Source organism: Peptoniphilus indolicus, assembly GCF_900454665.1.
Lineage (GTDB): Bacteria > Bacillota > Clostridia > Tissierellales > Peptoniphilaceae > Peptoniphilus > Peptoniphilus indolicus.
Genome location: NZ_UGTH01000001.1, coordinates 115,344 through 170,368 on the forward strand (window position 1 = coordinate 115,344; position 55,025 = coordinate 170,368).

Annotated in this window: 72 protein-coding genes, 10 tRNA genes and 3 rRNA genes (2 of these 85 cut by a window edge); 14 read left to right on the plus strand and 71 right to left on the minus strand. The window is 32.4% G+C overall.

Annotated elements, in window-relative coordinates:
- The 22 genes from DYE58_RS00640 to DYE58_RS00725 form a co-directional block, all read right to left on the minus strand.
- On the minus strand, window positions 1-868 hold the 5' portion of the coding sequence (locus DYE58_RS00640; RefSeq protein ID WP_004822506.1) for a PBSX family phage terminase large subunit. 386 nt of this gene lie to the left of the window's left edge; the window shows 868 of its 1,254 coding nt (coding positions 1-868); its start codon is at window positions 866-868; its stop codon lies beyond the left edge, outside the window.
- The gene (locus DYE58_RS00645) at window positions 852-1,319 is read right to left on the minus strand and encodes a terminase small subunit (protein WP_004822509.1); all 468 of its coding nucleotides are present in this window, start codon (window positions 1,317-1,319) and stop codon (window positions 852-854) included. Before DYE58_RS00645 ends, DYE58_RS00640 begins: the two co-directional genes overlap by 17 nt.
- A 19-nt stretch (window positions 1,320-1,338) precedes the next feature.
- A complete protein-coding gene (locus tag DYE58_RS00650) occupies window positions 1,339-1,524 on the minus strand; it encodes a hypothetical protein (RefSeq protein WP_040552894.1) in 186 nt (61 codons plus the stop codon).
- 170 nt (window positions 1,525-1,694) lie between these two features.
- Window positions 1,695-2,183 carry a DUF4411 family protein gene (locus DYE58_RS00655; protein WP_115311916.1) on the minus strand — a complete coding sequence of 163 codons (489 nt, stop codon included), beginning with the start codon at window positions 2,181-2,183 and terminating at the stop codon, window positions 1,695-1,697.
- Window positions 2,173-3,321 carry an ImmA/IrrE family metallo-endopeptidase gene (locus DYE58_RS00660; RefSeq protein WP_115311917.1) on the minus strand — a complete coding sequence of 383 codons (1,149 nt, stop codon included), beginning with the start codon at window positions 3,319-3,321 and terminating at the stop codon, window positions 2,173-2,175. The genes DYE58_RS00655 and DYE58_RS00660 overlap by 11 nt, the downstream gene beginning before the upstream one ends.
- A gap of 109 nt (window positions 3,322-3,430) precedes the next feature.
- On the minus strand, window positions 3,431-3,835 hold the full coding sequence (locus tag DYE58_RS00665; RefSeq protein ID WP_004822514.1) for a hypothetical protein: 405 nt from the start codon (window positions 3,833-3,835) through the stop codon (window positions 3,431-3,433).
- Between the two features lie 61 nt (window positions 3,836-3,896).
- The gene (locus tag DYE58_RS10990) at window positions 3,897-4,046 is read right to left on the minus strand and encodes a hypothetical protein (RefSeq protein WP_004822516.1); all 150 of its coding nucleotides are present in this window, start codon (window positions 4,044-4,046) and stop codon (window positions 3,897-3,899) included.
- 182 nt (window positions 4,047-4,228) lie between these two features.
- Window positions 4,229-4,363, minus strand: a complete 135-nt coding sequence (locus DYE58_RS11485; protein ID WP_257009239.1) for a hypothetical protein — start codon at window positions 4,361-4,363, stop codon at window positions 4,229-4,231.
- Window positions 4,364-4,365: 2 nt separating this feature from the next.
- Entirely contained in the window at window positions 4,366-4,557 is a 192-nt protein-coding gene (locus DYE58_RS00670) for a hypothetical protein (RefSeq protein WP_004822520.1), read from the minus strand.
- Window positions 4,557-4,790 carry a hypothetical protein gene (locus DYE58_RS00675; RefSeq protein ID WP_004822521.1) on the minus strand — a complete coding sequence of 78 codons (234 nt, stop codon included), beginning with the start codon at window positions 4,788-4,790 and terminating at the stop codon, window positions 4,557-4,559. Before DYE58_RS00675 ends, DYE58_RS00670 begins: the two co-directional genes overlap by 1 nt.
- Window positions 4,784-4,966 (minus strand): hypothetical protein, encoded by a 183-nt coding sequence (locus DYE58_RS00680; protein ID WP_040552896.1) that lies wholly within the window; start codon window positions 4,964-4,966, stop codon window positions 4,784-4,786. Before DYE58_RS00680 ends, DYE58_RS00675 begins: the two co-directional genes overlap by 7 nt.
- 2 nt (window positions 4,967-4,968) lie before the next feature.
- Window positions 4,969-5,331, minus strand: a complete 363-nt coding sequence (locus DYE58_RS00685) for a RusA family crossover junction endodeoxyribonuclease (RefSeq protein WP_004822523.1) — start codon at window positions 5,329-5,331, stop codon at window positions 4,969-4,971.
- Window positions 5,328-5,549 (minus strand): hypothetical protein, encoded by a 222-nt coding sequence (locus DYE58_RS00690; protein ID WP_004822524.1) that lies wholly within the window; start codon window positions 5,547-5,549, stop codon window positions 5,328-5,330. The genes DYE58_RS00685 and DYE58_RS00690 overlap by 4 nt, the downstream gene beginning before the upstream one ends.
- The gene (locus DYE58_RS00695; protein WP_004822526.1) at window positions 5,546-6,406 is read right to left on the minus strand and encodes a Lin1244/Lin1753 domain-containing protein; all 861 of its coding nucleotides are present in this window, start codon (window positions 6,404-6,406) and stop codon (window positions 5,546-5,548) included. The genes DYE58_RS00690 and DYE58_RS00695 overlap by 4 nt, the downstream gene beginning before the upstream one ends.
- Before the next feature lie 45 nt (window positions 6,407-6,451).
- Window positions 6,452-7,042, minus strand: coding sequence for a hypothetical protein (locus DYE58_RS00700; protein WP_004822527.1), 591 nt, complete (start codon window positions 7,040-7,042; stop codon window positions 6,452-6,454).
- A 2-nt stretch (window positions 7,043-7,044) separates the two neighbouring features.
- Window positions 7,045-7,698: an AAA family ATPase gene (locus tag DYE58_RS00705; protein WP_004822530.1), complete on the minus strand. Its 654-nt coding sequence runs from the start codon at window positions 7,696-7,698 to the stop codon at window positions 7,045-7,047.
- Between the two features lie 12 nt (window positions 7,699-7,710).
- Window positions 7,711-8,181: a siphovirus Gp157 family protein gene (locus DYE58_RS00710; protein ID WP_004822531.1), complete on the minus strand. Its 471-nt coding sequence runs from the start codon at window positions 8,179-8,181 to the stop codon at window positions 7,711-7,713.
- Entirely contained in the window at window positions 8,182-8,340 is a 159-nt protein-coding gene (locus tag DYE58_RS10995) for a hypothetical protein (RefSeq protein WP_004822534.1), read from the minus strand.
- A gap of 99 nt (window positions 8,341-8,439) precedes the next feature.
- Window positions 8,440-8,565, minus strand: a complete 126-nt coding sequence (locus tag DYE58_RS11490; RefSeq protein WP_004822535.1) for a hypothetical protein — start codon at window positions 8,563-8,565, stop codon at window positions 8,440-8,442.
- The gene (locus DYE58_RS00715) at window positions 8,552-8,740 is read right to left on the minus strand and encodes a hypothetical protein (protein WP_004822537.1); all 189 of its coding nucleotides are present in this window, start codon (window positions 8,738-8,740) and stop codon (window positions 8,552-8,554) included. The genes DYE58_RS11490 and DYE58_RS00715 overlap by 14 nt, the downstream gene beginning before the upstream one ends.
- Before the next feature lie 3 nt (window positions 8,741-8,743).
- On the minus strand, window positions 8,744-9,232 hold the full coding sequence (locus DYE58_RS00720; protein WP_004822539.1) for a helix-turn-helix domain-containing protein: 489 nt from the start codon (window positions 9,230-9,232) through the stop codon (window positions 8,744-8,746).
- Between the two features lie 152 nt (window positions 9,233-9,384).
- Window positions 9,385-9,792 carry a hypothetical protein gene (locus DYE58_RS00725; protein WP_004822540.1) on the minus strand — a complete coding sequence of 136 codons (408 nt, stop codon included), beginning with the start codon at window positions 9,790-9,792 and terminating at the stop codon, window positions 9,385-9,387.
- A 45-nt stretch (window positions 9,793-9,837) separates the two neighbouring features.
- Here DYE58_RS00725 and DYE58_RS00730 point away from each other — a divergent pair, with 45 nt between their 5' ends.
- Window positions 9,838-10,065: a hypothetical protein gene (locus DYE58_RS00730; RefSeq protein ID WP_004822543.1), complete on the plus strand. Its 228-nt coding sequence runs from the start codon at window positions 9,838-9,840 to the stop codon at window positions 10,063-10,065.
- Here the strand turns inward: DYE58_RS00730 and DYE58_RS00735 are convergent.
- Complete coding sequence (locus DYE58_RS00735; RefSeq protein WP_004822545.1) at window positions 10,035-10,220, minus strand: hypothetical protein; 186 nt, start codon at window positions 10,218-10,220, stop codon at window positions 10,035-10,037. The two genes, DYE58_RS00730 and DYE58_RS00735, sit on opposite strands and share 31 nt — an antisense overlap.
- Window positions 10,221-10,281: 61 nt before the next feature.
- Between DYE58_RS00735 and DYE58_RS00740 the strand changes: the two genes are divergently transcribed.
- A complete protein-coding gene (locus DYE58_RS00740) occupies window positions 10,282-10,497 on the plus strand; it encodes a hypothetical protein (RefSeq protein ID WP_040552900.1) in 216 nt (71 codons plus the stop codon).
- Here the strand turns inward: DYE58_RS00740 and DYE58_RS11000 are convergent.
- Window positions 10,487-10,639, minus strand: coding sequence for a hypothetical protein (locus DYE58_RS11000; protein WP_004822549.1), 153 nt, complete (start codon window positions 10,637-10,639; stop codon window positions 10,487-10,489). The two genes, DYE58_RS00740 and DYE58_RS11000, sit on opposite strands and share 11 nt — an antisense overlap.
- 60 nt (window positions 10,640-10,699) lie before the next feature.
- Here DYE58_RS11000 and DYE58_RS00745 point away from each other — a divergent pair, with 60 nt between their 5' ends.
- Window positions 10,700-10,903, plus strand: a complete 204-nt coding sequence (locus tag DYE58_RS00745; protein ID WP_040552902.1) for a hypothetical protein — start codon at window positions 10,700-10,702, stop codon at window positions 10,901-10,903.
- On the opposite strand, the gene DYE58_RS00750 is transcribed toward DYE58_RS00745, so the two are convergent.
- Both DYE58_RS00750 and DYE58_RS00755 read right to left on the minus strand, forming a co-directional pair.
- A complete protein-coding gene (locus tag DYE58_RS00750; RefSeq protein WP_004822552.1) occupies window positions 10,873-11,061 on the minus strand; it encodes a hypothetical protein in 189 nt (62 codons plus the stop codon). The genes DYE58_RS00745 and DYE58_RS00750 overlap by 31 nt on opposite strands.
- Before the next feature lie 12 nt (window positions 11,062-11,073).
- Window positions 11,074-11,217, minus strand: coding sequence for a toxin-antitoxin system HicB family antitoxin (locus DYE58_RS00755; RefSeq protein ID WP_004822553.1), 144 nt, complete (start codon window positions 11,215-11,217; stop codon window positions 11,074-11,076).
- A gap of 103 nt (window positions 11,218-11,320) precedes the next feature.
- Between DYE58_RS00755 and DYE58_RS00760 the strand changes: the two genes are divergently transcribed.
- Window positions 11,321-11,485: an Arc family DNA-binding protein gene (locus DYE58_RS00760; protein ID WP_004822555.1), complete on the plus strand. Its 165-nt coding sequence runs from the start codon at window positions 11,321-11,323 to the stop codon at window positions 11,483-11,485.
- Here DYE58_RS00760 and DYE58_RS00765 read toward each other — a convergent pair.
- On the minus strand, window positions 11,452-11,616 hold the full coding sequence (locus tag DYE58_RS00765; RefSeq protein WP_004822557.1) for a toxin-antitoxin system HicB family antitoxin: 165 nt from the start codon (window positions 11,614-11,616) through the stop codon (window positions 11,452-11,454). The two genes, DYE58_RS00760 and DYE58_RS00765, sit on opposite strands and share 34 nt — an antisense overlap.
- Window positions 11,617-11,707: 91 nt before the next feature.
- A complete protein-coding gene (locus DYE58_RS00770; RefSeq protein ID WP_004822564.1) occupies window positions 11,708-11,875 on the minus strand; it encodes a toxin-antitoxin system HicB family antitoxin in 168 nt (55 codons plus the stop codon).
- Window positions 11,876-11,988: 113 nt separating this feature from the next.
- Here DYE58_RS00770 and DYE58_RS00775 point away from each other — a divergent pair, with 113 nt between their 5' ends.
- On the plus strand, window positions 11,989-12,159 hold the full coding sequence (locus DYE58_RS00775) for a ribbon-helix-helix domain-containing protein (protein WP_004822566.1): 171 nt from the start codon (window positions 11,989-11,991) through the stop codon (window positions 12,157-12,159).
- A 213-nt stretch (window positions 12,160-12,372) separates the two neighbouring features.
- Here DYE58_RS00775 and DYE58_RS00780 read toward each other — a convergent pair whose 3' ends face one another.
- On the minus strand, window positions 12,373-12,558 hold the full coding sequence (locus DYE58_RS00780) for a helix-turn-helix transcriptional regulator (protein WP_004822567.1): 186 nt from the start codon (window positions 12,556-12,558) through the stop codon (window positions 12,373-12,375).
- A gap of 116 nt (window positions 12,559-12,674) precedes the next feature.
- Here DYE58_RS00780 and DYE58_RS11005 point away from each other — a divergent pair, with 116 nt between their 5' ends.
- From DYE58_RS11005 to DYE58_RS00805, 5 genes are all read left to right on the plus strand, one after another.
- A complete protein-coding gene (locus tag DYE58_RS11005; RefSeq protein WP_004822569.1) occupies window positions 12,675-13,295 on the plus strand; it encodes a helix-turn-helix domain-containing protein in 621 nt (206 codons plus the stop codon).
- A 59-nt stretch (window positions 13,296-13,354) separates the two neighbouring features.
- Window positions 13,355-13,804, plus strand: coding sequence for a DUF6978 family protein (locus DYE58_RS00790; RefSeq protein ID WP_004822571.1), 450 nt, complete (start codon window positions 13,355-13,357; stop codon window positions 13,802-13,804).
- Between the two features lie 8 nt (window positions 13,805-13,812).
- On the plus strand, window positions 13,813-14,580 hold the full coding sequence (locus DYE58_RS00795) for a DUF1829 domain-containing protein (protein WP_115311918.1): 768 nt from the start codon (window positions 13,813-13,815) through the stop codon (window positions 14,578-14,580).
- A gap of 94 nt (window positions 14,581-14,674) precedes the next feature.
- Window positions 14,675-15,124, plus strand: a complete 450-nt coding sequence (locus DYE58_RS00800; protein WP_115311919.1) for an ImmA/IrrE family metallo-endopeptidase — start codon at window positions 14,675-14,677, stop codon at window positions 15,122-15,124.
- Window position 15,125: 1 nt separating this feature from the next.
- Window positions 15,126-16,145, plus strand: coding sequence for a tyrosine-type recombinase/integrase (locus tag DYE58_RS00805; RefSeq protein ID WP_004823153.1), 1,020 nt, complete (start codon window positions 15,126-15,128; stop codon window positions 16,143-16,145).
- 126 nt (window positions 16,146-16,271) lie between these two features.
- On the opposite strand, the gene DYE58_RS00810 is transcribed toward DYE58_RS00805, so the two are convergent.
- The 15 genes from DYE58_RS00810 to DYE58_RS00880 form a co-directional block, all read right to left on the minus strand.
- Window positions 16,272-16,348: transfer RNA gene (locus DYE58_RS00810), tRNA-Arg, on the minus strand.
- Between the two features lie 12 nt (window positions 16,349-16,360).
- Window positions 16,361-16,435, minus strand: a tRNA-Gly gene (locus DYE58_RS00815).
- Window positions 16,436-16,455: 20 nt separating this feature from the next.
- Window positions 16,456-16,531: transfer RNA gene (locus DYE58_RS00820), tRNA-Thr, on the minus strand.
- Between the two features lie 12 nt (window positions 16,532-16,543).
- Window positions 16,544-16,620, minus strand: a tRNA-Asp gene (locus tag DYE58_RS00825).
- 22 nt (window positions 16,621-16,642) lie between these two features.
- Window positions 16,643-16,718, minus strand: a tRNA-Val gene (locus DYE58_RS00830).
- 7 nt (window positions 16,719-16,725) lie between these two features.
- Window positions 16,726-16,800: transfer RNA gene (locus tag DYE58_RS00835), tRNA-Glu, on the minus strand.
- Between the two features lie 69 nt (window positions 16,801-16,869).
- Window positions 16,870-16,946, minus strand: a tRNA-Met gene (locus DYE58_RS00840).
- A gap of 10 nt (window positions 16,947-16,956) precedes the next feature.
- A tRNA-Leu gene (locus tag DYE58_RS00845) sits at window positions 16,957-17,045 on the minus strand.
- 5 nt (window positions 17,046-17,050) lie between these two features.
- Window positions 17,051-17,125, minus strand: a tRNA-Asn gene (locus DYE58_RS00850).
- A 14-nt stretch (window positions 17,126-17,139) separates the two neighbouring features.
- Window positions 17,140-17,255 (minus strand): 5S ribosomal RNA (rrf, locus tag DYE58_RS00855).
- A gap of 22 nt (window positions 17,256-17,277) precedes the next feature.
- Window positions 17,278-20,139: ribosomal RNA gene (locus tag DYE58_RS00860) — 23S ribosomal RNA — on the minus strand.
- A 146-nt stretch (window positions 20,140-20,285) separates the two neighbouring features.
- Window positions 20,286-20,362 (minus strand) — tRNA-Ile (locus DYE58_RS00865).
- Between the two features lie 92 nt (window positions 20,363-20,454).
- Window positions 20,455-21,983 (minus strand): 16S ribosomal RNA (locus tag DYE58_RS00870).
- The 16S, 23S and 5S rRNA genes sit together here with 10 tRNA genes alongside, the layout of an rRNA operon.
- A 297-nt stretch (window positions 21,984-22,280) precedes the next feature.
- Window positions 22,281-23,366, minus strand: coding sequence for a tetratricopeptide repeat protein (locus DYE58_RS00875; protein WP_115311920.1), 1,086 nt, complete (start codon window positions 23,364-23,366; stop codon window positions 22,281-22,283).
- Window positions 23,363-24,100, minus strand: a complete 738-nt coding sequence (locus DYE58_RS00880) for a hypothetical protein (RefSeq protein ID WP_050794643.1) — start codon at window positions 24,098-24,100, stop codon at window positions 23,363-23,365. Before DYE58_RS00880 ends, DYE58_RS00875 begins: the two co-directional genes overlap by 4 nt.
- 82 nt (window positions 24,101-24,182) lie before the next feature.
- On the opposite strand from DYE58_RS00880, the gene DYE58_RS00885 reads away from it, so the two are divergent.
- Window positions 24,183-26,246 carry a stalk domain-containing protein gene (locus tag DYE58_RS00885; protein ID WP_172463307.1) on the plus strand — a complete coding sequence of 688 codons (2,064 nt, stop codon included), beginning with the start codon at window positions 24,183-24,185 and terminating at the stop codon, window positions 26,244-26,246.
- A 155-nt stretch (window positions 26,247-26,401) separates the two neighbouring features.
- Here DYE58_RS00885 and DYE58_RS11235 read toward each other — a convergent pair whose 3' ends face one another.
- The 15 genes from DYE58_RS11235 to DYE58_RS11260 all read right to left on the minus strand — a co-directional run bounded on the left by DYE58_RS11235 (window position 26,402) and on the right by DYE58_RS11260 (window position 37,491).
- Window positions 26,402-26,752, minus strand: coding sequence for an IS3 family transposase (locus DYE58_RS11235; protein WP_083827205.1), 351 nt, complete (start codon window positions 26,750-26,752; stop codon window positions 26,402-26,404).
- Between the two features lie 12 nt (window positions 26,753-26,764).
- Complete coding sequence (locus DYE58_RS00895; RefSeq protein ID WP_004822916.1) at window positions 26,765-27,163, minus strand: IS3 family transposase; 399 nt, start codon at window positions 27,161-27,163, stop codon at window positions 26,765-26,767.
- Window positions 27,138-27,284, minus strand: a complete 147-nt coding sequence (locus DYE58_RS11010; RefSeq protein ID WP_004822919.1) for a hypothetical protein — start codon at window positions 27,282-27,284, stop codon at window positions 27,138-27,140. Before DYE58_RS11010 ends, DYE58_RS00895 begins: the two co-directional genes overlap by 26 nt.
- A gap of 54 nt (window positions 27,285-27,338) precedes the next feature.
- On the minus strand, window positions 27,339-27,581 hold the full coding sequence (locus DYE58_RS00900) for a helix-turn-helix domain-containing protein (protein WP_004822920.1): 243 nt from the start codon (window positions 27,579-27,581) through the stop codon (window positions 27,339-27,341).
- Between the two features lie 356 nt (window positions 27,582-27,937).
- Entirely contained in the window at window positions 27,938-28,069 is a 132-nt protein-coding gene (locus DYE58_RS11495; protein WP_257009261.1) for a hypothetical protein, read from the minus strand.
- Between the two features lie 71 nt (window positions 28,070-28,140).
- Entirely contained in the window at window positions 28,141-28,365 is a 225-nt protein-coding gene (locus DYE58_RS11240) for a transposase (RefSeq protein WP_004822924.1), read from the minus strand.
- A gap of 133 nt (window positions 28,366-28,498) precedes the next feature.
- Window positions 28,499-28,996, minus strand: a complete 498-nt coding sequence (locus DYE58_RS11245) for an IS110 family transposase (RefSeq protein ID WP_004822927.1) — start codon at window positions 28,994-28,996, stop codon at window positions 28,499-28,501.
- Window positions 28,997-29,011: 15 nt separating this feature from the next.
- On the minus strand, window positions 29,012-29,158 hold the full coding sequence (locus tag DYE58_RS11250; RefSeq protein ID WP_004822929.1) for a transposase: 147 nt from the start codon (window positions 29,156-29,158) through the stop codon (window positions 29,012-29,014).
- A gap of 706 nt (window positions 29,159-29,864) precedes the next feature.
- Window positions 29,865-31,211 (minus strand): MATE family efflux transporter, encoded by a 1,347-nt coding sequence (locus DYE58_RS00910; protein WP_004822932.1) that lies wholly within the window; start codon window positions 31,209-31,211, stop codon window positions 29,865-29,867.
- Window positions 31,212-31,290: 79 nt separating this feature from the next.
- Window positions 31,291-32,691, minus strand: coding sequence for an ABC transporter ATP-binding protein (locus tag DYE58_RS00915; RefSeq protein ID WP_004822933.1), 1,401 nt, complete (start codon window positions 32,689-32,691; stop codon window positions 31,291-31,293).
- Window positions 32,684-33,394, minus strand: coding sequence for an energy-coupling factor transporter transmembrane component T family protein (locus DYE58_RS00920; RefSeq protein WP_245946023.1), 711 nt, complete (start codon window positions 33,392-33,394; stop codon window positions 32,684-32,686). The genes DYE58_RS00915 and DYE58_RS00920 overlap by 8 nt, the downstream gene beginning before the upstream one ends.
- Before the next feature lie 3 nt (window positions 33,395-33,397).
- Window positions 33,398-33,991 carry an MptD family putative ECF transporter S component gene (locus DYE58_RS00925; RefSeq protein ID WP_004822938.1) on the minus strand — a complete coding sequence of 198 codons (594 nt, stop codon included), beginning with the start codon at window positions 33,989-33,991 and terminating at the stop codon, window positions 33,398-33,400.
- A gap of 9 nt (window positions 33,992-34,000) precedes the next feature.
- A complete protein-coding gene (locus DYE58_RS00930) occupies window positions 34,001-35,698 on the minus strand; it encodes an ABC transporter ATP-binding protein (protein ID WP_115311922.1) in 1,698 nt (565 codons plus the stop codon).
- 21 nt (window positions 35,699-35,719) lie between these two features.
- Window positions 35,720-36,586: an ABC transporter ATP-binding protein gene (locus DYE58_RS11255; protein WP_245946025.1), complete on the minus strand. Its 867-nt coding sequence runs from the start codon at window positions 36,584-36,586 to the stop codon at window positions 35,720-35,722.
- A gap of 80 nt (window positions 36,587-36,666) precedes the next feature.
- Complete coding sequence (locus DYE58_RS11260; RefSeq protein ID WP_004822947.1) at window positions 36,667-37,491, minus strand: ABC transporter transmembrane domain-containing protein; 825 nt, start codon at window positions 37,489-37,491, stop codon at window positions 36,667-36,669.
- Window positions 37,492-37,711: 220 nt separating this feature from the next.
- On the opposite strand from DYE58_RS11260, the gene DYE58_RS00940 reads away from it, so the two are divergent.
- Window positions 37,712-38,707 carry an AraC family transcriptional regulator gene (locus DYE58_RS00940; protein ID WP_115311923.1) on the plus strand — a complete coding sequence of 332 codons (996 nt, stop codon included), beginning with the start codon at window positions 37,712-37,714 and terminating at the stop codon, window positions 38,705-38,707.
- A gap of 837 nt (window positions 38,708-39,544) precedes the next feature.
- Here the strand turns inward: DYE58_RS00940 and DYE58_RS00945 are convergent.
- The 11 genes from DYE58_RS00945 to DYE58_RS00995 all read right to left on the minus strand — a co-directional run bounded on the left by DYE58_RS00945 (window position 39,545) and on the right by DYE58_RS00995 (window position 52,020).
- On the minus strand, window positions 39,545-40,693 hold the full coding sequence (locus DYE58_RS00945; protein WP_245946027.1) for an IS110 family RNA-guided transposase: 1,149 nt from the start codon (window positions 40,691-40,693) through the stop codon (window positions 39,545-39,547).
- A 443-nt stretch (window positions 40,694-41,136) separates the two neighbouring features.
- A complete protein-coding gene (locus tag DYE58_RS00950; protein ID WP_004822953.1) occupies window positions 41,137-41,721 on the minus strand; it encodes an MptD family putative ECF transporter S component in 585 nt (194 codons plus the stop codon).
- 10 nt (window positions 41,722-41,731) lie between these two features.
- On the minus strand, window positions 41,732-42,436 hold the full coding sequence (locus tag DYE58_RS00955) for an energy-coupling factor transporter transmembrane component T (RefSeq protein WP_004822955.1): 705 nt from the start codon (window positions 42,434-42,436) through the stop codon (window positions 41,732-41,734).
- The gene (locus DYE58_RS00960; RefSeq protein WP_004822957.1) at window positions 42,426-43,943 is read right to left on the minus strand and encodes an ABC transporter ATP-binding protein; all 1,518 of its coding nucleotides are present in this window, start codon (window positions 43,941-43,943) and stop codon (window positions 42,426-42,428) included. The genes DYE58_RS00955 and DYE58_RS00960 overlap by 11 nt, the downstream gene beginning before the upstream one ends.
- Before the next feature lie 2 nt (window positions 43,944-43,945).
- Window positions 43,946-45,655 (minus strand): ABC transporter ATP-binding protein, encoded by a 1,710-nt coding sequence (locus DYE58_RS00965; protein WP_004822958.1) that lies wholly within the window; start codon window positions 45,653-45,655, stop codon window positions 43,946-43,948.
- Window positions 45,648-47,435: an ABC transporter ATP-binding protein gene (locus DYE58_RS00970; RefSeq protein ID WP_004822960.1), complete on the minus strand. Its 1,788-nt coding sequence runs from the start codon at window positions 47,433-47,435 to the stop codon at window positions 45,648-45,650. Before DYE58_RS00970 ends, DYE58_RS00965 begins: the two co-directional genes overlap by 8 nt.
- Before the next feature lie 113 nt (window positions 47,436-47,548).
- Window positions 47,549-48,064, minus strand: a complete 516-nt coding sequence (locus DYE58_RS00975; protein ID WP_004822963.1) for a hypothetical protein — start codon at window positions 48,062-48,064, stop codon at window positions 47,549-47,551.
- 40 nt (window positions 48,065-48,104) lie between these two features.
- Window positions 48,105-48,677, minus strand: a complete 573-nt coding sequence (locus tag DYE58_RS00980) for a TetR/AcrR family transcriptional regulator (protein ID WP_004822966.1) — start codon at window positions 48,675-48,677, stop codon at window positions 48,105-48,107.
- A 264-nt stretch (window positions 48,678-48,941) separates the two neighbouring features.
- On the minus strand, window positions 48,942-49,229 hold the full coding sequence (locus DYE58_RS00985; protein WP_245946029.1) for a nuclear transport factor 2-like protein: 288 nt from the start codon (window positions 49,227-49,229) through the stop codon (window positions 48,942-48,944).
- Window positions 49,230-49,461: 232 nt separating this feature from the next.
- A complete protein-coding gene (locus DYE58_RS00990; protein WP_004822973.1) occupies window positions 49,462-50,820 on the minus strand; it encodes an MATE family efflux transporter in 1,359 nt (452 codons plus the stop codon).
- 606 nt (window positions 50,821-51,426) lie between these two features.
- On the minus strand, window positions 51,427-52,020 hold the full coding sequence (locus DYE58_RS00995) for a TetR/AcrR family transcriptional regulator (protein WP_425451994.1): 594 nt from the start codon (window positions 52,018-52,020) through the stop codon (window positions 51,427-51,429).
- 231 nt (window positions 52,021-52,251) lie between these two features.
- Here DYE58_RS00995 and DYE58_RS01000 point away from each other — a divergent pair, with 231 nt between their 5' ends.
- Window positions 52,252-52,770, plus strand: coding sequence for a helix-turn-helix domain-containing protein (locus DYE58_RS01000; protein ID WP_115311924.1), 519 nt, complete (start codon window positions 52,252-52,254; stop codon window positions 52,768-52,770).
- A gap of 5 nt (window positions 52,771-52,775) precedes the next feature.
- The gene (locus tag DYE58_RS01005; RefSeq protein WP_115311925.1) at window positions 52,776-53,270 is read left to right on the plus strand and encodes an IS630 family transposase; all 495 of its coding nucleotides are present in this window, start codon (window positions 52,776-52,778) and stop codon (window positions 53,268-53,270) included.
- A 68-nt stretch (window positions 53,271-53,338) separates the two neighbouring features.
- Here the strand turns inward: DYE58_RS01005 and argS are convergent, their stop codons facing one another.
- Window positions 53,339-55,025, minus strand: the 3' portion of a protein-coding gene (gene argS / locus DYE58_RS01010) for an arginine--tRNA ligase (RefSeq protein WP_004822974.1). It continues 20 nt past the right edge of the window; 1,687 of the gene's 1,707 nt are visible here — the last part of the coding sequence; its start codon lies beyond the right edge, outside the window; the stop codon is at window positions 53,339-53,341.

The following is a 55,025-nucleotide window of genomic DNA, read 5'->3' on the forward strand; positions in this document are numbered from 1 at the left end:
ATATATAAATTTTTCTTCTCATCTTGTCATAATGAAGTCTCATAAAATGCAAAGGGTCATTAGCATATCCCCAGTCAATACCTTGTCTTATATTGTCAAATGAAAGTAACTCTTTAGTGCTAATCTCTCTAAAAATTAAATTATCAAATGGCACAACACCACTCCCTATTGGCTTGCCTAAATATTCCCATTCATATTTATTTGGTTTAGTTTTTTTGATATGCTCTGCCTCATCAATAAAATCTTTTGAAATAAAAGTATTATCCAAATATGTTGAACGATGTACTATAGTATTCTTTAGTATAAATTGAGTCTCGTACCTCTTATTAACCCAAGACTGTTTTCTTTTAGGCGGATTATAAGAATAAAAAAACTTATATTTTAACCCATCCGCAAGTTCAGCTCTTAAAACAGAATTTTCAATCATAGATACTTCATCTTCTGTTTTAAATTCAGCAAGTTCTTCTATCCATAACCTTGCTATAGGAAACTTTGCCACCTTAATAGATTTTATCTTTGCAGGATCATCAGCGCCCCTAAAAATTATTGAATTACCACGCGGTGTATATGTTATCTTTAAAGGGCTTAAATTAAATTTAAAATAAGGTTCAAGATTTAATATACTTATTGCCTCTTTTAACTGTTCATAGCAAGATTCTTGAAGAGTGTTTCCAACTTTTCTTACGCAAAGAATAGTTATTGGATTTGCTACTATATCTAAAATGAGTTCTATGCCTATATTAGAAGATTTCCCCGAACCTCTGCCGCCTTTGAATACATATTTTAAATAGTTATTAGCTTTTATCTCTTTGTGGATACTTCTAAAATTAGGCAGTATTATTTCAGATAGTTTAATCTTCGATGTCATCTACAATCACAACACTTTCCGCTTTGATTTCCAATTTATCAGTCCACATACCAAACCTTTTACCTAAAAGTTCTTGAGCCTTAATACTATCCTTATTTTGAGTTGGTAGCTCGACAACCTCCGGCTTTTCTTCAATACCTAAAAAATTCCCATTCTCATCAAAACTAGGCTTTTTAGTCATGACCACTTGATAATCAATCTCCTGCCTTCTTGCCGCCCTTGTAAGCATTCTAAGAATTTCACGCTGATCAGCAATAAGTTCTTCATCAAGCTCCTTCATTCTATCTTCAACATATTCTTTAACTTCTTGAGTGTTAAAAAGACGGCTTGCATTAGCACGAGCCGTCTCTCTGTTCTTTACGTTCTTATAGTATTTTAAATAACTTTCAGTCCTATTAAGAGTTTTAATATACTCATCAGCCACAAGCTTTTGTTTATCCGTTAATGCCATGCTTCACCGTCCTTTCTAATTAGTATCTCCAACCTTTGTATTTATGGAGATAGTACATAGTTGCATGTAAGTTGTTTTCAGTCTTAAATATTAATTTTTGTAAATCAGACTTACTTAAACCACGAAACTTTTCTTCAAGAATCTTCTCAATCTCAAAATTGGACTCTTTATCGTCTCTTATAAGAAGTTCATCTATTCTATCCACTTTAATTACCTCCTTTATATACATACTATAACATTTGAACAAAAAAAGAACCCTATTAATTTAAGGTTCTCTTTACTAACTATCTAAGAGGTTAAAAGTTGAATACACTTTTCTACTCTATTAATATAACACGCACATTTCGCACAAAACGCACAAAATCCAGAGTAAAATTAAAGCTTCATTCCTATTCTTCTTATAAAGTCAATAGGAGTGATATATTCAATTCCAAAAGCTTCACAAACATCAGGAATTTTAATTCTTTTCTTAGTGTTTGAACCGATTTCATTAGTAACAATAATATATTTTTTTGCTAGTGCTGCTGCACAAATCCATGAATCAGCTACATTATAATACTCATATTTAGCCGTATCTTCATATTTGCTTTCATTCTCAATTTTATCTGCAATTTGAGTATAATTGCTGATAATATCAGCATCTGAACTAGTAATATTTGTGAAATTATTTTTATTCTCTTTAATCCAATCTATTAATCCATCATCTCCAACTAGTAATTCATCATAAATTTTGTCTAAGAGTATAATTTTATTTCCACCGTTTGTTATGAGTTTATCCCAAAATGAAGGGAATACATCCATTGGATATGTATGCTTATATGCTGTTATGAAAATGTTTGTATCCAATAAAAATTTAAATTCCATATGTTATCTCCTTAAGATTTCCATATGCTTTTGCTTTTATATTTCCTAAAAGTCTAAATCCTTCAGTATAACTTATATTATTAGATTCAATATTGTATATAACATCTCTTTTAAAATTCTCACTTAATTTTGAATTTAGATTATTATAGTAATTCCCGCCTGAATTATTTTTTTTGCCTACGTTAAGCGTAGTTATACTTTTAATATGTTCATATTTATTCTGATTTATTAAACTCATATTTAATAATTTTAAAGCTATTGCTTCTTGGCTTATTTTCAGTTTTTTACTTAATATTGATATTTGATTAATATAATCTATTTCTTTATTCCAAAAACTTAGTAAATAACATTTCGGAGCCAAAATTTCCGCTGTAATGTTATTTATATATCTTTCATTTTTGGTTATATTATCTTCTTCTGTAATTATATCATCTTCTCCGAGCAGTATATGCACAAACTCATGAACAATAGAAAAAACCTTACCGGATTGACTATCACAACTATTTATAAAAATAATAGGTGCTATTTTATCAATTAGGACAAAAGCTCTAAATTCTTCTAAGTCTAATTTTCTATGAGTATTATTACCAACTACTCCATTTTGGAAAACACTGATTCCTAATTGTTCCAGCATATTCCTAAAATAATTATAGTACTCATTAATAGTCTTAAAGCTTTCTACTTTAGCGTAATCTAAGTCAATTAAATCTACAATTATTTTTGCTACTTCCATATAATTCATATGTTGTTGATATAGCTCATTAAACTTCCTATTTATTTCTAAATCCTCATAACCTAATTTTTCTCTATATTCAATTAACCAATTTTGTCTTTGAGACATATCTATAATTGTTTCTTTTAGATTTTTGGAAGCTTTAGGAAAAACATTATTTATTGATCTGAAATCAGCTTTAAATTTAAAACTTTTTGGAGGTTCACTCAAAAAAAAGTAACCTAACGGAATTTTAAAAAAGTTAGAGAGGTCTTCAATTTTTTTAAATGTTGGTAAATCTTCTTCTATAATCCAATTGTCAATTTTTGGGAATTTATTTATTATTTCAAACTCTGATTTTCCACTTTCCTTTATTGCCCATTTTAAAACATCAGGATTTATTTTGACTCCTTTTTCTTGTGTCATCGATTTACCTCCTTCTCTAATTTAAATAATAAACTAAATAATCTACTTAAAATTCAGTTTATTTTTTCTAAATTATACCATATTTTTCCCAACAATTCCTTTTGTTTTATTATTTGTTTAAATATCTATCATGAACCATTCTAGAGTAGCTCTCAGATGTACTACCTAAATAGCTGCTTATCCTTAACCAACTCCAACCCTCAATATATCTTAACCTAAACACCACTCTTATTCTACTATCCTCAATACTATTTATAAAATCCTCTATCTCAAGCCTTAAATCAAAAGCTCTCTGCCACTGTGCATTTAAACACTCTCTAATTAACTTTTCTCTTTCAGTAAGCTCTCTCATGCCAACTATAGGTAAGCTAATTTCTTGATAAGGGAATTCTGTGTTAGATGCTTTAACCTTGTCTACTACAATCTCTGTCTTATTTAGCTTTTTATTTTCTAACTCTAAAATTCTAAGTTCTCTTTTCAAATCTCTATAACGTGAAAGCATATCCTTATCCATCAATTCCCTCCCAATATGTATTTGCAGCTTGAAACCCCTTTGATATACAAAGAGGCAAATTTTAATATTCTATTGTTAAAAACTTGTAATGTTTTTCTGCATAAATAAAATTCTCATCATATTCAACCTTGAACCCTGCTTTCTCAAGTTGTCTTATCAATCTTACTCGTTCTTTAAAATCTTTATATGGTAGTGCTAACACTTTAATCATTTTCCCATTCTTCTATCTCCATTCCATTTATCTCTCACTTTTTCAAATATAAATCGATTTTTATACAATTATTCAATTTATATCGCCATTTCTTCTTACATAAATTCATTTTTGCCATTTATTTAATTTATATGCGTAAAATAGTTAGCATTAGTTAGCATTTTCTATTTTTGCTAAATATCTTATCTTATTTCTATCTCTTCTGAAATATTCTGTTCTAACCATTCATCTATTTTTGCTCGTATCTCACTTATTAAATATTCTTGTCTGTGATAAGCTGCGTCTTCTAACTCATCTAATAAATCTTGAATATCCATCATTAGTCCCCTTGGCCATCGACATCATAAAAATAACCGCTATCCAAACTCTCTATCCAACCCCATTTAAACAATTTATTTTTACTCCTCTGAATTGCAATTGCTCTTTCTGCTTCAAATTCAGAATTATAAATTCCAACAGAAACTTTACTTTCAATCCCTTCAAGCTTTACAAATGCTTCATACTCTCTCATTACTCGCTCCACATATTTAATATCGCCGCTTTTAACTTTGGACCAACACCTTTAGTCTTATTCAATACCTTCTCCAGCTTTTCCCTTGGGCTCTCTCCAATGTGTTCAACCTCTTTAAGTGCATTGTTCCAACCTTCCATGTACACTTTAGTTAAAAATTCGTCCATCTCTTTATGGTCAAACTTTTTAATTTTTTTATATAAATTCCTGTTGCATACGTATTCTTTTACCATTTTTTTGTCCTCTTAAAATCACTTATGCACTGTTTGTCTAGCATATAAGCAGCATCACTATATGCCCTCTTTCGTCTTTTAATTTCTTCGTTCTCTCTGTAAAAATCCTGATACTTACTGCAACCGCTATGGCAGTTAAGATGCCTTATCTTGCAGTCTAAACAACATTTATTCATGGCTATACCTCTTGCATGTATATCTCTACCATTTCCGTTCCACTCATTAAAAACTCATGAGATATATTTCTTACTTCATTCCACCCATCATTTTTTATAATTCCTGCCATCTGTAAACCGTCAAAAATGAATTTTTGTGCTGACATTATATTGTCTTTATCTCTTCTTTTGTCTTTACAATGCCATTTAAAAGTTATATCTATTTGGTTTTTAATTTTTCCATTCATCTGAGCTTTGATATTCCATGCTATCATCTCTGTTGTTTCTTTTTTTAGCCTTGCTCCAGCAAATTTATTCACTCTATTTTTGTTTATTACTTCATTCATTCCCGGCAGTCTATTCTTGATTACTATTTTGTGTATCATAAAAGCTCAACATCCTCCAACCCACAAGACAACACCGAATTAGCATTTAAATCCTTTAGCACTACAGACGGCACTATCTTGCCCTTTATATTTTTAAAAACAAGAGCCTCAATACACTCATACTCTGTGTTTTTAGCTTGTAAATTACTTAGAGTTCTGCCCTTAAAAATAACTCTGTCTTTGCTTATAAGTGCAGCCTTTGCCTGCTCCAAATTCATAGTCCCAACTCCTTTAAAGCCTGCTCCCTCTTACGCTTTGCAATATCTTCAAGATCCTGTTCACTCATAGAGTCAGCTGCTTGAGTGAAGTTGTGGAATTTAGTACGCTTAGCTTTTGCTTTTGGGCTGTCCTTTCCGTTACGTCTCCAATTCTCCAAAACGCTATTAACGTACTTCAAACTATGGGCATTATACTCAGCTGCAACCTTGAATGCATCACGAATCCAATTAATTTCAAAGTCCTCCAGCATAGCTATTATGCTATCTCTCACCGTGTTATTTATCGCACCAAAACCACTGTCCTGATATAACTTTATTATTTCAGACAGTTCAGGAGAGATATTATTATTTACTTTACTTTCCTTTACTTTACTTTGTGCATTAATGTCTACATTAACTCCCTCAGTTTGTGCATTAATGTCTACATTAACTCCCTCAGTTTGTGCATTAATGTCTACATTATGCTCACATTTATTACTTTCTATAATGTATAAAGTTGGTTTATTTGATTTTCTTCTTTTTGTAGCTTCAAGATAGTTTTGTTGAATTTTTTTGCTAGTTAGAACCTCAGCCGAATGAAACAGGGCTTTATCAAAAAACTCCCATAACACCAAGCGGTCTACAATTAGCTCCATTAATTCTTTACTTACTCCAGGTAGTCTTTTTAGGAGTTGGGCTTTCACAAGTTCATTCCATACAATGAAATATCCATTCTTGTATATCGCACATAACAGTTTTACTACTGTGATTTCACCCTTAATTCCAAACTCACCTGAAATAGCTTCTATCTTTTCATCTTCAAAAATATCTACATATAAAGGAAAATAATCCAAACCATCTTTAGGAGGTCTTGCCAAATTATCACATCCTTTATCTCTATTAGGGAGCCTAAGCCCCCTTAATTAAAATGGAATATCTGCGTTATTTATTTGATAAAATCCTTCTGCATCTTCTAATTTTTCACTTTTAGGTAGTTCAATTTCAACTACATTTTCATATCTCTGTACACAAGAGTTATAAATTTCTGCCGGTCTATTTTCTAGTTTTTCCTTAGATGTTTGTTTTGTTTGTGGGTCATAGAAACTTTTTAATATATAATCGTAAGCATATCTTCTCTCTTTAGTTCCGTTATTATCCACTTGGTAATCTCTAACATCAACTTCTATAACCACTCCTATTATTTTGCCTATAAGAGAAGCTATTTGTTTATCTTGTCCTGGTAGTAGTGCATTTTGATTTAGTAAATAGCATAAATGCGATAAATGCCTTTGGTTAAATTCAACCGGTAGTCCATCTCTATTTGTGTAGTACATTCTTAAATTTCCTCGTCTGCTTTCTGAGTCAGAAAAATTAAGAGCTATTCCTTCTGATTTTGAATTATATCCATTTAGTTGCTCAGCTTTTTCAATTACAACTTCATAACATCCACTCTTTTTTATATATTCGATACTTTCAACATCTTCGCGAATATAATCTTTATTCATTTGAAACATAATTAACCTCCGTAATATTCATTTATCTTTTCAACAACATAACCTAAATCATTAGGTATCTTTACACTTTCAAACATTCCTTTTGGGCTTTTAGTAGTATTAAATCCATTGTTTTGAGTTTCAAAGTAGTAATTACCATCTTCGATTTTTGTATTTAAAACTACAGTAAATAAACCTTCAATAGTTATTTTTTCATCAAGTAATTTTCCAATTGTCTTAACTTTTATTCTTCCATCATCTTTGACTTCTGAATGGCTAAGAAAGACAATCGTTAAATCTTCTCTTAACCCTGCAGCAAATTTAATAACGTCATAGTAGTGCTGCCCTATCTCTGTAAACTTATCAAATCCTCTTTCTGTGGCTCTTGTCATATATTCATCACTCATTAGATACTGTGAATCATCAATGACTACAACTTTTATTCCTGGATTATTATTTAAATACTCTAAAACACTTATTATTTGATTCCATTTACCTGAAACAACTCTATTTCCGTTTTTCTCTTTAGTTTTTAATGGATACTTAGCTTTAAATCCCTTAAATGGAAGAGGTTTATTAACCACTTGGATAATAAAAGTCTCGTTAGGATCTAAACTCTCTATAGCTGTACTTTTACCTGTTCCACTTTCTCCAATGATTAAAACCATATTGCTCATAATTCACATCCCTCATCTAATCCTTAAACTTTCGCTACTCTCTAAAGTAGCAGCATCAGCATAAAGACCATCCTTAACCGCATTTTTAAAATCTGTTTTATTTAATTTCCTTTCGATTACAAAAAATTCTTCAGGGACTTTACTTTCATCAATAATCTTTAATGACGGTGCATTTTTTTGAATATTAAAACTAAATAAAGTAGTTTTGAATTTCTTTTTATCTACTAAAATCATTTGGTCTTGTAAATACATTTTTAAACCTTTACTTCTGTTCTCAATCGCTTTTCTTTTCTCAGCAAGCCTTGTTTCTTCATCCTTTAAAGCCACCGCTTCAGCATCCATACTCTTTAATACTTTTGCTATGTTGTCTGCCTTCTCTTCAATTTCATCTTCAATGTTTGTAAGATGTACTTTTAATTCATCTTCAGATAAATCTAAATCCATTAGATTGTTGTAAATTTGCGTTAATTCATATAACTTCATTTATATTTCCCTCTCAATCAATTCCTTACTAAGCTCTGCGTACTCTCTCTTATATTCTTTCAATTTCGCTTCAAGTTCTTCTCTGCTGTATAGAAGCCTTTCTATTTCTTGAATGTTTTTTAACAATATTCCTAATCTTTCAAATATTTCTTCGTTCATTTTTTCTCCTTACTATGCTATAATTAGCATAGATATATTTACTAAGTCCTTTAAATGCTTGCCGGCTTTATTAGGACTTTTTTTAGTTATAACTTCCATTTATAAACTCTCCATTACTCCGCACAGATAGATAAACATTAAAAATCCAACTATCACTTTTAGATTTTGCCAAAACGGCGCCCTAAAATTTATAATGTTTCTGCCATTTCTATCAACTAATTGCATTTTCTATCTCCCCCAAATACTCCTTTACCTTCTCCGGATAAATAATATAGCTGTACTTCTTATTAGCTTCATTTGTTTTAAATGCACTACCAAAAGGTAATATCCCTCTCTGTAACCCCACTCTAATAGTCTGTGGAGTTTTATTTAACATTCTTGCTACATCTGTTACAGTCATCTTCTACCTCCTACCTCTATTCTTTTTAAACCATAATCTCAATTCCCCAGCAGCAACAACTATCTGCTCCAAAGTATCCATCACATCAATAAATCTTTCATGCTCCGAATCATCAACATCACCATCAGATGTAATATCTAAAAGCTCGTTTTTCACTTCATCTAAACTCTTAATTGCTGATAAAGTCTTTATAGTAACCCTATCAAGAGTTTCCACTTTCATAGGCGCCACACAACTACATCCAATAGGACACTCATCAGTGCAATACCTATTAAGCAGCTCCGGAGCATTGTAAAGGTCCGCCATTAAAACTACCTTGTCCGGCTGAGGACACTTCACAATCCCAAGCTCATAATCAGCCAAAGTCGAAGCATGAACACCTAACATTTCAGCAGCACTCTCTCTACTCTTGAGCTTTTCATTATATCCACTAGCCTCAATACGAGCCTTGTAGTAAATATTATTCTTTGCAGACCTTGCGTCTCTTCCCATTCATTTACCCCTTATTTCTACTATATATTGTATGCTTTTTTATTTTTAATCGATTCTGTATACTATATATTGTTTTGTATTTAGAATAATGATACTAATTGTATTAGTGTAGACCTTCTAAATAACAGTCCAAATAACAATTTAGGTTAATCTTAGTAAGGTCTACACTCTACTTTTATATCATCTCTAAGGATGATGTCCTTTGATGTTATAGAACAAAGTAAATTATCTTCCTTAAAAACATCAATCTGCTTTATTTCCAATCCATTCATTATCAAAGGTTCAGGATACATAAATGAATTTATATTCTCCCCACACTCACTAAAAATCTTTTCGAACTTTTCCATAGTTTTATAACTAATTTCAACCCATTCTTTGAGAATATAGTATAAATGTGAGTACGATATCCCTACACTCTCAGAAAAATCTAAATTACTTTTGAAGTGGTTATTTATAAACTCTTGCAACATTTCTCCATCAATTTTTCTACCTTTCAAACCCTCACCCCCTACATTAAAACTATCTTTATAGTCTTTAATCCTATTTTTTCTAACTACCACAACCTATATACTTTAGATATAATCATCTCAAAAGGAGGTGATTATATGCTTAGATATGACTATCCATACAACGGTAAAAGGTACCTTGCCAACTTAAACACAGGTGAAATACATGATTTATTAAACGAGAAGCCACAATGTCAAATAAACGAAATCATAAATTTCAAAATGGCAGATACTTATACAGAAGCATTAGTTACTTTAGGATTTCACACATCTTATTTGAAACCTAACGGTTGTCATTATTGCTTACCATCCGAAGACAAAGGTTGATTAAAGGTTTTTTTAACAGCCTCTTCTAGCCAATCAGGAAGAGGACTGTTTAAATCTTTTAAAGCCTTTTCCTCATTTCTACTATTAAAAAATCCTCTACCATACCTTTCAAACTGTTCAGCATTCATTAACCTAAATGCTTCAAGAAATGTCATACCATCGCCCCCTAACTTAGATTTAACAATTTGATATAATCACCTAAAGGAGGTGATTATATTGAACGCACACATCAAACTACTAAATGACAACTCTGTTTACATCAATGACTTAGAAAAAATAATTCATAAAAAAGATGGAAAAGTACTTGAAGATAGCTTTCCTGAATTTGTTTTTTATGCAAATTATTTTTATAACTTCATTGGTGTTGATAATTCATTAAGTGTATGGGGTAAAGACATACACCACGTAGAATTCTCAAAAACTAAATATTAATATTTAGTTCAATAAGAGCATTCCCCAAAGAGTGCTCTTGTTGAATATTAGTAAAAAACTCAATCCATTCTTTAATAGTTTCTTGCTTATCAAGTTTGTTTTGACTTTCACTAACATTTAAATGAATTTCTATTTTATCCATAAGCTCCCCCTTACTACAATTTCACAATTTGATATAATCATCTCGAGAGGAGGTGATTATATGAGTAAAAATTTTCTACTAAACATAAACACAGGTGAAATTCATAACCTTTCAAAACAGACACCCCAATGTCAAATAAATGAAATTAAAAATTATGAACTCTTTGACACCTACGAAGAATGTATGATAGAAGCAATTTTTAAATATGAAATTAGTAAACCTAATGGTTGCCACTATTGCTTACCTGCACTAGATGTCGAGTAAAGCCCTAGAACTTTTAAGAGTGGCTTTTCTGCATCTTTAGGAAAGTCGCTCTGTAAATCTCTTAAAGCTTTCTCCTTGTCTCTAGCATTAAAGAAATCTCTACCATACCTTTCAAACTGTTCAGCATTCATTAACCTAAATGCTTCAAGAAATGTCATACCATCGCCCCCTTACTTTGATTTAACCTTATCTCTCAACTTTTCTAAAATTAAAGCATTTTTACTAATAGCTTTATATTTACTCTCTTCCTTTAACTTTTCATCTAACCATTTAGGCAGTCTTAAAGTTGTAGTCACCACTTCTTTTGACTTCATTTTGAATTCACCTCAAATAAGTTATATCACGAATTCATTTTGAAGTCAATATATTTCCCGAATTATTTTTGATAGTATAATGACATCATAAGGAGTTGATAAAATGGACGAAAATATTACATTCACTTTTAGAACAACAAGAGAAGTCATAAATAAAATCAAATACATTGCAGAAAGTAATGGGCGTTCTGCTAACAAAGAAATTGAGCAACTAGTTATTCAAGCCATTAAAACTTATGAAAAAGAAAATGGAGAAATTTCAGAATAATCTTTAATCAATTCAGAAATTATAAATTGATTCACTGTCTTATTTTCTTTCTTTGCTTTGATTTTTAAATCTTCTTTAAAGTCTTTATCACATCTAAGGGTAAAGACTTTTCTTTTTTCTTTCTTTTTCACACCCTCACCCCCTACATTAAATAGCTATTTGTTTATCCAGTTCCTATTTTCTTCAACATTTAAAGAGACTATACTAAATACAAGCTCCTCCTTACTTCGATTTAACATAATGTACATCTTCCCATTTTTTTAACTGTTCAGTGCAAGCCCTAACAATTAAAGCATTCTTGCTTATCATTTCTTCATTCGCCTTTTCAGATATCTTTTCATCTATCCACGTTGGCAGTCTTAAAGTAAACTTAACAATTTTATCAGCCACCTTATTGCCACCTCCTTTTATTCAATTATATGCTGCCACCTTTTGAATGGCAATAGTTTTTTTATTTATTTGCCACTTTTTTAGTGGTAAAATGATATTTAGGAGGTATCACAATGAATGAAACTAAGAAATTTACAGTTAGAATGCCACAAGAACTATACGACAGATTAAAAGAATATTCAGAAAACAGCTATATTCCTATGTCTCGTTTAATTCTGATAGCTGTTGATGAATACTTGGCATCAAATCAAGATAATCAAGAATCGAAAGAACAACAAAATTAGAATTATTTATTCCATATTCATCACTAACCTTACTCAACGCTTCGTATAAGTCTTTAGGCAATCGAAGCGTTACTTGCTTTTTCACACCCTCACCCCCTATATTTAATAGCTATTTGTTTATTCAGTTCCTATTTTCTTCAATATTTAAAGAGGCTATACTAAAACTAAGCTCCTCCTTACTTCGATTTAACTAAATGTACAATATGTACATTTTTAGAGTAAAAAAATATCATCTATCTTTTCATTAAATACTTCTGCTATTTTTTTAGCTACATTTAAGGATGGATTTCTTTCGTTGTTTTCTATAAACCCTATATATTTTGGCGTAACTCCAACCTTTATCGCTAAATTATTTTGAGAGATATTGTTTTTTTCTCTTAATTCTTTAACGCGGTTCACAAAATCACCTCATTTCTCTTTATGTACAAATTGTACTGTACATTTTGTAGATTGTCAATAGCTTTTTTTTAAAATTTTTTATATAATGTACTTATAGTACAGAAAGTAGGTTTCTTATGGATGGTAAACTTTTAAAAAAATTAAGAGAAGAATTGAATATGACACAAAAAGAATTAGCGGATAGAGTTCAAGTTACACCTAAAGCTATCTCTTTTTATGAATTAAATCAACGAGAACCATCTAATGAATTACTTGTTGAATTTTCTAAAATTTTTAATGTTTCTACTGATTACTTATTAGGAAACCAAAATATAAATAATTTAAATATTCTATCTAAAAGAATTAAATATTTGAGAGAAGAAAAAGGATTATCTCAAAAAGAATTAGCTAATTATCTTAATATTAGCAATTCCACTCTATCTCAATATGAAAGTGGTGTTAGAGTTCCTAGTGATGAAATTAAAATAAAGCTAGCCAAATACTTCAACGTCACAACAGATTACCTGCTCGGAAATTCAAACGTCAAACAACTAAGCAGAAAAGATGAAATAGACATACAAAAAGACCTAGAAGAAATGAAAAAAGACATGACCAAAGGAACCCTAAGGCTATCCCTAGACGGAGAAATAGTTGATGACGAAATCAAACAATTTATCCTAGATAATATGGAAAATACACTAATCCTAGCCAAGATAAAAGCCAAAGAAAAATTCAATCCAAACAAAAACAAAAAGTAAACTTATCTCGTCTTAAACGAGATTAAACGAGATTTAAACGAGAATAGAAAAGGAAATTTATGGAATATAATAAGTTAAATGAAGAATTGTTTTCTTATATACTCATGCTTAATAAATACTTTCAAGAAAACCACATTTCTTTACATGATAGTAAAAGTCAACATGCTATAGAATCTACTGATAATAAATGCTCTTTTATCTTAGATATACATAAGGGAGGCGCTTATAGTAGACGTATAGTCTTTAATCTAAGACTCAAAAGGTCTGATGAAACAATTTTTAGATTAGAAATTGATGGCAAACCTCATGTAAACCATGACGGTACGTGCACTGACAGAAACCATGTGCACATAATTAAATTTGATGAAGGTAAAATTTTTGAATATGGTATAAGTCTAAATGACTTTCATGATATAATAATCAAAAATACAGATGATATTTGTGAAATTTTTGAAAACTTTTGCACATATAATAAGATTAAGATTCCACAATATCAAAAAATTATGTAGGTGATTTTATGACAAAGCTATCTTTAAAAACTGAATATTCGAATTTTTTGAGTAGCTTTGTATCCGAGCTTAAAATTAATGAAAAAGTTACTCGTATAACTACCCCATTCTTAGACTCTGGCAATGATTTAATTGAAATATATATTGAGTTTAAAGATACGGATTCCTTTTATCTTACTGATGATGGAATTACATTGGCTGATTTAGCTATGAAAGGTGTTAAGTTTGAAAAGGGCTCTAAGCGCACTGAAAAACTAAATAAAATATTATTAGACCATGGTGTATCTTCTGATATGCGTTCTATTTACACATTGTCATCAAAGAAAGATTTGCCTTTGAAATTATATTTTTTAGCTCAAGCTATGCAAAAAGTTTCTGATTTATATGTTTTAAATAAACCTTCTATTATTAATATCTTTAATGAAGATGTTAAAACTTTTTTTGATAAGAATAATATTAGATATATGGAAGATGTTGTTCTTATGGGAAAAACTAATTCAGGAACAAAGTATGATTTTATAATACCTAAATCTAAAAAAGCTCCCGATAGACTTATTCAAACTTGCAATAGTATAGAATTAGGTCAAACAAGATCCTTTTTATTTGGTTGGCTTGACACAGTAGATAAAAGAAATGATAATTCTAAGTTATACGTTATTTATAATGATGAAATCAAAAAAACAAATTCAGATATAGAAGATGCTTTAAATAATTATGGAGCAAAATCTATACCTTGGAGTAAAAGAGTTCAATATAAAAATTTATTTGTAGCTTAATAAGTTTAATATAGGAGATATTACACTCTCCTATATATTTTTTACGGTTTTAAAGAACGTAAGTTCATAAATATACTTAATAAGAGAGAATACTATGGAAAATATAAAAATAAATAGAATTATTAAAACAATATATAAAAAATATGGGACTAATCCATTTGAAATATGTAAAGAAAAAGATATTCTATTACAGTTTATAGATATGCCATTTACCTTAAAGGGATATACCACCACTAAATACAGAACAAAAATCATATTTTTAAATAGTAAAAATACAGAGTTTGAAAATGAGTTTACCTGTTTACATGAATTAGGCCATATATTTTTAAAGCATCAAGATAATATACTTTTTAATCAAACCTGTACTCTACACAACAATATCAAAGAAGAAACTGAAGCTAATTTCTTTGCCACTTCAATGATATTAAAAAAATATGATATATCCTCATTTGCTGAATTAAGTATAAAACAGATATCTTTTTTAACTGGCATTGAAGAATATAACTTAAACCATTACTTCAAAAACAATAATTTAGGAGGTTAAAATGAAACGAGCAAATGGTATGGGAAGTATTATAAACTTAGGCAAAAACAGAAGAAGACCTTATGCTACATTAGTAACTACAGGCTGGGATGAAAATGGGAAGCAGATAAGAAAATATATTGGATACTCAAAAACTAAAAAAGATGCTGAAATGCTTCTTTTAGAATACTATAAAAACCCGGCTGTATTAAATAAAGCAACTTTAGAAAACATATATGATCTATGGTCTAAACAACACTTTTTAACTATAGGAGAAAAAACAATCTCCGGGTATAAAGGCGCTTGGAAAAAACTTTCTGTATTAAAAAACATGCATATAAGAGATATTAAGACTAAGCATTTACAAGATGTAATCAACGACTACTCTACTATGTCTAGAAGCACACTAAAAGATATCAAAAGCTTATCAACTCAGTTATTTAAATTTGCAATGCAAAATGATTTAGCAGAAAAAGATTATACACAATTTGTAACATTGCCCGCTCAAAAAGATAAGAAAGAAAAAGAAATATTTAATAGTGATGAAATAGAAACTTTATGGAAATATAAAGACAATGAATGGATAGATTCAATACTTTTTATGATTTACACTGGCGACAGAGTTGGAGAGATGTTATCCATTCCCAAAGATAAAGTTAATTTAGAGTATGGATATATTCAACATGGGAATAAAACAGAAACAGGAAAACAAAAAATAACTCCAATACACAAAGATTTACTCCCTTTGATTCAAAAAAGAATGCTAACAGATTCTAAGTTTTTATTCGTTAATGAAAGAGGAAGAAGTATAACCACTGACTATTACAGGAAACATATATATTATCCTCTTCTTAAAAAAATAGGAATAAGAAAACTTACACCACACTCTTGCAGACACACTTTTGCATCGCTGCTAAATAAATCTGAAAAGAATAAAAACACAATAAGTAGACTTATGGGCCATACAGATTATTCAATAACAGCTAAATGGTATACTCATGATGAAATTACAGAACTTATAGATTCAGTAAATAAACTATAGATTTGTATGCTATAAATATTCTACTTGTAATCTACGTACTAAATTTTAGTGATTTTTATGCGACTTTATAAAAAACAAAATAAAAAGTAAAAAACCTTGTAAACGTTGATTTTACAAGGTTTTTGTTGGTGCGCCTTAGAGGATTCGAACCCCTGACCTTCTGGTCCGTAGCCAGACGCTCTATCCAGCTGAGCTAAAGACGCACAATATAAAAATGGAGCGGATGACGAGATTCGAACTCGCGACCCTCGCCTTGGCAAGGCGATGCTCTACCACTGAGCCACATCCGCATAGTTAATATTTATTAAATTGGAGCTGGTGAGAGGACTTGAACCCCCAACCTACTGATTACAAGTCAGTTGCTCTACCAATTGAGCTACACCAGCTTAACACAATTTTGGCGACCTGGATCGGGCTCGAACCGACGACCTCCAGCGTGACAGGCTGGCATTCTAACCAACTGAACTACCAGGCCAATTTATTTAGCCTTTTTAATATGGTGGGCACAATAGGGCTCGAACCTATGACCCCCTGCTTGTAAGGCAGATGCTCTCCCAACTGAGCTATGCGCCCATATCTTTGGTGACCCTGCCGGGAATCGAACCCGGGATACCACCGTGAAAGGGTGGTGTCTTAACCGCTTGACCACAGGGCCTTATTAATTTAATACTTTCTAAAATTTAAAACAAAGTCCACACAGTCCTTAGTTGATTCCTCTATGTAATGGTAGCGGGAGCAGGATTTGAACCTACGACCTTCGGGTTATGAGCCCGACGAGCTACCGGACTGCTCCATCCCGCGTCATTTTTTTTGGTGCCGAGGACCGGAATCGAACCGGTACGGTGTTTTACCACCGCAGGATTTTAAGTCCTGTGCGTCTGCCAGTTCCGCCACCCCGGCATTTCTGGCTCTCAGGGTGGGACTCGAACCCACAACCTACCGGTTAACAGCCGGTTGCTCCACCTTTGAGCTACCTAAGATTATTTATTTCTAAATCCGGCAAAACCTACTCTCCCAGGCCGTCTCCAGCCAAGTACCATCGGCGTATTAAAGCTTAACTTCTGTGTTCGGTATGGGTACAGGTGTGTCCTTCATACTATTGATACCGGATAAACTAACAATCATATCTTCTTTGATCAAGTCTTCGACCTATTAGTACTCATTAGCTTAAAGTATTACTACTCTTACACCTTGAGCCTATCAACCTCGTTTTCTTCAAGGGGTCTTATCTAATGGGGAAATCTCATCTTGAGGGGGGCTTCGTGCTTAGATGCCTTCAGCTCTTATCCCGTCCAAACTTAGCTACTCAGCTGTGCCTTTGGCAAGACAACTGATGCACCAGAGGTTTGTCCATCCCGGTCCTCTCGTACTAAGGATAGCTCCTCTCAAATTTCCTACGCCCACGACGGATAGGGACCGAACTGTCTCACGACGTTCTGAACCCAGCTCGCGTGCCTCTTTAATGGGCGAACAGCCCAACCCTTGGGACCTACTTCAGCCCCAGGATGAGACGAGCCGACATCGAGGTGCCAAACCTCCCCGTCGATGTGGACTCTTGGGGGAGATAAGCCTGTTATCCCCGGGGTAGCTTTTATCCGTTGAGCGATGGCCCTTCCACTCGGTACCACCGGATCACTAAGTCCTAGTTTCCTATCTGCTCGACTTGTTGGTCTCGCAGTTAAGCTCCCTTTTGCCTTTGCACTCTTCGCACGATTTCCATCCGTGCTGAGGGAACCTTTGAACGCCTCCGTTACTCTTTCGGAGGCGACCGCCCCAGTCAAACTGCCCGACTGACAGTGTCCCTTCCCCTGATTCAAGGGGTTAGGTTAGAATCCTAAGTTTAAAAGGGTGGTATCCAAAGGACGACTCCACTAATGCTGGCGCACTTGCTTCTTAGTCTCCCACCTATCCTGTACATTTAAACTCAAAATCCAATGTCAACCTACAGTAAAGCTCCACGGGGTCTTTCCGTCCTGTCGTGGGTAAGCGGCATCTTTACCGCTACTACAATTTCACCGGATCCTTTGTTGAGACAGTGCCCAAATCGTTACACCTTTCGTGCGGGTCGGAACTTACCCGACAAGGAATTTCGCTACCTTAGGACCGTTATAGTTACGGCCGCCGTTTACTGGGGCTTCGGTTCTAAGCTTCGCCTTTCGACTAACTCTTCCCCTTAACCTTCCAGCACCGGGCAGGTGTCAGCTCCTATACTTCGTCTTTCGACTTTGCAGAAACTTGTGTTTTTGGTAAACAGTCGCTTGGGCCTTTTCACTGCGGCCCCCTATTCAGGGGCTCCCCTTCTCGCTAACTTACGGGGTCATTTTGCCGAGTTCCTTAACAAAGGTTCTTCCGCTCGTCTTAGGATTCTCTCCTCACCTACCTGTGTCGGTTTACGGTACGGGCGATATCTTACTTGATAGTGGCTTTTCTTGGCAGTGTGGAGTTACATCCTTCTCTACTTGTTTTTCGATCCGCTTCACACTTCAACCTTCTCAAGAGCGGGATTTGCCTCACTCTTAGCCTTTGTGCTTGCACGCCTCACCAACTGGGCGCTTCTGCTATCCTCCTGCGTCCCCACTTACTTTTTAACGCTTGATATCGGTACAGGAATTTCCACCTGTTTTCCATCGACTACGCTTTTCAGCCTCGCCTTAGGTCCCGACTTACCCTGAGTGGACGAGCCTTGCTCAGGAAACCTTGGGTTTTCGACGGGTGAGATTCTCACTCACCTCTCGCTACTCATGCCAGCATTCTCTCTTCTCTAAAATCCACATCGGCTTACGCCTTATGCTTCGTCTCTTAGACATTGCTCCTCTACCACTATATTTACATATAGTCCACAGCTTCGGTATATAGTTTAGCCCCGGTTATCTTCGGCGCAGAATCACTTGACCAGTGAGCTATTACGCACTCTTTAAATGTATGGCTGCTTCTAAGCCAACATCCTGGTTGTCTGAGTAATTCCACATCCTTTCCCACTTAACTATTATTTTGGGACCTTAGCTGGTGGTCTGGGCTGTTTCCCTTTCGACTATGAAGCTCATCCCACATAGTCTGACTCCTTAGTGCTTGATTTGGTATTCGGAGTTTGATAGGTCTCGGTAAGCTCAATGCCCCCTTAACTATTCAGTGCTCTACCCCCTCATCATTGTTCACTAAAGGCTAGCCCTAAAGCTATTTCGAGGAGAACCAGCTATCTCCGTGTTCGTTTGGCTTTTCACCCCTATCCACAGGTCATCCGATAGCTTTTAAACGCTACCCGGTTCGAGCCTCCATCAGATTTTACTCCGACTTCACTCTGCCCATGGATAGATCACACGGTTTCGGGTCTATGGCAACAAACTTTCGCCCTATTAAGACTCGGTTTCCCTACGGCTCCGAAGCTTAACTTCTTAACCTTGCTTATTACCATAACTCGCTGGCCCGTTCTACAAAAAGTACACGATCCTGGTCTATAACCAGTTTCGCTGCTTGTAAACATTAGGTTTCAGTTTCTATTTCACTCCCCTCTCGGGGTTCTTTTCACCTTTCCCTCACGGTACTTGTTCACTATCGGTCACCAAGTAGTATTTAGCCTTAGGGGGTGGTCCCCCTGTCTTCCCACCAGGTTTCACGTGTCCGGTGGTACTCTCTTGTGCCAACTATTTTCGTTTTCGCTTACGAGACTGTTACTCTCTTTGGTACTCCTTCCCAGAAGTTTCTGCTAACTATTTTCGTCTTATGCACGGTCGGGCTCTATCCATTTCGCTCGCCGCTACTTTGGATATCGAGTTTTCTTTCTTTTCCTCGGGTTACTTAGATGTTTCAGTTCACCCGGTTCGCCTCTATAAGCTATGTATTCACTTATAGATACCTCTTTTGAGGTGGGTTGCCCCATTCGGATATCTGTGGTTTGGCGGATATTTGCTCCTACCCACAGCTTTTCGCAGCTTGTCGCGTCCTTCTTCGCCTCTTGGTGCCTAGGCATTCACCTAATGCTCTTTTTTACTTGACCTTTGCTAATCAATTCTTATTGACTGCTTTTATTTGTTTTCCAGTGAAAAAGTGTCTTCTTTATTACTTCGTATTAAATTTGACTCTTCTTCTTTCTTGATATGATTGTTTAGTTTTCATGGTTCATATTGCTTTATTTAAAAAGCATGGTGGACCTGGGGGGACTCGAACCTCCGACCTCACGCTTATCAGGCGTGCGCTCTAACCAGCTGAGCTACAGGTCCATAATATATATAATTAAAACAGTGTAGAAAAGTCTATAAGACTTTTTATTTAATCCACTTTCCTTTTACAGTCTGTGAATTTATTTCCTTAGAAAGGAGGTGATCCAGCCGCACCTTCCGATACGGCTACCTTGTTACGACTTCACCCCAGTCATTAACCCTACCTTCGGCGTCTGCTTCCTTGCGGTTAGCTCGACGACTTCGGGTATTGCCAACTCCCATGGTGTGACGGGCGGTGTGTACAAGACCCGGGAACGCATTCACCGCAGCATTCTGATCTGCGATTACTAGCAACTCCGACTTCATGTTCTCGAGTTGCAGAGAACAATCCGAACTGAGATCGGCTTTTTGAGATTCGCTTGCTATCACTAGCTTGCCCGCTCTTTGTTCCGACCATTGTAGCACGTGTGTAGCCCAGGACATAAAGGGCATGATGATTTGACGTCATCCCCACCTTCCTCCGATTTATCATCGGCAGTCCCTTTAGAGTTCCCATCTTTACATGCTGGCAACTAAAGGTAAGGGTTGCGCTCGTTGCGGGACTTAACCCAACATCTCACGACACGAGCTGACGACAACCATGCACCACCTGTAATACTGTCCCCGAAGGGAAACCTCTATCTCTAGAGGGGTCAATATTATGTCAAGCCCTGGTAAGGTTCTTCGCGTTGCTTCGAATTAAACCACATGCTCCGCTGCTTGTGCGGGTCCCCGTCAATTCCTTTGAGTTTCATGCTTGCGCACGTACTCCCCAGGCGGAGTGCTTATTGTGTTAACTGCGGCACCGAAATCCTCCGACACCTAGCACTCATCGTTTACGGCGTGGACTACCAGGGTATCTAATCCTGTTTGCTACCCACGCTTTCGTTCCTCAGCGTCAGTTTGTGACCAGTAAGTCGCCTTCGCCACCGGTATTCCTCCTAATATCTACGCATTTCACCGCTACACTAGGAATTCCACTTACCTCTTCACTACTCAAGTTTAGAAGTTTCAAATGCTTACGAGGGTTGAGCCCTCGCCTTTCACATCTGACTTTCTAAACCGCCTGCGAACCCTTTACGCCCAGTGATTCCGGACAACGCTCGCCCCCTACGTATTACCGCGGCTGCTGGCACGTAGTTAGCCGGGGCTTCCTCCTATGGTACCGTCATTATCTTCCCATAGGACAGAGCTTTACGAATCGAAATCCTTCTTCGCTCACGCGGCGTCGCTGCATCAGGGTTTCCCCCATTGTGCAATATTCCCCACTGCTGCCTCCCGTAGGAGTTTGGACCGTTTCTCAGTTCCAATGTGGCCGTTCACCCTCTCAGGCCGGCTACTGATCGCTATCTTGGTGAGCCGTTACCTCACCAACTAATTAATCAGACGCGAGTCCATCTTTGACCGCTAATTCACTTTGATCGTTATGACATGTGTCACTACGATTTCATCGGGTATTAATCACCGTTTCCGGTGGCTATCCCCGTGTCAAAGGCAGGTTACTCACGTGTTACTCACCCGTCCGCCGCTAATCCAACTCAACTTCTTCCCGAAGGCGTCGGTTATGTCTTCATCGCTCGACTTGCATGTGTTAGGCGCGCCGCCAGCGTTCGTCCTGAGCCAGGATCAAACTCTCGATTATAATATCTTATTTGATCTTAGCTACTCAGTTTTTTCACTGACTTTCCGCTAAGCTTTTTTGCTTTGCTTATAGTTTTATTCTTTTCTACACTATTTAATTATCATTGTTCTGCGCTATCTTTTTTAACGAGACAGCTTATTTATTATACAACGGTTATTTTTCAATGTCAATACTTTTTTAAAGTTTTTTCAATCGTTTTTTCCGTTCATCAGTTGTCCAACTGACTTAAATAATATTACCATCTTCATATTATCATGTCAACAACTTTTTAACCTATTTTTTATTTTTTGTTAAAGCCTATTTAATTAGAGATAACAATTGGTCTGATGACTCTATCTTATAAGCTTTTTTGAAATATATTTTATATTTTTCATCTTTTAAATTGTAATATAAAAGTCCCAAATTATAATTTAGTGTATAGCTTTCTTCAAATTCTTTTAATCCTTGTTCATACCAATATATTGACTTATCTATATTTTCTAAAGCTACATTTACTAAGGCAGCATGATTATAGTATTCTTCTCGGCTGTTTGTTGTCAATGCTTCTTCTATAAGTACATTTGCTTGGTCATAATAACCTAAGTGGTAATTAATAATACTCTTATAATATATAACCTTGTCGAATTCGTAATAAGACTTACTTATTTTATTAAATGCATTTTCAGCTTCTTTAAATTTTCCATATCTTAAGTATGCTTCTCCCTCTTCCATTCGTGCATTGTCTTCTATTTCTTCTAAATTTACACGAACTTCGTTTTTCAATTCTTCATTTCCTTCATAATTTAGAAACTTTTTGAAGTATAGCATAGCTTTTAGATAATTTTTTAATCCAGAATTAAGATATCCCAACTTGTAAAATGCCAAAGGATATTCTTCTCTCTTGTTGATTTCTTCATATCCTTTTAATAACTTAGATATTATATTTTGTTTTTCTTCATCTTCAAGACTCTCTAAGTTTTGGTTGTATATCTGTTCTAGTACACCTAATCTTGTAAAATATAAATCTGAATCATATTTCAACAACACATCTTGTGCGTTTAAATAGATATAACTCTCTATTAACTCCCCATTGTCTAAGTAATATTTTGACAAATATAGAATATAATCTTTTAAATTAGAGTGTACATTTTCAATTATCGTCTTGTATTCTTCTTTGTATTTGAAATCTTGCTCTACACCAAGTAAGAAAACTATTCCCTCTGTAACTCTTAAAAGGTCAAATTCTTCCTCTAGTTTTCCAGTTTGAATACCTTCTAACAAGCTTGTCATTTTAACTGGTAACGGTATTTTCTTTTTTATTTCAATCTCTTTTACTTTTACCGTCTTTTTTAATTCTATAAATACTACATCTTTAATTTTTTCTTTTATCTTTTTTTCTATCAATCTAATCCACCCATATATGCTCTTTTTCTCATTGTTGATTTTGAAAGTACATTAAATAACGCTCCTCTAAATACTACATAGAAAGAAGTTATTAATTCTACAATTACAAACGCTCCGTTATTCACTGACATATATCCTATTCCCATTGGAATGTTAATTACATTAGAAATCAAACTAAAAACAACATTTATATTTGTCAATACAAGCACTATTCCCAGATAAGCTATAAGAGGAAGTATCCAATGAACTCCATTCTCTTTCATAAAATTAGCTGAATATGAATAGGCGTCAATATAGTTTTCTCCTCTTATATAAATTGCTTCCGCTATAGGATTGAACACTATAAAAATTATCGCTGTCAATAGAAGTAAAATTGTTGCGTCAAGTCTCATTATATTCGAGATAATAAACATTATAAATAGAACTGAATAAATTGCTGCGAAATTTCTTGTAAAAGAACTTTTAAAATTTCTAAAACTTATTCTTCCAAATGCATTTAAATCAGATAGTATTTCATAATAACTTGAGAGTATTAAAACTCCAACTATCGGCACAATAAATCCATAAGCAAGTCCACTTATTCCAGTTGCAAAACTTGCTATAAGTCTATTTGCTAAATAGTAAAGAACTGAATATACGCCAGGCACTATTAGCATTATAGGATTATTTTTTAATCTGCTAACTGTTTCTCTAAACGCTTTTGAATATACCATTTTTAAATCATCTAATAACAAAATATCACCTCTTTTAATATTTAATATATCCTTTGTAGAACTTATTTTCAATAGAAGTTATAATATAACAATGGAGGTAGTTATGAAAAAATTTAAATTGTCATATTTTGTGTTTATCTTCTTATTGATTTTAAACTCAAATGTGTATGCAAAGGAAGTTTTACGAGAAGAGTTCAGCCCTGGCGCTACTCGAGTTAGTCATGATGTAACCTATCAAAATAAAAATGTTAAAGTGGAAGTAATTGAGCTTGATTTAAATAATCCTTATCTTAATTTAAAAGTTGTTGCAGGAGATGGTAAATACACTCAACGTGCCACTGTATCGTCAATGGCAAAAAGAACTAATGCCAACGCTCTTGTAAATGCAGATTATTTTAATATGTTACTTCAAGGTGCTCCTGATAACGCTTCAATTATCGACGGACGATTAGTGAGCTCTCCAAGTGTTTATACAGACCGTCATACTTTAGGTATTACGTCTGATAACAGAGCCATAATAGATACAACTTACTTTGAAGGTAAAGTTATAGCACCAAATAATGTATCTTATCCTATTGATGGACTTAATAGGTCTTACTATTGGTATGATGGTACAGGAGAATATTCACACGAAAATAAAATTCAAGTTTACAATGACTTTTGGGCTTCTGCTTCAAGAGGCGAAAAGAAAAATAGTGAAGTATTGGTAAATTCTGATGGAACTGTTGAAGCAATTTCTCAAGGTAAAAATTTTGATTTTGCCGTTCCAGATGGAAAACAAATTTTACAAGTTGATGGCCAAGCTTTAAATTTTATAAACGCTAATGTAAAAGTTGGAGATAAAATTAAAGTTGACTATAAAATAACTCCTAACTATGACTTCAAATTTATGGTTGGTGGGCATGCTTTATTGGTAAACAATGGACAAGCTGTAAAATACACTAAAGATATAAATGTGCTTGGCGGAAGAAGAGCCAGAACTGCCGCTGGTATATCTGCTGATGGCAAGAAGATATATCTAGCTGCTGCTGAGGGAAGAACTTCTCGTTCTGCTGGACTTACTCTTGGTGAGTTGTCAGATTTTATGATTTCAATAGGTTGTGACAAAGCTGTAAACCTTGATGGTGGCGGTTCAACAGCAATGGTACTTAAAGAACTTGGTAGTCAAACAGGAAGTAGAGTTATCAATCCTGAAAAAAATTCTTCTGAAAGAAAAGTTGTATCAGGTATAGGAATTTTTAACACTTCTCCTGCCACCGGAGTGCCTAAGGGAATAAAATTCAAAGGACCCGATTCAATCTTAGTTGGAGAAAGTGCACTATACGATGTTGTCGGCGCTTGGGATGAAAATTTACATCCGATTGATATATCTTCTTGGACTTATCAATACGACAGTAGTAATAACGAAAGCGCTCAATTCTTTGGTTCTTACCTATTGGGTCTCAACCCGGGTAGTGTAACTGCTACTTTAACTACATCAAATGGACTGACAGCTACAAAAGAAATTACTGTTAAAGGATTTGACGAAATTGTAAAGCTAACTGCTAAAGTTGATAAGAAGAGAATATCCGACGGCGAAACTCTAAATGTCACTACAGAAGCTAAACTAAAAGATGGTAGAACAATAGCGCTTAGTCCTAAAGTTGTGGAATATTCAATTAACGGCTTTGTTGGAAACTTTGATGAAAATGGAAACTTAACTGTATCTTCTACCGCCGACCTATACAAGTCAGAAATCACAGTTAAAGTTGGAAATAAGACTTCAACCACTACTATCTACGACTCATCATCAAAAATTATCGAAATGACTATTGGCAAAAAAGATTATTCTATAAATTCAGAAAAGAAAAAAATGGACACTGTGCCATTCGTTCAAGATTCAAGGACTTTGGTTCCTGTAAGATTTGTAGCCGAAGCAATAGGAGCTCAAGTTGAATGGGATGCTGAAAACCAAATAGTTAAGATAACAAATAATGATTCTGTAATGACTTTAAAAGTTGGCGAAAATAATTACTCACTTAATGATAAAACTTCTGAAATGGATACAAAGTCCATAATCAAAGACTCAAGGACATTTATCCCTATAAGATTTGTAGCTGAAGCTCTTGGATTATATGTTGAATATAATGATACGGATAAAATTGTTACATTGGTTGATCTTAAATAAAACAAATAAAAAGTGGGATTGAAAAAAAGTTCAAAAATAAAAACAGCTTACTCAGCATAAGGTGACCCCAAAAAGTTAGACTTTATACCAGAGACATTAAGAAATATTTGTCTCTGGTTTTTTATTTCTAATATTTCCCCTAGGGGAAATAGCAACTAAGCTGCATTTAATTTTCTATAATCTACAGGACTTAAGTATCCGAGTTTTGCTTTAATCCTATCTTCATTGTAATACTTTATATATTTTTCTATACAGTTTTTAAGCTCGTTAAAAGACCTAAATGTTTTACCGTAGTAAATTTCTTGCTTTAATATTCCAAAGAAATTCTCCATAGGTGAATTGTCTAAACAATTACCTTTTCTTGACATACTTTGTAATATCCCGTTATTAGCCAATTTGCTTGTGTATTGTTTTAATTGATATGCCCATCCTTGATCTGAGTGAAAGATTCTTTTATACTTGCAATCAGAAGTATTTAATATGGCTTCATCAAGTGCAGTTATTATTGCATCTAATGCTCAAGCTTTTGTAATTGAATAACTAATTATTTCGCCGTTATACATATCTAGAAATGGATTAAGATAGAGTTTTTTAACTTGCATATTACCAGATTTATCAGATTCATAGTATTTGAATTTACTTGTATCTGTAGTTATTTTTTGATGAACTATACAAGTATTGAATCTTCTTTTTATTCTGTTTGGAGCTACCTTTCCAATTGTTCCCTTGTATGAGTAATATTTTCTTGATTTACGAGTAAAGCTTGTTACTTGAAGTTTTAATTTTTGAATGAGTCTTTGAACTTTCTTCTTATTTACTAGAAGCCCGAGTCGTTTAAGCATGGCATGTATTCTTCTATAGCCATAGTTTGGATTATCTTTACATATGGATTTAATATGTTCTTCTAAAATACTCATCTTTATTTTCTCTATCAAATCTTTTTTGCCAATACATGTATGTTGATTTTGCAAATTTTAGTTTCTTTAGCAAGTCTTTTAGTTTATATTTTTCTCTTAATGAATGAATTATTCTAGCCATACTCTCATTTTTTGATCGTCCTTGTCCTCCAATTCCATCTTTTTTTTAATAAATCTATTTCCATTTGTGTCCAATAGAGTTCTCCTTTAAGCTTTTTATCTCATCTATCTCTTCTTCTGTATATTCTTCTTTAGCTTGTTTTTTAGGTGGTTTTTTATCTTTAGTCATACCTGATGGTCTACCTCGCTTTTTTGGTCTTAGTCCATTAAAACCTTCTTCTCTAAATTCTTCAACCCACCTTGTAATAATTGATGGATTATTAATTTTAAATTGATTAGCTAGTTCTTGATAGGACATTTCTCCTGTGAAGTAAAACTTTACTATATTTTTCTTATATTCAAAAGAGTAATTGTTATTTTTTCTAGATACTTTTAATCCGTCATAGCCTTGTGATTTAAATATATTAACCCATCTTCTTACAATGGATTCATTGCTAATTCCATATTTATCAGCTGAAGTCCTATATCCTCCTTCTTTATTTTGATATGCTTTGACTACTTTTTCTTTTAATTCTGTACTGTATTTTGTCTTGAAAACCTGCTAACGAAAGTCAAGGTGTTTTCAATCCTTGAGTTTCGTTTTTTATGCACGACAAATAAGCTGATAGGAATAAATGAAAATCAACTAAATAACTAGTTTGTCTTATTTAAATTTTATTCAGCTTCTCTTCGTTCTATCCCTAATTTTACTTGCATGACTTTTGCATAATAGATTCGCAACAATTTATTCAAACCTTCGAATTTACATACTTTTTTTGCCTTTCCTTCTTTTTCTTTCTTTATCATATGTAAGTAAATTTCATTGTCTTTATTTTTCGCACTCATCATGCATTTCATTGCCTGGTAGCCGACTTTTCTCAGGATTGCATTCCTCTTTTTGATATCTTTCTTTGGGTGGCTTTGAAGTTTCCTGATTCATAGGGTGAGGCATCTATTCCAACAAAGGATATTAGGCATTTCTTATTCCTGAACTTACTTAAATCTCCAAATTCTGCCATTATTTGAACGGTTAATTTATCTAATATTCCTGAAATTTTTTTTGCTTCTTGATATTCTTCTAATGGCTCGGCAAGTTCGATCATTTGTTATAATATATTATGTAAGCTTTGCTTAATTCTTTTAACCAACTTAATACTCTCTTGTACCTCCGCCTCTATATATGGGCTGGTAGAGGGTTGTGTAGAGATACCTTCCTGAGAAAGGCTATAGATGGACTTAGCCTTTTGTGTATTCGAACGGTATCTCTTTTCTTTTGCCCAGATTTGATATTTTTTTTACAAGTTCTTCTTCTGATAGTTCTAGAACTTTATCTTTATCCCACCATTTTTCAAGAAAATCTAATAACTTGTCTTTTGAAAAATCTTGTGATCCATGCAGAATTAATTTTTTTATGACGCGAAATGTTTGGTCAATGATACGGTCGATAAAATTGATTTGACAAATCCTTAGTTCTATGTGGTGTTGATGGTAACGGTTTAAATGCTTTAATTCTTGGTAGTTTCTGTCGTCTAAATTGTAGTTTTCTAAAGTTCTCCAGTAGATTAAACCATCTTCGACTATCTGTTTGGCGTCAATCTGATCATTTTTAGCTTTCCTAAAACTTAGTAAGCGACAGAATTGCTTCATCTTTAGGGGGTTCACTAAGCTTACAAAGTATCCATTTGCTTTTAAGGTATATAGAATGGGCAGATTGTATTTACCTGTGGGTTCCATAACAATTCTTAATTCTTATAATTCGCCCATTTTTATCATAAATTTTTCAATTTCAGATTTTGAGTTCCTTATTTCATATGACTTCCAAATCACTTTATTTCCTTGCTCTAATGCACATACGGTGAATTTTTCTTTAGAAATATCAATGCCAATAGAAATCATCTCTTATCCTCCTCATTATTATTTGTAGTTTCTACCTGCACTCATTTCCATTCATTTTAGCTCGTTACGCAGACTTTTTGCCCAACCTATTTAATCGAATACTGATAATGAATCGGTAGATGACAGTTTTTATGACGGATGTAATCAATCCAAAAAGCGACTCGTCATTCTATCTTTTCATTATACATAAATAGTGCAGGTGAGAGTTTCCTCTTTCCTAAACTATTTATGGTACTAAAAAGCGGTGTTCTTATACTTCATTTACAGAAGCGAAAGATCCCGCTTTTACGATTTCCTATTAAATTTTGATCCATGCAAGATACCTTATGGTATCTATGGTAAAATACCTTTATTCTCAAGAGTTTTTTACAACACATCAAGTTTTTTCCTTCAAAAGTAGTAAATTGGTAGTAGATTCAATCTTCTCTCTTCCAAATATCCCTGTATTTCAAGAGGTTTGAGGGTTAATTGTTAAAGTTTTATTCAAAATATATTTTAATTTATAAATAAAATTTAGTAATTAATCACCCTGGAATACTACAAATATTAATATTTTGTACAATTAAACAACATATTATCTAGAGTTATGATGATTTTGATAATATAGTTCAATTTGATATTGCAATTTAGGAGAACTAAATAATTTTAGATTGCTTACATTATTACAAACCCTATCATAAAATTTATCATTTTATTTTCTTCCTAATTATAACTCCCTAAGACTTCTAAACTCTTTTTTGAGCATAATTATCACCATGATTGTAATAAATGTATCAATTATAAATGAACCAAAATATATTGATCCAATTCCAAAAATCCTTGGCAAAACAATCATAAGTGGTATGTAAAGAAAAACCTGTCTTCCAATCCCTATCATCATTGCAGGCTTTGTTTTTTTTATAGATGGAAAAAAAGTCATAGCTGTCAATACTAAGCAAAGCATTGGCAATATCAAAATAATCACTCTAAAATAATTCAAGTTTGTTACAGTAAAGTTCCCTGTAGGTAACATTAAATGCAATACAAACTCCGGAACAGCTATTGACACTAGCCACATAGGTAATATCAATACAAAAGCCACTGCAGAAAATACTTTATAAAATCCAATTACTCTTTCTATATTTTTTGCTCCATAGTTAATTCCAATAGCAGGCTGTAAAGCTCTCATAAGCCCATAAATTGGAGTCATAAGAAGGTTTAAAATCCTAAATACCATCCCATAAAATGCAACATCTGATGTTGTGCCAAAAGTGTTTAACGCTTTTAAGATGATAATTCCTTGAATCACTGTCATAATTGTCATGATAAATGAAGGTAACCCTATATTTACAATTTCTTTGATAATTTCCTTATTAAAGTATAATTTATACTCATTTGTCTCAAAACTTGCTTCTTTTCTTCTACAGTAAATAAAGAACAAAACAACATATACAAACATCGCAAGATTTGTTCCATGTGCAGCGCCTTTTACTCCCAAGTTAAATAATCCCATTAGAACATAATTAGCAATAATGTTAACTACCATTCCTATACCCATCATGATTGCTGCTTTCGTCATTTTACCTTCCGCTCTAACAACCATATTATAAGAAAGACCAGCAATCCAAAAGACTGAGCCAAAAAGAGCAACACTATAATATTCTTTTGCAAATGCAATGTTCTCTCCCTTTGCTCCAATTAAATCTAATAAAGGATTCATAAAAACAAATCCTAATATCATAATCACTATACTCAATACAATTATGATTACATTTGAATTTCCTAATATTCTTTTTTGTTTTTCCGTACTGTTTTCTCCAATGAGAATACTTAAATAAGATCCTGCTCCAACTCCTACAAGAGATCCTAAACCTAGAGTTATTTGTGTTAATGGATGCACGATAGATACTCCTGCCAAAGCTTCCTCTCCAACTAAATTACCCACAAAAACAGCATCAAATACTGTATTTAATCCATAAAGTAACATTGCGACCACAGCCGGAAGCGAAAGCTTTAAACAAGTTTTCAACATATTATCGTTCAAAATCATATTCTTTTCTTTTGTTATTTCCAACTAATATACACCTCCATATTTAATTTTCAGATTTGAAATAATTTTTAAAAACTCCTAATGAGACATGGGAATATTTTAATTATTGCTTTACAAATTCATATACTGTCCCACCACATTCATAAATAAACTCATAATCATGAGTTATTACTATAATCGTTTTACCTTCATTTTTCAATCTTTTTAAATACTTTATAACAGATAGCATTTGTTTTTTGCAAAGCCCACTTGTTGGCTCATCTAAAATTATAATAGGTTTTTCGCTAACTATAGCAAGTGCAATCATCAGACGTTGCTTCTCACCACCAGATAACGCCTGAGGATGAGAATCTTTCTTATTGTATAAACAAAATTCTCTTAATATTCGCTCTTTTTTAATATCATCATCACTTACAATCGAAATTTCGTTCCATACAGATTCAGTGAATATTTGATAGTTTACATCCTGCATTACCATAGATATATGGTTATATGATTCTTTTATTTCTTTGCCCTTATAAAATGATTTTCCTCTTCCTTTTATAAGTTTTGATAACTTATTTATAAAAGTTGATTTTCCTACTCCATTGTCTCCTATCAAAAAAATTATTCCTTGTGAAAAGCTGATCTGTTCTAAATCCATTATTTTAGTTTTTTTAAAATCCTGCATAAAGTTTTTACACTCTAAACATGCATCTTCTGTTTCAATTTTCCCCTTATCAAGTAAATGAATCTTCTTATAACTTTTTTCTTCAAAACTAGACTTACTTATTTCATTAAAGCTTCTTAAAAAATACTTTCCCTGAAGTTCTTTTAATTTTATATCGCTTAAAACTTCTTTAGGGAAAATTTTTACTTTGCCATCTTTTAGAATTGCCAGACTGTCAATTATACCCATAAGATAGTAAAGCCTATGTTCAGCAATAATAACAATTTTCCCCATTTTTTTAAGCTGAATAATTGCATTTTTTAAAAGTTCAATGGCTTTATGATCTAAAGAAGATGACGGCTCGTCAAAAAGATAAACTTTATTATCCATAGTCATAACACTTGTTACAGCCATCAACTGTTTTTCTCCACCTGATAACGAAAAAATATTTCTATTTAACAGTTTTTCAGTATTTAATAAATTTGTATATTTTTCTATGGATTTCTCAATATCCTCTTTTTCTACATTTCTATTTTCTAGTGGAAATGCCAACTCGTCAGTAGACTCAACACAAAAAAATTGAGTTTTGGGGTTCTGAAACACAGTAGAGATATAAGCACTTCTATCCGCTATATTTTTATCATTTATAAGCTGTTTATCCAGCACTATTTTCCCGTCTATTTCCCCATCATATATTTCCGGAATGACTTCATTAATTATTTTAATTAGAGTGCTTTTACCGGAGCCGCTTGCCCCTGTTAAACAAAGAACTTGCCCTTCATAAACATCAAAATTAATATCCTCAAGAACATTATTCCCTTTGTATGAAAATTTTAGATTTTTAACACTAAGCATACTTACCTCTCAAATAAAAACCTATCAATATACACATGAGTAAAAAACAAAAGTAATCTAAAATTTCAAACTTGCTTTCTATCAAATTACTTCTTTTCTCACCGATTTTTAACCCTTTAGTCATTGCTGAAATAGAAACATCATCAGCCGTCTTTGTAAGTATCATTAAAAGCGGCACTATCCTATATTCAAAAAACTTAACCGGATAAAAAAACAATTTTCTGATTGTCAATCCATGAAGATACATGGCATCTTTTACCTGATGATAGTCTTCTTTTACAGTATAGAAAAATCTTGCCATAACTATAATCGGAATAACCAGCTCATCCGGAAATCTTATTTTCTTAAGAGATAATGTAATCTCGCTCATTGAAGAGGAATAAAGTGCATACCTTGCCATCATAAGCCCGGGAAGTAATCTTAGAAATACCACTGTAATAAAAAGACCTATAGCCCCCATGTATCCGCTATCTACAAATAAATATTCTTTTTGAGCAATATAAGCTATTATTACAAAAATAAGACCTTTTATTGCAGTTTTCCACTCTTTACACCAAAATAAAAAAACATATGGCAGCAGAGAATAAAACGCTGCCACAACAGGATGATTTTGTTGAATATTTCCTAAAATCAAAGTATAAGATAGAATCAATGACATGAAGATTTTTGTTCTAAAATCAAGTTTCAAAAAATCTTCTCTCACTTTTTATACCTCCGCCATACCCGCTTTAACAAAATGTTTTTTTAACATTTTTATACCTATACTGCATCCTATATAAGTACCAATCATACCTAATAAAATAATTGGAATTAGTGACCAGTTCGGCAAAACACTCATCATTTTTTGAGCATATTCTTCTCCATATCCCATATCAATCATTGTCTTTATATACGAAGCTCTGGCAAAAAATATTGGTAACCAATTTCCAAGCCCCCACAAAGATTGGATTATAAAAGCAAATCTCGCTTGTTTTACACTAGTATAGTTTCCTTTTTTCAAAACCGCTTCTGCTAATATTCCTGCTCCAACACCTGTCAGTACTACCCAAGGTCCGTGTCCTATTGCAAAAAACACCAAAGACATCACTGTAGTTTGAATAAATACCATTCCGGTTTTTTTAATTTTGGTAGAGTAAAGCATATATACCGGTCCTGAAATAATTCCTTGTAGAAGAGGAACTATAGGCATAAGTGTAGGCATAAATCCTATCATTCCCCCGACAAAAGTCGCTATAAATATTAAAATAGCAAACAAACCTGCGTTTATTAAGTCTCTTACATTTAATTTTTTATCTTTCATTTTCTCTCCTTAACATAAATTAGATTTTTCTAACATATTTTTATAATATTTTGAATTTTTACGAAGGTCTTCATCTTTTCCTATAGCTTCTATCTTGCCTTCATTTAATAGAACAATTTTATCTGCATTTCTAATAGTTCTAAGTCTATGAGCAATTATTATAACAGTCTTATTTTTTATAAGCTCAGACAAAGCTTCCTGAATAAGACTTTCATTTTCAACATCAAGTGATGCAGTTGCTTCATCCATTAAAATGATAGGAGCATCTTTAAGTATTGCACGAGCAATAGAGATTCTCTGACGTTCACCTCCTGAAAGTTTTTGTCCATTTTCTCCTATAATAGTTTCTATACCATCGGGCAACTTATCTATAAATTCATAACACCTTGCCACTTTTGCCGCTTTTATAATTTCTTCATCACTTGCGTCTTTTTTACCAATTTTAATATTATTTTTTATACTGGCGTTAAATAAGACCACATCTTGAAATACAATAGAAAAATTCTTTAACAGTGTTCCCGGCTCAATCTTGCTTATATCTTCTCCACCTAATAATATCCTTCCCTTATCTACATCCCAAAATCTTGCTGCCAATTTGGCAAGTGTACTCTTTCCACTTCCTGATTCTCCAATTAATGCAGTTACTTCTCCCTGCTTAGCCTCAAAAGTGACTCCATTGATTACAGAGTAATCTTCATATCCAAAATGAACATCTTTAAATTCTATGTCATAATTTTTAGGATGCATTTCGGTCTTGCCTTCTTGAATTGGCATAGTTTTAATTTCTTTTATCCTGGAAACTACGCTATCAAGCATGACTATCATTGCCATAAAGCTTATAATTTCTTCTATGGGAAGGTAAATACTAACCGTCAACATTAAAAATACTATATAAATAAGTATGTTAATTTCACCTGCAATAAACATATTTGCACCGATAAGTGCCACACTTACAATCCCAAGTTTAAGTAATATCTTAGCAAAACCTGTCGATACTCCTGAAACAAGCTCAACCCTTACCTTATCTTTCTTAAGTTTATCAAGCATCGAATAGAATTTATTAAGTGATTTTTTTTCTAAGTTATAGGATTTTATTTCACTAATTTGTTCAATATTTTCCTGCAAATCATCAAATACTTCTCTACTGCTTTTAACCCATTTATTTAACGATTTTTTTTGCATTTTCTTTGCTAAATATGCTACTAAAAGTGATATAGGCATTACCCAAATTGTTGCTAATCCCATTTTCCAATTGTATATAAGAATCATTACGGAAATTATTACAGTAGAAATTGCTGTAGCATATATATGGGGAACGGAATGTGAAAATATTTGTTCATATAAAGTAATATCGTCCATCATCGTTGTCGCAATATCCGTTAAATCTCTTTTGCCAAAGTAAGAAAGAGGAAGCTTTTTTAGTCTGTTCGCTACATCAATCCTTATGTTGGCACTTTCCATATAAACATTGGTGTAGAGTCTTTTATAATCCCATCTTGCTACAATAAACATTACAATAAGCATGACCGCTATAATAACCAGATAATTAGTTAATGTAAGATTAACCTGTGATTTAACACCTTCAAGTCCACCTAAATATTGGAATAAAAAAGCAAAAGCAATCATTGGCGGAAATAGCTTGGTAAAGCTTAAAATTGTGCGAGAAAAAATCGCTTTAGAAAGGTTACTTGCTCCCTTCTCTGACATAGCATATTTTTCATAAAATATCTATTCATTTTGACCTCCTATCTGCCAACTAACAGCTCTTTGATATTCATCCCAAAGCTTTTTATATTGTCCATTTTTATTTAATAATTCTTCATGTTTGCCTTCCTCAACTATTTTCCCTTTATCAACAACTAATATTCTATCTGCATCTACAATGGTCGAAAGCCTATGTGCAATCATAAGGGTTGTTTTATTCTTAGAAAGTTTTTTAAAAGATTTTTGTATTATATGTTCATTTTCAGGATCCGCAAAAGCAGTTGCTTCATCTAATATTAAAAGATCAGCACTTTTTAAAAAGGCTCTTGCTATCGAAAGTCTTTGCGCTTCTCCGCCAGAAAAATATGTGCCCTTTGTTCCATAAACAGTATTCAACCCATCTTTTAGATTATCAACTATATCTTTTGAACCTGAATCTAAAAGTGCCTGTTCTATTTCTCTATCAGTTGCATCTTCTTTTCCTATAAGTAGGTTGTCTCTTAAACTCATTTTAAAAAGTCTTGAATTTTGAAATACAAAGGAAATTTTATTCATTAAAGTTTGCTTGTCGTATTCTTTGATATTAATTCCACCAATGAAAATTTCTCCGCTTTGAGGATCATAAAATCTTGCAGCAAGCTTAGCAATTGTTGTTTTCCCACCGCCGGAAGGACCCACAAGGGCTACTGTTTCTCCTTTTTTTACACTGAAAGAAACATTGTCAATAACTGTATTATCCTCATACGCAAAAGATACATCTTTAAACTCTAAGCTAACTTCCTCTCCGGATTTATCTCCATAATGCATTTCTTTATAATCCAAAATATTTTCTATTTTATTTAAAGACGCTTCTGCAAAATAAGAATATTGAGATATAACAGCAGATCTCATAATAAACACGCCAAAAGCAGGTCCAATTAAAAAATATATAATTGAATTGCCAATTACCTGACGAATATCTCCTCCGGTATTTATAAAAATAATTGCTGTAGGTACCAAAAAAAGGCTGTCGAACTTACTATAGATTCATAAATAGACATTTTGTTTTGCCATCTCATAGTCATTTTCATAACTATATCAGTCAGCTTCTTTATAAGCGAATAAAGTCTATCAAAACTTTCAATGCTTTGTGCAAAAGTTTTTACTACCGGTATTCCCCTTACATATTCAACAGTTTCAGCCGATAAAGTTGACAGTCCCGTATAGTATTCCTCCTTATCTTCCTTAGCACCTTTTGTCATCATAGTAGTCATTAGCCCCATGCCAATCACCATCGGTACCAAGCTTACTAAACCCAGTTTCCAATCAAATACAAAAAAGAATACCAGAAGAACCAAAGGAGTAACAATGGTCATTGCCATATCGGGAAGCTGATGTGCTAAAAAAGAATGAGTTTCTGCGGCGCCCGAAACAATTACATTTCTAATTCTTCCACTCTCTTTATTCTCAAAATATCCAAGAGGCTTATCCATCATTTTTTTCACATTAAGCTTAATGATATTATCTTCCACTTCAAAAGCAAACACGTGAGATAAAATAAGTGCTCCCAAATATAATATCAATCCTCCCGCTGCAAATGCTGCCCCATAAATTGCATTTTGTTTTATAATGTCAATTTGTATTCCCTTGCCAAGTACAATACTGCTTATTATTTTGTGAATATAAACCATGGGCATTAATACCATAATTCCTGATGCAGCAGACAAAAACATGGCAAGATAAAGCATAATACCTTTGCTACCTGCGTATGGCATTAGTCTTTTTAAAATTGATGTTTTCTTTTGCTTATCGTTCAAAACAAAACTCTCCTTTCCTATTATTTTAATTTTTAGATATTAAACCCAAGATTTATTTTATCCCATTTAGTTCTCATCGGCACCATTGTATAAAACTCAGATTTAAAAATCTCTTGCTTTATAGACTTTATTGTATCATTGTGTATTTCGTGATATAATAAAAATAGAATATTTATGTCTATTAGGAATAATGTCTAATCGGGCTAAAAGGAGGAATTCTATGAAAGACTACTATAATTTTGTAAAAGATTATCTGGGAGCATCTGAATGTTTTGTTAATAAGAAATATTGTAATGTAGGACATACTTTTTGTGTAAATAATGATGAAATCGAAGGTTTATATTGGTTTTATGAAACTGAAAATTTTATAATTGATATACACGATTTCTTTGCAAAAAAAGAAATTATCCACACTAGTTTGCCGGATATAAAAAATTTTATGACTTTTTCATCTTCCTATATAATTAGTGCCAGCGGGGAGAGTTTTAATCCATATCAAACCTTATCAGCAAATTCTTTATATATTTTAGACATAGAAAATTTAGAAAAGAATTATCGTTTTTTATTACATGAAAACTCTCCGTATCTTGGTATCGCTATAAACTTTAAACCGCAAATGATAAAAGACTGTCTATCTTCCATGAAAGTTTCAAAGAATATTTCATATTCTCATATTTTTCAAGATACAAAAGCCATTATCACCAACTCTTTAGAACCTATTGCTAAAGACATTCTAAACTGCAAAATGGTCTCTCCTGCAGCAGAAATGTTTTTTGAAGCAAAAGCCAAAGAATGGATTAGCATTGTAATAGATGCATTTTTAAATAAAAAAGAAAGCCATATTTCTTCATATGATAATATTGCCCTTGAAAACGTAGCAAACTATCTTGATGATCATTACGCTTTAGATGTTTCACAAAAAACCCTTGAAAAAATCGCTATGATGAGCGGTACTAAATTAAAAAAATTATTTAAACAAAAATATCAAATGAGCATTACAGAATATTCTCAACGAAAAAGAATGAACATGGCTGAAAATCTTTTATTAAACTCAACCCTAAAAATACAAGATATTGCAGCAGCCGTTGGATATTCTTCTCATAGTAAATTCACTGCGTGTTACAAAAAATATAAGGGGATTTATCCTAAAGATGCAAAAAAATATCTATCTAGAAAAAATTCAATGTCTATCTGTGTATGTAATAAAAATATTTAATCTTATTTTTAGATAAAAAGTCAATAAATGTCTAGTATATTTTCTCTGAGAGAATGCAAACACGTGAAAAAAACGCGTATTTGTCTTCGCTCTGAGTATAATTCATTAAAAAAATATATATCTGTATTTTCAAATAGATATTTTGTATTATTTCTGCTAGTCTTTTGACGAATATATATCTTCGTGATAAAATTTTTAACAATTTCTTTATATTTAGGTATGTAAAAGTTATAGCTGCTTTCACAGCCATTTTTTATTATTTTTTGATTTGTTTACCTTAAGTCATGACACTTTTTTGCTGTTTTATTTTGAAGTGTCTTTCTATTATATACTCTCAAGGAATACTCTTCTTTACCTGTATATATGTATATATATATAGCTTTTATAAAAATCTTTATAATCTTGCAATATGTATCTTGCTTTTTTGTATTGTTTGTTTATTTATTGTTCATCTTCTTAAACTTTGACAATATTCACATTTTTTTATTGCTTTTGCAGTATTTGTATAATCTGTTGCGCTATATTCTAATCCTTTATTTCAGAACATGTATAATAATATTGGTTGTATATATTCTTTCTTCTCCATTGTGGGTTCTTCCCTTTTTATTTCTCTGTTTTGTTTTTGAGAATAAAAACCTGCTAACAAAAGTCAAGCCTACTCCGAAATTAATTTCAGAGTAGGCTTGTAATATTTAGTATTGAATTTAAGCATAGCAAATAAGCCGGTTGATATCGGCTTGTTTTAACTATTCTATTCCTAGCTCTAAGCTACTTTTAACGCCTCCTTTTCTTGTTTTGATGCCATAACTTTTGCATAGTAGATTCTTAAGAACTTATTTAAGCCTGCAAATTTACATACTTTTTTGCTTTTCCATCTTTTTCTTTTTTTAGCATATATAGATATATTTCATTTTCTGGATTTTTAACACTCATCATACATTTCATAGATTGGTATCCTATTTTTCTAAGTATTGCATTACCTCTTTTGGTTATTTTTCTCTGATCTGCTTTGAAATTCCCCGATTCATATGGAGGTGAGTCTATTCCTACAAAGGATATTAGGCATTTTTTATTTTTAAATTTTGATAAGTCTCCAAATTCTGCTGTTATTTGTACTGCTAATTTGTCTGATATTCCTGAGAATTTTTTGGCTTCTTGATATTCTTCTAGAGGCTCGGCAATTTCTATCATTTGTGATAAAATATTATATAGAATTTGATTTATATGTTTGATCAATTCTATCCCTTCTTGTAGGTTCATCTTTATGTATGAGCTATTGGAAGGTTGAGTTGAGATACTTTCCTCTGCAAGCTTGTAAATGGATTTAGCTTTATCAGCATTAGGATGGTATCTCTTTTCTTTTGCCCAGTTCTTAAAGTCTTCTATGAATTTTTCTTCTGTTTTTTCTAAAACTAGGTCTTTGTGCCACCATGTTTCTAAGAAATCTAATAGTTTGTCTTTTGAGAAGTCTTTAGATCCATGAGATATTAATTTTTTTATTCCTGGAAATGTTTGACTGATTGTTTGGTCTATGAAGTTCATTTGATTGATTCTTAGGTCCATGTAATGCTGATAAGATCTGTTTAATTCTTTTAGAGTTCTAAAATTTTCTGTATCTACTTTGTGTTCTTGTAATTCTTTCCAATACATCAACCCATATTCTGCTATTTGTGTGGCATCTATATTATCATTTTTTGCTTTTCTGAAGTTTAACACTCGGCAGAACTGTTTCATTTTTAATGGATTAATTACTGCTACAAAGTATCCTTGTTTTTTTAATTCATAAAGAATTGGCAAATGATATTTTCCTGTTGCTTCCATGACTATTTTGATTTCTTGATTTAAATCTTTTAGTTTATTTAAGAATCCTTCTACTTCTGGTTTGTTAAGATTTACATCAAAGGGCTTCCAAATAATTTTGCTACCTTGTTCTAAGGCACAGGCTGTAAATTTTTCTTTTGCTATATCTATTCCTATAGATATCATTTTCTTACCTTCTTTCTTTTAAATTTGTAGTTCCTACCTGCACCATTACACTCATTTTAGCTCGTGACACGGACGTTTTGCCCAACCTGCTTAACCGAATATGAATAATGAAGAGGTAGATGACAGTTTTTATTGCGGATGTTTTAACCCTAAAAGACGATCGTCATACTACTTCTTCATTATACAAAAATAGTGCAAGATAGAAATCACTTTCTTTCTTACACTATTTATGGTACTAAAAAGGGGACTGCACATAGGCATAATAAGTCCTCTAAAATGAAAGAAACTTGCTCTTTCCCTATATTTTAAATTTGATTTTTTATGATAATTACCAGTATCAAAAAGGTCTATTATTTTTTTCTATATGAATAACAGATCCTCCACAACACATAGTAATTACCTCCATTATTTAATCCATTTTTTCCTCACGAACAAAGATTTATTTAAATCACTCCTGCTTTTTCAAAATGTTTTTTAAGTATCCTTGTTGCAACAAATGCTCCTATGCAAGCAAGAACAAAAGTTATCAAGCCAAATCCTACTGCCCACGATACTTTGAAATATGATAATGCTTCATTTATTTGTGCTTCGCTCATTTTCCATTTTGACGCTCTTTCCACAAAAGAAGCTGTCCCGAATAAAATCACAGGAATTACTGTCCCTAAAAAATCTGCTAGTGCAAATATCCCATATCCAATAATTATTCGTCCCTTGCTTTCATAATTTCCTATAATCAAATCACATATAATTCCACCGATTACAGCAAAGACTGCATGAGGCAAATGTCCTCCTGACAATGCAATTAAACCAATAAGCGTTCCTGATATTGTAAATACGCCCTTCTTTTTAACTTTCACAGCCATAAGAATATAAACAGTAGCAGCTATCATAAAGCTAACTCCTGAAGCAATAAATCCTCCAATAACTGTTGTTGCCATAGCAAATGCAACTGCCATGTATATGACAATTCCAATTGCATTAAAGATTCCGATTGTAATAAAATCACGACCATTTAATTTGTTTTTCATAAAAGTCCTCCTAATAAATTTTCTGTATTACTATCACAAGAGCAATCATCAAAGCTCCTAATAGTCCAATCATTAAGTCTGTTTTTCTAAACCGCAATTCTGTTAATGTTACCCTCTTCTCATCACTATCAAGTCCTCTAATGAGTGCTGAAGCTGACAGTTCATCTGAAATCTTAATCATTCTCATTAAAAGCGGAACAAGCGTATATTCAATATATTTAATTGGATGTAGCAACGGGAAAAATCTGCTTGTTACAATTCCTCGAATCTTCATATTCTCTTTTAATGCCTTGACTTCTATTTTTATAGTTGGTACAAACCTAAGCAAAACACTAAAAGGTATACCAATGCTTCTTGGTACTTTCATTCTATTTAATGCTTCAAGCATTTCACTTACACTTGTAGTCTTTGTTATATATCCACCAAACATAGCAATTAAGGTCATTCTTGTTGCAAAGTAAATAAACATATATATTGCAAATACGATGCTTGCTTCACAAAACTTTCCAAGCCCTAACTCTATGCAGTATAAAAACACAAAAAACAAAATAAAGCGTAATGCTCTTTTCCACATACTGCTGTATACATACAGAAAAAAGGCAAAGGCAATTAGTACAAAAAGTAGAATTGTATCGCTTATAAAAAAGCTAGTAAATCCAACAATTGGAAGTATAGTAAGTTTTATTCTCGGATCGACTGTTTTTCTATCTATCAAGCTCTCTACCTCCTCTCATCTTGTCTAATATGAGAAATTTATTACTTTCACTCATATTCAAAACTTTTTCTATTTTTCCATCTCCCATTACCCAAAGCTTGCTCACTGTGTTCGCTAAAAACTCAAAATCATGACTTATCACCAAAACTGTTATCCCATTTTTTAATTGTTCTTCAATCAATTTTGCCACTGAAAGCATTGAGTCTTTATCACAACCTGATGTTGGTTCATCATAGATAAAAACCTTTGCCCGTTTCATCATTCCACAAGCTATTGTAAGTCTTTGTTTTTCTCCTCTTGATAAAGCAAACGGATGCTTATCAATGTATTTATCTAAGCCAAGTACACTCAAAATAGACTTTGCCTTTTGAGTATTTTCTTTTTTATCTTTACTTGAAATACCAAGCAGCATTTCATCAAGTACACTTTCCGAAAACAACTGATAGTCTGAATCTTGAAAGACAAAATATGACATATCCATTAAATCTTTATGATTAAGCGACTTATCTTTCCTCGCCCATATTTTTCCCTCTTCTATCTTCTCAAGTCCTGAAAGCACTCTTGCAAAGGTGGTTTTCCCGGTACCATTTAACCCTATAAGACCAATGGCTTTTCCGTACTCCATGTTGAAATCAAGATGATTTAAGATGTATTGGTTTTGCTTATTTCCAACCTTAGTTGCACTTGGGTAACAAAATTTCAAGCCTTTTCCACTGATACTTTCATCATTTAATTGATATAAATCTTTCTTCTCACTTATCCTGTATTCTTCTAATTCAAGAGTTCTTAGTCCATTTTCATCCCAAAACGCCCTTTCAAGATAGATAACTTCTTCCCGACTCAAGTCTTTCGTAATTTCTCCGTCTTTCATCAAAAGAAAACGGTCAAATAAAGACTTTACATAGTACAAACGATGTTCAATTAGAACAACCGTTGTTCCTTTTTTCTTTAATTTCTCCAAAATTAAAAACAGGTCAAATGTTGCTTTCATATCCAAATTTGCTGAAGGTTCATCTAAAATTAAAACTTTCGGATTCATTGCATAGATGCTTGCAATAGCTATCTTTTGTTTCTGCCCGCTTGATAATTCAAAAACAGATTTTCCTTTAAGTTCCTCAATATCCAACTCCACATATACTGCTTCTACTCTCTGTTTGATCTCATCTCTTGATTTGCAGATGGTTTGAAGCCCAAAAGCTATTTCTTCATCTGTCGTTGTCGTAAAAAACTGACTTCTTGGATCTTGAAATACAGTCCCTACAATATGCCCTATTTCATGAAGCGATAATTTGCTTATATCTTTTCCGGACACAAAGGCCTCCCCTTGCATTTTGCCCCTGTAATAATGCGGAATAAGACCATTCATTACACTTCCAAGAGTGCTTTTACCACTTCCACTTTTTCCTGAAATTAAAACAAATTCACCTTTTTTAATTTCAAGATTGATATTTTTTAAAGCAGTTCGCCCATCTTCCCATTCATAAGAAACATCTTTTAACAAAATCATGGTTACACCTCATACTGAGCTTTCCATAATTTTGTGTAGTAGCCATCTTTCTCAAGAAGTTCCCCATGCTTTCCTTTTTCAAGTAAATTTCCTTTTTGAAATACGAGAATTTGGTCAGCTTTTTGAATTGTTTTTAAATGATGAGCCACTACAAGTACGGTTCTATTCTTTGCAAGTTCTGTAATGGCATCTTGTATCAAAGATTCATTTACAGGATCAACATTACTTGTCATTTCATCAAGAATTAAAATCGGTGCATCTTTTAGAAAAGCTCTTGCAATAGATATTCTTTGTCTTTGTCCACCTGAAAGAAGCCCACCATTTTCTCCAATATCAGTTTCATAACCTTTTGGTAAACTCATAATGAAATCATGTATCCTTGCCTTCTTTGCAGCTTTAATGATTTCCTCTTTTGTAGCTCCTTTTTTACCTACTCTGATATTTTCTTCAATCGTGTTATCAAACAGTTGAACATTCTGCATGACAATGCTGATACGATCTAAAAGCTCATCATAAGGAATATCCCTTATATCAATTCCTCCGAGTGTAATTTTTCCTTTATGCACATCATAAAATCTTAAAAGCAAGTTGGTTATAGTAGTCTTTCCACTACCTGATTCTCCAACTAAGGCTGTCATTGTTTTTTCAGCAATAGAAAAGCTCAATTTTTCCATTTTAAATTCATCTTTTTCATAGGAAAAATCTATGTTTTCAAAAGCTATATCATTATCTTTCGGAATAATCCCATTCACTTTATCCGGGATTACATCTGCATATAAAATTCTTGAAAGTCTTTCGTAACTATCTACCGCCGAAACATAGTACATATAGTGTTGTTCCATAGAAGCGAACGGCTTATAAAACTCTTTTGAAATTACCGCAAAGATAATAAAATTAAGTACATCAAGACTTCCCTTTACAACAAGTATTGCTCCAGAGGTTAAAAGAACTAAATATCCAATATCCAGTAAAAAACCAAATATAGATAACTGTTTTGCCTTAAATCTTGAAGCTGCTTTGCTTGTTTCTCCAAACCTTTTTGTCTTATTCATAAGCTCATTATCCAAGCTCTTATTGTTTGAAAAACTCTTTAATACAGGTATTCCTCTAACATATTCAACAAATAAGCTAACCATATCAAGAAGTGCTGAGTTGTTCTGATTTTCTATTTTTTCAGATTGCTTAATTGTCAGATATAGAAAGATAAGTGCAATCGGAACAGATACAGCCATAATAATAGAAAGTTTGAAATCAATACTTGCAAGACCAACAAATACGACTGCACCTATCAAAAAATCGCCAAACATTCTTGACCACATGTGTCCTACAACAAGGGACATATTATCAACATCTTTGTGTAAAATTGTATTGATTTCTCCCAATCTTTCATTTGTATAAAAACCCAAACTAAATTTCTTTAATTTGATAATCATTCGTTCTCTGATTTGCTGAACAATATCAAAACCTGCACTATGCTTTTTCATATCTGCGACCATATTACAAATGCCTTTGAAGACTACAAGTAATCCAATCGCAATAAAATATTTATAAAGCATATCTAAACTCGTCCCATCAAATATCTGAAACAGTATAGAAAATACGATAACAATCATGGCTATGGAGCTTAGTCCATAAAGGGCAAAGAATACACTTGATATAATCAAATCTCTCTTGCCGGTTTTTGTAAGTAGCTTTAACATTTCTCTAAACATTTTCTGTTACCACCTCCGTACACTCGCAATCCGCTTTGCTGCTTGCTCGTGAAAGACAATTGTCTTTCAAATTCCATCTATCAACCTTGTTCTGTGCTTCAACCATATCCTTATAAAAATCACATCTTTTCATCAGCTCTTCATGGCTTCCTGCATCAAGAACAACACCCTTATCCATAACTATAATTTGGTCTGAATCTCTAATCGTATTTAGATGATGAGCAATTGTAATAACCGTTTTATCCTTGCTTAAATCGTCAATCGCTTCACCGATTAGTCTTTCATTTTCACTATCAACAGCTGCCATTGCTTCATCTAATATTAAAATCGGTGCATTTTTAAGTATCATTCTCGCAATGGAGATTCTTTGTTTTTCTCCACCGGATAACTTAACTCCCATTTCACCTACTCGTGTTTCATATCCATTTGGTAAAGCAGAAATAAAATCATGGCATCTTGCTTTTTTAGCAGCTTCTATGACTTCTTCTTTTGTTGCATTTAATTTTCCAATTGCTATATTTTCAAAAATACTTAAATCAAAAAGTATAACCTCTTGCTGAACGCTGCCGATAAGTTCCGAAATATTTTCCTGACTATATTCTTTTATATCTTTTTCATTTATCTTTATTTGTCCGCTGTCTGCATCCCAAAATCCCATAAGCAGGTTAGATACCGTACTCTTTCCGCAGCCGCTCGCTCCGACAAAGGCATTCAAACTATTTTGTTTAAAAGTTAAATTGATGTTTTTAAGTTCAAAGCTATCTTTTCCGTATGCAAAATTCACATCTTTAAATTCTATATCTCCAAATTCTAACCCTTGTTCCATCTTTTTATTTGGAAGCGGAACAGTTAAAACTTTTCCAATCGCCTTTATAGCTTCCTTAAATACAATAGAAAAATGGTGCAAGGTTGCTGTCTTACTTATAGATGCAGTAAAAGCAGATGATAAAATAATGGCAAGGATAAAATTAGGTGTTGTAATATTTCCATAGTAAAGAAATATACTTCCCAAAATCATGACAATAACTACTCCAATTTCCATAAATATGTCAATGAGTCCCATTGGAATTGTAATTGCTCCCATACTCTTTTTAACCCAGTAAATATACTCTCTTGCCGTTTTTAATGTTCTTTCGCTAATCTCCTCTTCTTTAGCAAAAGCCTTAATCACAGAAATATTTTTTACATATTCCATTAGCTCTTCTCTCATCCTGCTTTCATGGTTAAAGTAAATAGCAAAGTTTTTATTCATCGTTTTTTGAGAAAGAACTTTTACCAAATACATGAGTGGAACTCCGGCAATCATTCCAAGAGCAAGACGCCAATCTACAAAAATCATAGCTATGAAAATGATAGTAGGCAGAAGTGTAACTGCCATTATTTCAGGCAAGCCATGAGCAAGATATACCTCCACTTGCTCCACATCATGCTGAACAATGTTCGTAAGCTCCCCTGTATTATGTTCTTTGAAAAATCCTAAGCTTAGTTTTTTTAGATGCCCGATAATATCTATCCTAAGTTCTGTCAATTTTTCGTATGCTTTTTCATGGGCAACTTTTGTCGCAAAATAATAAAACACTCCTTTTAGCACAAATGATGCAAGCATTATAAGAAAAATATATTTCAACTTTCCCGTTTCTGTATCCTGTGTAATCAAGGAACTGATTAAATAAACAAGCAATACCTGCGGTATTAAATCAAACAGTATTCTTAAAGTAAGTAATATATTTGACTTCAAATTATTCCCTATCGCTTTTCCTCTTAACTCTTTTTCTGTCATAAACAACACTCCTTCCAAAATTGAATAATATTGAATTATAATTCAATATTAAGGCTTAAAGTAAGACTTTGCTAATTACACAAAGTCTATTTTTTAGTGCTAAAATACTACTGCTAAGCTCCTAATTCTTGACATTTCCTCTTTCGCATTGCAAGCACCTCGCCATTTGTATTCCAAGTTTTTCCATTATCAAAAGATGTTTTATTTTCCCAATGGAATTTTGAATTAGAAATATTATCAAATACCCATAAATTTAAACCATTATCATTATTTAGATTTGTTAGTATAATTCTATCTTCTACTTTTTCAGCTTCTAAATATACCATTTTCCCCAAACAAGTATAACAAATATCCCACTTTTGTTTTTTAGGATTATATACTCTTATCGTTGTCCCATATTCTGCATCAAGCTGAGGGTTGGATATTCTTTCTTGTCTTGACGGGCAAATGAAAACATCCTGTACTCCATCTCCATTTAATATTTCTGAAAATATCCACTCTCCAATTACATGTCTTTCATTTTCAGTACCTTTACCATCAATCCATTCAATATTCCACTCTCCAATCAAATCACTAAATATATTTTTCTTATTACTTTTTTCTCCTATTAACGCTTTATAAAATTCCATAACAACCTCCAGATCAACCCTATTTCATATTAAATCCGCCTCACAACGATTCCACGCCCTTGTAATAACATCTTGCAACAAGTTTTAGCATATCTTCTGCCCACTTTTCACTTTGATAGTGCCTTGCTATTTCAAGAAGCCCCTCTGTAAAGTTACTGGCTAAAATATGAGCAAGCATTGGATCATATTCCTCTTTTGATTGTCTTTTTAAACTCACTTCAATATGAACCTGCATTTGCGATATGAGTTTTTGTTTTGCTTCTGTATGCTTTGTACCTGAACTTTTATCCATTAAAATAATTAACTTCTTACGCTCTTTTAAAAGTTCATGAATATAATTTTCTCCAACTTCATCAAACCTTTCAGAAGCAGAACCCTTTTCCAAAGACTCCTCCTCATCAAAAGCTGACTCAAAATTTATATAAACAGAACTTACTACTGCATCAAACAAAACTTCTTTATTTTTGAAATAGGTATATATTAGTGCCACAGGTATATCCGCTTCTTTTGCAATTTCTGTTAATTTGGCACCTCTATAGTCCTTTTTATAAAATACTTTTTCTGCTGCTTCCAGTATTCTATTTCTGACTTCTTCTTTTAACACTTGTGCCATAACACACCTCTTTCTACACTAATACTGAATTTATATTTAATAATAAATTTAAATTCAATATTTGTCAAGATGATTATAACTAAAATGATAGAATTATTACATAAAGTTTGCAACAAATTCAACATACTCTTGCCCTTATTCAAGGTTATTCTTTAATCTATGATGTTATTCATCTGTAAAAAACCTTGTATTTAATTTTTCAGCAAAAGATTAAAAGATTATTTTTTCTATCCTCTAATAATATTCACTAAAAATAAATTCGATTTATTCCCAAAACTTATCTTCTATCTCTTGATATTCTGCAAAAGTCCACACTTCTTGTATTTTCCCGTTTTCTATTTTGAACAAATCAATCCCCGGATTATTTAATTTTTCATTACCTTTTTCCGCTAATGAGACAACACTTGCAACAACAAAACAATCATTACTTGCAGCCCATTCTGTCATTATTCGGAATGTTCCATTACTTCTTTTTGCAAACTCAATAATGCATATCTCTGTCAAGACTACTTCACTTCTCCCCTTGGCAAAAATATACATTACTTTTGTCAAGGGGATATGTCCTTTGAAAATGTTATTAGATTGCTTTCTAGTCACATATGTTTGACAATCCTAAAGTTTTAATATCTATTTTTCTTAAACAAAGCTTTACAATTGTTATTTCTTTCTTCTATAGATTTACAAAAAGTCTTTTTCATTTTACACCACATTTCTTGCATTTAAATAATATTAATATATCAAACCTTTCTAAATGGTTTATTTCCGACTTTTAATAATTAGGTACCTAATAATTTATAGTTTCTTCTTTTTCTATTTTTCTAATTCTGCTAAGCATTAAAAATAATCCAAGTAGAATAATACTAAAATCAACAATTGGCTGAGCCCACCAAACAGCAGAGGCGCCAAACATTTTTGGCAATATTAATATAGCCGGAACAAAAAATATCAGTTGTCTCATCATTACAACCATTCCAGCCTTTTTTGCATCGCCAACGGATTGGAAGAAAGTCAGCGTCATGATCATAATTCCATACATAATAAAAGTACAATAGTACATTCTGAAATAAACCACATTTGCAGTCAAAATTTCAGTTCTAACATTAAATAATGATAAGAGCTTTTCAGATAAGAACATTGATGGTATCCAAGATATAGCAGCAAGTATTGTTGCACCACAAGCAAATATCTTCACTGTTTCTTTTACTCTATTATATTGTTTTGCCCCAAAATTAGTTCCTATGACAGGTTGTAATCCTTGACTCATACCCCATAAAGGAATAAATGAAAACATATATAATCTCATTGTGGCAGACATTAAAATTCCCCAATCACTTCCACCATATTTAAATGCTTGCTTAAATAGAAATGTTTGTTGTACTGCAAATAATAATTGCATCATCATAGCAGAACTTCCTATACTAAACATTTCTCCTGCTATTTCACTTGCCTTTTTTATTTTATGAATACCAACAAATGCACTCTTTTTAGTAAAATAATGTAGTGTTAAAACTGCTTGCACAATCTGGGAGATTACAGTCGCAATCGCCGCGCCTTCAATTGCATATTTACCCATCAATTTCATAAAAATCGGATCAAGTATTATATTTAATAAAGCTCCTGCCCCCATGATAAGCATAGATTGTTTTAATGCACCTTCACCACGCATTGTCATATTACCTGCTTGAGCAAAATTAACAAATGTTGAACCTAAGAAAACAACTCTTAAATATCTTATACTAAGGGCCTTTATATCCCCTTGCGCCCCTACTAAATCTAAAAAATTATGTGCAAAAATAATGCCCAATACGGTAATAAAAACCGAGAATACTATTACCCAATAACTTAAATTCCCAAAAATTTTATCCGTTGTTTCCTTATTACCTTTTCCAATAGCCCTCGATAAAATAGATGCACTGCCTACACCAATCAATGCCGAAATTGCCCCATTAATTAAAGTAAGTGACATAGAAATACTTATAGAAGACATAGCATAATCTCCAATAATCCACCCTGCAAATACACCATCCATAAATGGATAAAGACCTATTACAAGCATTCCTATAATACCTGGTAAAGCTAGTTGAAACATTAAATCTTTTGGATTTTTAGTCAAAAGTTGAGTTTTCATATCTTTCTTATTCATATTCTTTCTCCTCTTTAATAAAAGTAACTTCTATCTATTTTTTATAAATAATAACTTTTTGCTCACTTTATATAATAGTAAATCCTCTTTCTAACAGGATTTGTCTCCCAAACTTTCTTAATCCACCTTAATCTATATGTGAGTCCCTTTATACTCGTATGCAAGATTATATCCTAATGGAAAGATTACAGGATTTTCACTTTTGTTGGTTTTACTACTCTAATCTTTATTTAGCCAATTATATTAATAAATTTATGCAGTATCGTTTAATAATTACTCTAAATACCTTATTTGTGATATCATTTTACTTTTATCAAAACCAACATCTTTCATAATTATTGTGTATATTATTCTCAATAGTTTTCTGTCAAATGTTATTTTTAACTTCCATAAACTTAATGCAATTCATCTATTAAAAAAACAATTGTCTTACACAAAAAATGTTAAATTGTTTTTTCTCATATGTTTAAAAATTAGGTTTTAATGAGTTTATTTATTGTGTACAATTTTAATAATAAGTTCAAATTTCCAACTTAGAGGTTTTCAACATTCGTATTTCTAACTATTTTTAAAATTTTACTTGAATTTTTACAACCAGAGTTCATATCATTTTTCATCTATTTTTTTTATATAGAAAACAAATGCTTCTTTTAGGAAATTTTTTTGACTTTCAAATGTTTTTTTCGCACCTAAAATATAATTACTAAGTATTATTCCATTTATATAATCAACCAAAAAACCATCTGAAAAAATGTCAGCATCTATTCCTAATTTTTTTGAGATCATTTTTAATTGTTCAACAGTTTCAGTTTTTAATTCTTGAAATAAGTCTTCAAGCTCACTATTATATTTTTTAGCCTGTAATAAAAGTGCATAAACTTTTGTGTTTTCAGTATCCGACAAACATTTTTCAACTAGAATATTACTCATATTTTCATATTTGTCTTCAAATTTATATTTATCTAAATAATCATCAATTATGCGATTCCTATACTCGTTTCCATCTATCATTAAATCCTTAAGCATTTCAGTTGTGTTACTATAGTGATGATAAACACCTCCTACACTCATACCGACTTCTCTAATTACATCTTCCATCGTTGTATTTTCGAAACCTTTATTTAAAAAACATTTCATTGCCGTTACTCTAATTTCTTTCTTTCTAATATTTCCTACCTTCATTTTTATACTATTCAACATCAAACCTCCCGCATATTTCCCCGAGAATTCCCTCGGTTTTATTTTATCATAATTAGTATAGATTTTGAATATCATTATTAAATAAATTCTTCAAGTATAAATAAGAAAACTGAAAATTAAATGCTCAACTAAATTTGGAGTACAAAATAAAAATATCCATTTGAAGATTTTATGCTAATATCCGTTAAACAATAGATACAATTGTGTGATTTAATGTAGTATAATAATATTATGAAAGATATACAAAAACAAATTCAAGAATTAGAAGTAGAACTCAAAAAAACTAATAACAAAAGAGAATATATAAGGATTAAAGCCATAATACTAAAACTTAAAGGCAACAGTGCCAAATCCATATCTGAAAAATTAGATGTTGGAAAATCTACAGTATTCGCATGGTTAAAAGCATACAGAGAAGATTCTGTAAACGCATTACAAAATAAAAAAAGACAAGGCAATCATAGAAATCTCTGCTTTGAAGAAGAAAAAGAATTCCTAAAGCAATTTGAAGAAAAAGCAGAAAGTGGACAAATAGTAACAGCCAAAGAAATAGAAAAAGCATATGTAAAGCTTGTAGGACATTCCATAGGATCGGGTCAAATATATAGAGTACTAAAAAGACACGGATTTAGAAAAATAATGCCAAGAAGTAAACATCCTAAGAAAGCAAGTAAAGAGGTCATAGAGACCTCAAAAAAATTAACAGCAGAGCAAAAGAACTTAGAAACGTTAACCCGGATAAAAAAGTAAGAATAATGTTCCAAAATGAAGCAGGATTCGGTCGCATAAATAAGCCGAAATACTGTTGGGGTAACCATAAAATAAGACCATCAGTACCTTGTCATCATTTAAGAGAATACAGATATACTTATGGAGCAGTAGAACCAACAACAGGAGAAAACTTCTTTTTAATATTGCCGTATTGTAATACAGACTGTATGAACATATTTTTAAAAGAACTCTCCAAAACCTATAAGAATGATATGATACTACTAGTATGTGATGGAGCAACATGGCATAAATCCAAAGGATTAAGAATACCGGAAAACATAGAAATAATGCATATACCACCATATACACCAGAAATGAACCCCATAGAACAGATTTGGAAACAAATTAGGACTATGGGATTTAAAAATGAATTTTTCCACACATTATCAGACGTAGTGGATAGGTTGTGTGAAACGATAAATAAATTAACAAAAGAGATGGTTAAAAGTATCACCAATAGGGATTGGTTATATATCTAAATTTAATAGGATAATAGTATAAATACTAATAAGAATATCTGAAGCGCTAACTTCAGATATTCTTTACTTTACATTTTATTTGGAGCTTCTATTCCCAAAAGTCCAAGTCCTGATTTAATAACTGTTTTTACTGCATATGCAAGCATAAGTCTTTGTCCTTTTAACTTTGAGTCTTCTACTAATATTTGAGTAGAGTTATAATACTTGTTAAATTCTTTTGCAACTTCTGTTATATGTCTTGTTATAAAGTATGGTTCATACTTTTCATGCGCGTCTATAACTACATTTGAGAAATTATAGATGAGTCTTAATAAATTTATTTCAGATTCTTCTTTTAATAAATTGTCTTCTACATTAATTTGTTCAAAGTTTCCCCTTTCAAGAATCGAGTTTATTCTTGCATGAGTGTATTGAACATAAGGTCCAGTCTCACCTTCAAATGAAAGAGTGTTCTCCCAATCGAAAGTATAGTCCTTTATTCTTTGATTGAAAAGTTCTTGGAATTTGATAGCCCCCACCCCTACTTGCTTAGCAAGCTTTTCTTTATCATCAATATTTTGACCTTTTTCTTTTTCACGATTGTTCAAAATTTCCATTACTTTTTCTATAGATTTATTTAATAAATCTTCAAGATAAACTACATTACCTCTTCTTGTTGAAAGAGTTCCTTCTTGTAGAGAAACCATTCCAAATGGAACGTGAACTATCTTTTCAAACCAATCATATCCCATCTTTTCTAATACATATTTTAATTGTTTAAAATGTAATATTTGTTGAGAGCCTACAACGTATATAATTTTTTCAGGGTTGTGTTCGTTTTGTCTGTATACAGCCGTTGCTATATCTCTTGTAAGATATATTGTTGAACCATCACTTTTTATAACTAGTGCTGGCGGTATATTGTGTTCATCTAAATTTACTATCTTAGCTCCATTAGAAATTTCTAAAATACCTTTTCTTTCCATTACTTCAACTTCTCTAGCCATCTTGTCCGAATAAAAAGATTCGCCCATATAAAAATCAAAATCCACATCTAAAATCTTATATACTCTCTCGAACTCTTCCATTGAAACTTCTCTTATCCATTTCCAAAGTTCAACAGCTTTTTCATTTCCCTCTTCAAGTTCTTTAAACCAATATCTGCATTCATTTAATAATTCTTCGTTATTTTCAGTTTCTTGGTTTATTTTAACATACAATTTTAAAAGTTCAGGTATAGGATTTTTTTCTATTTCTTCTCTATTCCCCCATTTTTCAATTGCAACTATAAGCTTCCCAAATTGCGTTCCATAATCTCCCAAGTGGTTATATGAAGTTACATTATATCCTAAAAATTTGTAAATTCTTTTTAATGAATCTCCAATAATTGTAGTTCTTATATGTCCTATGTGAAATGGTTTGGCAATATTGGGAGAAGAATATTCTATTATTACATCTTTTCCTTTACCAACATTTACTCTACCAAATTCTTCTTTTTCCTGTTCAACAGTATTTAAAACTTCTTTGACAAGTTTATTTTTATCTATAAAGAAATTTACATAAGCAGCTTTTGACTCAACTCTTTCCAATAAATCACTATTGATTGACTCAGCAACTTCTGCTGCTATTATATTTGGGTTCTTTCTATATACTTTTGCAAGAGAAAATACTGGAAAAGCATAATCTCCCATATCATAACTTGGTGGTGTTTCTATCAAAGAAAAAATCTTCTCATAATCTAAACTATCAATTTTTTCTGCAAGTATGTTAGCTACT

Coding starts and splice junctions, on each gene's coding strand:
- DYE58_RS00735 (WP_004822545.1), bottom strand. CDS start 10,220: ATGACATTTCTTGAAGCATTTAGGTTAATGAATGCTGAACAGTTTGAA.
- DYE58_RS00970 (WP_004822960.1), bottom strand. CDS start 47,435: ATGACAGAAAAAGAGTTAAGAGGAAAAGCGATAGGGAATAATTTGAAG.
- DYE58_RS00800 (WP_115311919.1), top strand. CDS start 14,675: ATGGAAAATATAAAAATAAATAGAATTATTAAAACAATATATAAAAAA.
- DYE58_RS00700 (WP_004822527.1), bottom strand. CDS start 7,042: ATGTTTCAAATGAATAAAGATTATATTCGCGAAGATGTTGAAAGTATC.
- DYE58_RS00995 (WP_425451994.1), bottom strand. CDS start 52,020: ATGTTGAATAGTATAAAAATGAAGGTAGGAAATATTAGAAAGAAAGAA.
- DYE58_RS10995 (WP_004822534.1), bottom strand. CDS start 8,340: ATGAACGAAGAAATATTTGAAAGATTAGGAATATTGTTAAAAAACATT.
- DYE58_RS00980 (WP_004822966.1), bottom strand. CDS start 48,677: ATGGCACAAGTGTTAAAAGAAGAAGTCAGAAATAGAATACTGGAAGCA.
- DYE58_RS11000 (WP_004822549.1), bottom strand. CDS start 10,639: ATGGATAAAATAGAAATTCATTTAAATGTTAGTGAAAGTCAAAACAAA.
- DYE58_RS00675 (WP_004822521.1), bottom strand. CDS start 4,790: ATGGTAAAAGAATACGTATGCAACAGGAATTTATATAAAAAAATTAAA.
- DYE58_RS00790 (WP_004822571.1), top strand. CDS start 13,355: ATGGAATATAATAAGTTAAATGAAGAATTGTTTTCTTATATACTCATG.
- DYE58_RS00720 (WP_004822539.1), bottom strand. CDS start 9,232: ATGGGAAGAGACGCAAGGTCTGCAAAGAATAATATTTACTACAAGGCT.
- DYE58_RS00670 (WP_004822520.1), bottom strand. CDS start 4,557: ATGAGAGAGTATGAAGCATTTGTAAAGCTTGAAGGGATTGAAAGTAAA.
- DYE58_RS11490 (WP_004822535.1), bottom strand. CDS start 8,565: ATGCAATTAGTTGATAGAAATGGCAGAAACATTATAAATTTTAGGGCG.
- DYE58_RS00925 (WP_004822938.1), bottom strand. CDS start 33,991: ATGAAAGATAAAAAATTAAATGTAAGAGACTTAATAAACGCAGGTTTG.
- DYE58_RS00960 (WP_004822957.1), bottom strand. CDS start 43,943: ATGATTTTGTTAAAAGATGTTTCTTATGAATGGGAAGATGGGCGAACT.
- DYE58_RS00705 (WP_004822530.1), bottom strand. CDS start 7,698: ATGAGCAATATGGTTTTAATCATTGGAGAAAGTGGAACAGGTAAAAGT.
- DYE58_RS00945 (WP_245946027.1), bottom strand. CDS start 40,693: ATGATATCTATAGGAATAGATATAGCAAAAGAAAAATTTACAGCCTGT.
- DYE58_RS10990 (WP_004822516.1), bottom strand. CDS start 4,046: ATGATTAAAGTGTTAGCACTACCATATAAAGATTTTAAAGAACGAGTA.
- DYE58_RS00990 (WP_004822973.1), bottom strand. CDS start 50,820: ATGAATAAGAAAGATATGAAAACTCAACTTTTGACTAAAAATCCAAAA.
- DYE58_RS11250 (WP_004822929.1), bottom strand. CDS start 29,158: ATGATTTCTATTGGCATTGATATTTCTAAAGAAAAATTCACCGTATGT.
- DYE58_RS00655 (WP_115311916.1), bottom strand. CDS start 2,183: ATGGAATTTAAATTTTTATTGGATACAAACATTTTCATAACAGCATAT.
- DYE58_RS11240 (WP_004822924.1), bottom strand. CDS start 28,365: ATGATCGAACTTGCCGAGCCATTAGAAGAATATCAAGAAGCAAAAAAA.
- DYE58_RS00930 (WP_115311922.1), bottom strand. CDS start 35,698: ATGTCAGAGAAGGGAGCAAGTAACCTTTCTAAAGCGATTTTTTCTCGC.
- DYE58_RS00660 (WP_115311917.1), bottom strand. CDS start 3,321: ATGACACAAGAAAAAGGAGTCAAAATAAATCCTGATGTTTTAAAATGG.
- DYE58_RS00685 (WP_004822523.1), bottom strand. CDS start 5,331: ATGATACACAAAATAGTAATCAAGAATAGACTGCCGGGAATGAATGAA.
- DYE58_RS11245 (WP_004822927.1), bottom strand. CDS start 28,996: ATGGAACCCACAGGTAAATACAATCTGCCCATTCTATATACCTTAAAA.
- DYE58_RS11485 (WP_257009239.1), bottom strand. CDS start 4,363: ATGGATATTCAAGATTTATTAGATGAGTTAGAAGACGCAGCTTATCAC.
- DYE58_RS11495 (WP_257009261.1), bottom strand. CDS start 28,069: ATGATAAAGAAAGAAAAAGAAGGAAAGGCAAAAAAAGTATGTAAATTC.
- DYE58_RS01005 (WP_115311925.1), top strand. CDS start 52,776: ATGTTCCAAAATGAAGCAGGATTCGGTCGCATAAATAAGCCGAAATAC.
- DYE58_RS00760 (WP_004822555.1), top strand. CDS start 11,321: ATGGACGAAAATATTACATTCACTTTTAGAACAACAAGAGAAGTCATA.
- DYE58_RS00795 (WP_115311918.1), top strand. CDS start 13,813: ATGACAAAGCTATCTTTAAAAACTGAATATTCGAATTTTTTGAGTAGC.
- DYE58_RS00750 (WP_004822552.1), bottom strand. CDS start 11,061: ATGACATTTCTTGAAGCATTTAGGTTAATGAATGCTGAACAGTTTGAA.
- DYE58_RS00900 (WP_004822920.1), bottom strand. CDS start 27,581: ATGTCCTATCAAGAACTAGCTAATCAATTTAAAATTAATAATCCATCA.
- DYE58_RS00965 (WP_004822958.1), bottom strand. CDS start 45,655: ATGTTTAGAGAAATGTTAAAGCTACTTACAAAAACCGGCAAGAGAGAT.
- DYE58_RS11005 (WP_004822569.1), top strand. CDS start 12,675: ATGGATGGTAAACTTTTAAAAAAATTAAGAGAAGAATTGAATATGACA.
- DYE58_RS01000 (WP_115311924.1), top strand. CDS start 52,252: ATGAAAGATATACAAAAACAAATTCAAGAATTAGAAGTAGAACTCAAA.
- DYE58_RS00895 (WP_004822916.1), bottom strand. CDS start 27,163: ATGAGTATTTTAGAAGAACATATTAAATCCATATGTAAAGATAATCCA.
- DYE58_RS00665 (WP_004822514.1), bottom strand. CDS start 3,835: ATGGATAAGGATATGCTTTCACGTTATAGAGATTTGAAAAGAGAACTT.
- DYE58_RS00940 (WP_115311923.1), top strand. CDS start 37,712: ATGAAAGACTACTATAATTTTGTAAAAGATTATCTGGGAGCATCTGAA.
- DYE58_RS00915 (WP_004822933.1), bottom strand. CDS start 32,691: ATGCTTAGTGTTAAAAATCTAAAATTTTCATACAAAGGGAATAATGTT.
- DYE58_RS00680 (WP_040552896.1), bottom strand. CDS start 4,966: ATGAATAAATGTTGTTTAGACTGCAAGATAAGGCATCTTAACTGCCAT.
- DYE58_RS00885 (WP_172463307.1), top strand. CDS start 24,183: ATGAAAAAATTTAAATTGTCATATTTTGTGTTTATCTTCTTATTGATT.
- DYE58_RS00715 (WP_004822537.1), bottom strand. CDS start 8,740: ATGACTGTAACAGATGTAGCAAGAATGTTAAATAAAACTCCACAGACT.
- DYE58_RS00975 (WP_004822963.1), bottom strand. CDS start 48,064: ATGGAATTTTATAAAGCGTTAATAGGAGAAAAAAGTAATAAGAAAAAT.
- DYE58_RS00755 (WP_004822553.1), bottom strand. CDS start 11,217: ATGAAGTCAAAAGAAGTGGTGACTACAACTTTAAGACTGCCTAAATGG.
- DYE58_RS00730 (WP_004822543.1), top strand. CDS start 9,838: ATGCTTAGATATGACTATCCATACAACGGTAAAAGGTACCTTGCCAAC.
- DYE58_RS00710 (WP_004822531.1), bottom strand. CDS start 8,181: ATGAAGTTATATGAATTAACGCAAATTTACAACAATCTAATGGATTTA.
- DYE58_RS00690 (WP_004822524.1), bottom strand. CDS start 5,549: ATGAATTTGGAGCAGGCAAAGGCTGCACTTATAAGCAAAGACAGAGTT.
- DYE58_RS00745 (WP_040552902.1), top strand. CDS start 10,700: ATGAGTAAAAATTTTCTACTAAACATAAACACAGGTGAAATTCATAAC.
- DYE58_RS11010 (WP_004822919.1), bottom strand. CDS start 27,284: ATGGCTAGAATAATTCATTCATTAAGAGAAAAATATAAACTAAAAGAC.
- DYE58_RS11255 (WP_245946025.1), bottom strand. CDS start 36,586: ATGAGATCTGCTGTTATATCTCAATATTCTTATTTTGCAGAAGCGTCT.
- DYE58_RS00805 (WP_004823153.1), top strand. CDS start 15,126: ATGAAACGAGCAAATGGTATGGGAAGTATTATAAACTTAGGCAAAAAC.
- DYE58_RS00645 (WP_004822509.1), bottom strand. CDS start 1,319: ATGGCATTAACGGATAAACAAAAGCTTGTGGCTGATGAGTATATTAAA.
- DYE58_RS00950 (WP_004822953.1), bottom strand. CDS start 41,721: ATGAAAAACAAATTAAATGGTCGTGATTTTATTACAATCGGAATCTTT.
- DYE58_RS00775 (WP_004822566.1), top strand. CDS start 11,989: ATGAATGAAACTAAGAAATTTACAGTTAGAATGCCACAAGAACTATAC.